This window comes from Nonomuraea sp. NPDC026600, from assembly GCF_040638335.1.
Taxonomy (GTDB): domain Bacteria; phylum Actinomycetota; class Actinomycetes; order Streptosporangiales; family Streptosporangiaceae; genus Nonomuraea.
Genome location: NZ_JBEZYD010000008.1, coordinates 343,683 through 399,891, shown reverse-complemented (window position 1 = coordinate 399,891; position 56,209 = coordinate 343,683). Strand labels below are relative to the sequence as shown.

The following is a 56,209-nucleotide window of genomic DNA, read 5'->3' as shown; positions in this document are numbered from 1 at the left end:
ATCGCGTACAGGTCGTTGGCCCACTGGTGCACGGTCGGCTTGAAGAGGGTGGGCAGGATGACCAGCACGCCGCACACGGCGACGACGGTGGCGGCGGTGTGCCGCAGCAGCGCGCCGATGCCCATGCCGACCAGCGCCGACACGGGCGCGAGCAGGGCGTTCGCGACCAGGACCCGCACGACGCCCGGATCGCCGATCGAGGCCCCGGCGCCGCGGCCGGACAGGATGACCTGGCTCACGCCGTACGTGGTGAGCGCGACGACCGCGCCGACCGCGAGCATGACCCCCGCCACGACGACCACCTTGGCCGCCATGACGCGACCACGGGCCGGGACAGCGGTGAAGGTGGTGCGGATCAGGCCGCTGGCGTACTCCCCGGCGACCGTCAGCGCTCCCACGCTCCCCGCGCCGATCATGACCACGATCGCGCTGAACCCGCTGAAGGCCTCCGTCATCGGGTTGAACATGGCCTTCTCCCGCGCCCGGAAGGCCGGCCACTCGGCGTAGGCGTCGAGGCTGGACTGAACGGCGAGCGCGACCAGCACCAGCACGCCGACCACGATCACCCAGCGGATGGACCGCAGTGACCACAGCTTGATCCACTCCGCGCCGAGCAGGCTCATCGGCGGCCGCCCACGACGTAGTCGGCGTGGCCGGCGGTCGACTCCATGAAGGCCTCTTCCAGCGACGCGGCACGCGGGGCGAGCTCGTGCAGCATGATCCGGCGCTCGAAGGCGAGCTCACCGATACGGCCGGCGCTCATCCCCGTCACCATGAGCACCCCGCCACCGTCGCGCCGTACAGAAGCGCCGTCGAAAGTGAGCACGGCGGCGAGTTCGTCCGGGTCGGGCGTGCGTACGGTGACGCGGGCGCCGGCGCCGCGGGCCGCGAACTCGGTGAGGCTCTCGTCAGCGATGAGCTCGCCGCGGCCGATCACGATGAGGTGGTCGGCGGTGTTCTCCATCTCGCTCATCAGATGGCTGGAGACCAGGACGGTACGTCCCTGCTCGGCCAGGCGCCGGAACAGGCCCCGCACCCAGCGCACCCCCTCGGGGTCCAAACCGTTGACCGGCTCGTCGAACAGCAGCACGGGCGGGTCGCCCAGCAGCGCGGTGGCGATGCCGAGCCGCTGGCGCATGCCCAGGGAGAACCCGCCCACCCGCCGGCGGGCCACACCTTCGAGCCCCACCTCCCGCAGGACCTCCGCCACCCGGCGGCGCGGCAGGCCGTTGCCGCGGGCCAGTGCCCACAGGTGCGCCGCGGCGCTGCGCCCGGGATGCGCGTCACCCGCGTCCAGCAGCGCGCCGACGTGCCGCAGCCCGTGACGTCGCCGCGCGAACGGACGCCCGTCGATGGTCGCGCTTCCGCTGGTGGGCCGGTTCAGGCCGAGAATCATGCGCATCGTGGTGCTCTTGCCGGCGCCGTTCGGGCCGAGGAACCCGGTGACGTGGCCGGGCCGTACGGTGAACGTCAGGCCGTTCACGGCCGTCACGCCGCCGTAGCGTTTGGTCAGTCGGTTGACTTCGATCACCCGCTCAACGCTGCCGGAGGCCGTGGCGCACGACATCTGGCCGCAGGCCAGAATCCGCGCCGGGAGACTGGCCTGTGGGCATACGCCTCCAGGCCGATGCTGGTCAGACGGGGTGGCGGCTACGATCAGGGGCGTGTTCGCCCATCCGCCCCGTCCCCCGCTCCTGCAGCGGCTAGCGCCGCTCGTGCGGGAACTGCTCACGTGGTGTGGGGTGGCCGCCTTCGCGCTGCTGCAGTTCGCCGCGCTGCTGAGCGGCAGCGACGACGCGAACCCGCAGGTGCTGCCGCTCGCGGGCGCCGCGGTCGCGATGACGCTGCCCCTGGCATGGGTACGGCGCGGCCCGCTGCTCGTGCTCGCCGTCGTGCTGGCGGAGCTGACCGCCGCCACGGCACTGGGGATGCCGGCCGAGCAGCTCTGGCCGCTCCTCCTGGCCGCGGACGTCCTGGTCTGCGTCATCGCGGCCACCCGCTCCGGGGTTACTGCGGCTCTGGTCACGCTCGCCGTACTGGAAGGGGTGTGGCAGGCCGCCCTGTGGCCGCACGCCCTCGCCTCCGGGTTCCTGGCGCTGACGGCGCTGCTGGCCGGCAGCGTCCTGCTCGCCTGGCTGGCCGGGACCGCGATCCGGCAGCGGCGCGAGTACGGCGAGGCCGTACGCGTCCACGCGGTCACCGCTGAGCGGCTGCGCATCGCCCGCGACGTGCACGACATGGTCGCCCACAGCATCGGCAGCATCGCCATCCAGGCCGGAGCGGGCCGCAGAGTGATCGACACCCGCCCCGAGCAGGCCCGCGACGCGCTGGACGCCATCGAGATCACCAGCCGGGAAACCCTGAAAGGGCTACGGCAGGTGCTCGGCGTCCTGCGCCGGCCCGACCCGCCGCCCACCGGGCTGGCCGACCTTGACCGGGTCACGTCGACGGCCATCGCCGCGGGCGTCCAGGTCGACGTCCGCTGGCAGGGCGAACGCCGCCCGTTGCCCGCCGCCGTCGACCAGTCCGCGTTCCGCATCGTCCAGGAGGCGGTGACCAATGTGGTACGGCACGCGGATGCCGCCCGCTGCCGGGTGTCGATCGGCTATGCGGGTGAAGAACTGAGCGTCGAGATCGTCGACGACGGGCGCGCGGACAGCGCGAGCGAGGGCGGAGGCTACGGCATCGCCGGGATGCGAGAGCGGGTGGCGCTGCTGAACGGGCATTTCACCGCCGGGTCGCGGCCCGAGGGCGGGTTCAGGGTCGCCGCGAGGCTGCCGATCTCATGACGATCCGTGTTCTGCTGGCAGACGACCAGCCGCTGGTGCGCGCCGGGCTGCGCATGGTCATCGACGGAACCTCTGACGTGGAGGTCGTCGACGAGGCCGGGACCGGGGGGCAGGCCGTACAACTGGCCAAAGAGCTGCGCCCTGACGTGGTGCTGATGGACATCCGGATGCCCGGAATGGATGGCATCACGGCCACCAAAATGATCACGGCTGAGCTGCTGCCCACGCACGTTCTGGTCCTGACCACGTTCGACGACGACGAGAACGTCTACGGCGCACTGCGCGCGGGCGCCTCCGGCTTCCTCGTCAAGGACATGGCGCTGGACGACATCCTGACCGCCATCCGCGTGGTCGCCGCCGGAGACGCCCTGCTCGCGCCCAGCGTCACCCGCCGCCTCATCGCGGAGTTCACTACCCGCACCCCGGCTGCCCGGCACCGCGAGCTCAACGGCGTCACCGGACGCGAACACGAGATCCTCACCCTCGTCGGCCGCGGCCTGTCCAACGCCGAGATCGCGGCCCACCTGCACATCAGCCCCGGCACCGCCAAGGCCCACGTGGCCAGCCTGCTCACCAAGCTCGGCGCCCGCGACCGCGTGCAACTGGTCATCGTGGCCTACGACGCGGGCCTGGTCTCCCCGAACTGGCCTGCCCAGAGGTCCGAAAACCGCTGACTTTCCGGGTGGCGACGGTGTTGTAGAAGGTATGAGCATCTACACCACGATCGACAGCCCACTGGGCGAGATCCTGCTCGTAGGCGACGGCACCGCGCTGACCCGCGTGGCGTTCGGCGGTGCCGTGCGGCCCGAGTGGCGGCGCGACCCTGGCGCGTTCGCCGAGGCCGAGCGCCAGTTCCGCGAGTACTTCGCGGGCGGGCGGAGCGCCTTCGACCTGGATCACGCGACCACCGGCACGGCCTTCCAGGAGCGGGTCTGGGCCGCCGTGGCCGCCGTACCGTACGGGACCACCACGACGTACGGCGAACTGGCCGCGAGCGTCGGCGCGCCACGCGACCGCATCCGCGCGGTCGGCGCGGCGATCGGCGCGAACCCGCTGCTCGTCGTCCGCCCCTGCCACCGCGTCGTCGGCGCGAACGGCTCACTGACCGGGTACGCGGGCGGCGTCGAGCGCAAGCACGCGCTGCTCACGCTCGAGGGCGCGCTGCAGCCACAGCTCATCTGACCTCACCCGACCTCATCCGACGTATGGAGGACATCATGCAGGCCGACTGGACGGCCCTGGCCGAGGAGGTCAACGCGTACGGCTGCGCGCTGACGCCGCCGGTCCTCTCACCGGCCGACTGCAAGGAGATCGCCGCTCTGTACGGCGAGGCCGGCCGGTTCCGTTCCACGATCGACATGGAGCGGTATCGGTTCGGCCGCGGGCAGTACCGCTACTTCAGCGAGCCCTTCCCACCGCTGGTGGCGGAGCTGCGGGCGGCGTTCTATCCGCACCTGCTGCCGATCGCCCGCGACTGGGCCGCCCGGCTGGGCCGGCCCGCGCCCTGGCCGGACGGCTTCGACGAGTGGCTGGACATGTGCCACGAAGCCGGGCAGACCAAGCCGACACCCATCCTGCTGCGGTACCAGGAGGGTGACTGGAACGCCCTGCACCGCGACCTGTACGGGGATCTGGTGTTCCCGCTGCAGGTGGTCATCGGGCTCGACCAGCCGGGCGAGGACTACACCGGGGGCGAGTTCCTGCTGGTGGAGCAGCGGCCACGGGCCCAGTCGCGCGGGACGGTGACCCTGCTGCCGCAGGGCCGGGGGCTGATCTTCACCACCCGGGACCGGCCCGTGAAGTCGTCGCGGGGATGGTCGGCGTCGCCGGTACGGCACGGGGTCAGCACGGTCCGCTCGGGACTGCGGCACACGCTGGGCCTCGTCTTCCACGACGCCGCCTGATGCACACGCTGATCGGGGCCGACGGGTGGCCGTACCCCAGCGCGGTGCCCGGGACGCTGGGCGGGCATCGGCGGGCGCGGCTGTACGGGCGACTGGACTGCCCGTCGGCGCTGCGGGCGATCTCGCGTGGGGGGTATGTGGAGGAGCGGGTGTTCTTCGCGGATGAGGTGACGGCCATCGCGGCGGGGTACCGGCCGTGCGCGGTGTGTTTGCCGCAGGCGTACCAGATCTGGAAGACCGAACAGGCGATGGCGGGGCACACAGCGGCCGAGTTGGCCGGACTGCTCGGCCTGCTGGCCGCGGCCCGGCCGCGCGTGGAGACCGTCGTGATCGGTCACGGCCGCGACGCCGGCCCTTCCGCGGAGGCGTTCGCGGACGCCTGGGAAAACGGCGCGTGGAAAGGCGGCCTAGCGGAAGGCGCCGTGTGGGAAGGCGACACGTGGCAGGGCACCGTGCTGGCGGTCGTCGGCTGGCCGGAGGAGGCGGCGTCGTGGCTCCGTCAGGCCAGGCGGTTCGCGGCAGGTCCGCCGGACGCCTGGGTGGTGGCGGGGGCGCCGCTGGGCTGGGCGCGGATGAGCGAACGGCTCCGGCAGAGCACGGACTGGGACCCCGGGCGTACGTTCGGCTTCGCCTCCACCGCGCAAGCCGTCGCCCTCGCCGCCCCTGGAACACTGGAGGGCATGCGCGGAGCGGACACCGACGGCACCACCTGGCGAATCACCCGCAACCTGATCCACCGGGACCCGACATGATCCCGCTCCCGATGCGCGAGATCGCCCCAGGCGCCGTCCACGCACCCGGCTGGCTGACGCTCGACGAGCAACAGCACCTGGTACGCGCGTGCCGCGAGTGGGCGGCGGGCCCGGTCCCGATCCGGCACACCGTACTGCCCAGAGGTGGCGTCATGTCGGTGCAGACCGTATGCGTCGGTTGGCACTGGCAGCCGTACAAGTACACACGCGTCGCGAGCGACGTGAACGGCCTCCAGGTCGCCGACTTCCCCGCCTGGATGGTCGCCCTGGGGCGCCGCGCCCTGACAGCGGCGTACGGCGAACCCGCCGACGGCTACACCCCCGACACAGCGCTGATCAACTTCTACGACGGCCAGGCCAAAATGGGCATGCACCAGGACAAGGACGAACGTTCCGCCGCCCCGGTGGTGTCGCTGAGCATCGGCGACGACTGCCTGTTCCGTTTCGGCAACACGGAGACGCGCGGCAAGCCGTACACCGACGTGCGACTCGGCAGCGGCGACCTGTTCGTCTTCGGCGGCCCTTCACGCTTCGCCTACCACGGCGTGCCGAAGGTCTATCCAGGCACCGGAAACCCCGCCACCGGTCTGACCTTGGGCCGCCTCAACATCACCATGCGAGTAACCGGTCTATGACGTACGTGGTGCGGGCGGGGAGGGATTGTAGAGAGATCGTGCACGGTCGCCCTCGGCCGAGCCCGGCACGATATGCAGGACGCATGGAACAGACGGCGCTTCTTGCTTTCCTCGCGGGCATCATCGGCGCGAACAGCATCCCGCACTTCGTGAAAGGCATAACGAAGGAGAACTACCCGACCGTCTTCGGCGACTCTCCCGTCACCAACCTCATCGCCGGTTGGGCGGGACTCATCCTGACCGTCTTGTGCGTTCATTGGGCGGACGTGGGCCGAGCACCCATGTGGGCGTTCGGCGCGGGAGCGTTCGGTGTCTTGCTCATGGGTCTCTTTCACGCCTGGCATGGGGCCTTGGGCTCGATCTTTCGCGATAGTAATCGCGTCTTGTAGCGGCTCGATCACCTGTCGTTCTCGAGTGGCGGTCAGCCGGATGACCCGACTGTCGTGTCGGGCGGACGGGGTTCCATCCTCGCGGTCGGCTTACCGGCCCACGGCCGGATCCTGATCCGCGGCACCCGGGTTCGGATCCGCTCGTCACCCCGGCCCGGTGCTGGTGCGGTGCGTAGACGAGTTCACCATGTCCGCCGGCGCGCAGCGCATGCGCGAGCTGGTCGCGGACGGGCTCGACTTCGACCGGGGTGTCCTGCGTGACCGACACCGTGGCAATGGGGTGCTACGCGGGTTGGCCGACGCCGGGTGCCGGGTGCCGGGTGCCGGGTGCCGGGTGCCGGAACAAGTCAAGATCAATGGTTTCGATAACATCAGGGAGGGCGAGTTCCTGGTGCCGTCGATCCCCACCATCGAGACGCGCGGTCTGCGGCGCAGCCGGGAAGAGTCCGGCAGCTCCTTTTCCACGGTGATCCGCGAATCCACCGAGGGCTGATCCGCCGCTCTTCGGCTTCGTCTACTGCGCGTGAGCGGCCTGTCTTGATCCCAAGAGTGCCGCGATGCGCCCCACTACGCCCTCAAGCGAGGGTAAATGACCAGGTCAGAGTAGCCTGGGCGCGCCGCTCGAGTAGGGGATCGGGTAAACGCGATGTTAAGACCGTTCGATGGTTGTGCTTCGTATCCATGTCATGTAACGATACAAACCCGCCGAGAGACCCTCGTGTGACCGGAGGTCTAGCTTGAAACTCGGGTGAACTCCGCATGTCCCAACGCACAGGCGCAGATCTCCCCCGGCCTCCTGCCTCGCAGGGGGAGCCGCGGTCGCGCCTCGCCGGTCACTTCGCCGATCCCGCGCTCGCGGTGTTCGACGGCCGCTACTACCTGTACCCCACCACGGACGGCACCGCCGAGCGTGTTCATCGACGACGGCGCGCCTACCTCTAACGGGAAACACCCGGCTCGTCAGCCGTGCCGACGGCCTGATCGCCCTGGTGATTCCCGATACCGAGCCACTTCGCATCCCCCAATCAAAGTAATCCGGAAAGGCATCGCCATGTCGCTCCAACGCCGGCCGCTGAAGAACGATGGCAGAACACGCACAACCCTCCTGGCCGCCGCTGCCGCCGGCCTGCTCGTTACCCTGACCGCCTGCGGCGGTGGCTCCAGTGGCACCTCCGCCTCCAGTGGCACCTCGGCGGGCCCCAGCGATGGGAAGGGCGAGGTGACCTTCTTCTCCTGGGACAACGAGGAGACCATGAAGCCGCTCATCGCCGAATTCGAGGCGGAGAACCCCGGCGTCACCATCAAGTTCTCTTACGCGCCGCCGGTGCCGCAGTACATCGACACACTGCAGAAGCGGCTGCTGGCGAAGACCGCGGCCGACGTGTTCATCCTCGGCAACCACACCCAGCAGGCGGGTGGAGGATACGTCAAAGACCTGACCGGCACCGCCGCGGACAAGGCCCAGTCGCCCTTCGGACGCAAGATGAACACCTACAACGGCAAGGTCTACGGGATCTCGGTCGCGACCTGGGGTGGCGGCTTCCTGGTCAACAAGGACCTCCTCAAGAAGATCAATGTCACCGAGGCGCCGAAGACCTGGGACGAGCTGATAGCTGACTTCACCAAACTGAAGGCGGCCGGTATCCAGCCCGTACTCGAGCCCGGCGACGGCATCTCCACCACGATCATGGCGCTGATCGGTCAGGCGGACGCCCAGGCCGGCGGACACCTCGACGCGGACATCTTCGACCGCAAGACGACCTTCTCGCAGGCCTGGACCCAGCCACTGACCACCTGGTCGGAGCTCTACACCAAGGGAATCGGCTCCAAGGACTCGGCCGCGCTCAAGGGCGACCAGGTGCAGAACGAGTTCGTGGCCAAGCGGGTCGCGATGATCACCACCGGTTCCTGGGCGGTCGGCGCCGTGCGTAAGGCGATGCCCGGCGTCGACCTCGACTTCTGGCCGGTGCCCGGGGACACCGAGGGCGAGAGCTACTGGGCCGGCGCGGCCTCGCCCCCCTACGCCGTCAACTCACGGGCCAAGAACCCGGTGGGCGCCCAGAAGTTCGTGGACTTCCTCGCCGGCGCCAAGGGTGTGCAGATGTACCACGACACGACCGGTTCGATCACCACGACCAACAACTACACGCCGGAACTGGACCCCGCGCTGAAGACCATGTACCCGGAGGTGGTGGCCGGCAAGGTCTGGTGCGCCTGGCAGGCATGGCCCGGCCCCAACACCTCCGCCTTGGACGCGGAGTTCCTTTCCCGGGTCCAACAGGTGATGCAGGGACAGGCGGACGCCGCGTCGATCACCAAGGCGCTGGACAGCAAGTTCGCCGGACTGAAGTAACCCCGGATGCGCGGTTCCGGCTGTGCGCCGGGAACCGCACACCGCGGGTGCGTGCGTCACTGAAAGCGAGAGAACAATGGCGTCGATTACCTTGCCGCACAGAACCGATCGTCCCTCCGCGACCGCGCCCGGGGACCCTCGCCGGTTGTGGCAGAGCCTCCGGGAGAGGATCGGAGCGCAGGCGTTCTTCATCCCTATCGTCCTGGTCTTCGTGGTACTGATCGGCATACCGTTCGGGGAGTCCGTCTACTACAGCTTCACCGACTGGTCGGGCCTGAACCCCGAGATCCACTTCGTGGGCCTGGACAACTACCGGCGGGTGTTGACCGACTCCTCGCTGTTGTCCGGACTGGTGTTCACGATCACCTTCACCCTGGCCACCACGGCTGTCATCACGATCTTGGCGATTCCGCTCGCCGTACTGCTCAACCAGCGGTTCGTCGGCCGGCGACTGGTTCGCGCGATCTTCTTCTTTCCGGCCATCCCGAGTGTCGCGATCCTCGGCCTGGTCTGGAACTTCATCCTTAGCCCGCTGGGGTCGGGCGCCTTGAACACCGTGCTGCACTCGTTGTTCTCGATGGCGCCCGTACCGTGGCTGTCCGACTCGTCGCTCGCTCAGCTGTCGGTGATCGTCGTGGCGATCTGGACCAGTACCGGCTGGCACGCCATCCTCTATCTGGCCTACCTGCAGTCGATCCCGGCCGACTATTACGAGGCCGCAGCGTTGGACGGCGCCAGCACCCGGCAGCGGTTCTTCAACATCACGCTGCCACTGCTGATGCCGGCGGCCACCATCAGCACGTTGCTGTTGATGGTCGGTGGCCTCAACGTCTACGCGCTGCCCCAGACACTGACCAATGGCGGCCCTGGATTCGCCACCCACACGATCACCGGCACGATCATCATCAGTGGCATCGGGCAGGCCGAGTACGGCCAGGCGTCCGCGCTCGGCGTGGTGTTCATGCTCGCCGTGGGCGCCATCGCCGTCCTGCAGCTCAAGATCGCGCCCCGGTTGGGCAGGAGTGTTTGATGAGAAAAAACCGTACGGCCGTCCTGCTCGGCCTGGTGATGATCCCGCTGGCCTGCCTCGTAGGACTGCCGTTCTACTACATCATCGTCAACACGTTCAAAACCCAGGCACAGATGGCGCTGTATCCGCTCGCCCCGCCCACCTCGATCGTCCTCGAGAACTACGCGGACATCTTCGCCACCTCTCCGGTGGCCCAGGCGTTCCTCAACACGATCTATGTGACCGCGGCGTCCGTGGTGCTCATGCTCCTCATCGGCTCCCTCGCCGCGTTCGGGATGATCTACCGCACGAGCCGCGTCAACACCGTCATCAGCGCAGTGCTGCTGGTCGGGTTCTTCGTCCCGTACCAGACCACGATCATCCCGCTGTACCAGCTGATCGTGGATGCGGGGCTGGTGGACAGCCTCAACGGGTTGATCTGCATCTACACCGCCGGCGCGGTGTTCTGCTACTTCCTCATCCTCGGCTACATGCGCTCGGTACCGAAGGAGATCCTTGAGGCCGCGCATCGACGGCGCCGGCCCGTTGCGGATCTACTTCAGGATCGTGCTGCCGCTCATCCAACCGGTGCTCATCACCGTCGGCGTCTTCCAGGTGGTGTGGGTCTGGAACGACTACATCTCACCGACGATCTTCCTGAGTTCCCCGGAGAAGACCACCATCGTGCTGCTCGCCTCGCAGGCGGTGTCCCAGTTCACCGTGAACTGGCCAAGCTTCATGGCCGTCGCGGTGATCGCCCTGTTGCCGATGCTCATCTTCTTCGTCGCCATGCAGAAGTACATCGTGCAGGGCCTCACCAACGGCAGCATCAAGGGCTGACCGCGACGTCGGAGGCCACCCGTACACCTCCACATCCCGAACGGAGCAGAACCACCGTGTCAACGTTCACCGAACGAGACGGCCCCTACGCCGGATACCTGTTCGCGCACTTCGTGGGCGGCGACCACGCCGACGCGGAACAGGTCTATTTCGCGCTGAGCGAGGGCCCTGACCCGCTGCGCTGGCGACCGCTCAACGCCGGCAGGCCGGCGCTGCGCGCCACCGTCGGCACCGGCGGCGCCCGCGATCCGTTCCTGGTGCGCGGCCCCGACGGGCGGGTGTGGTGCCTGGCCACCGACCTGTCGATCCACCACGGCCGTGACTGGACGCACGCGATGCGCCACGGCAGCCGCAGCATCCTCGTCTGGTCCACCGATGATCTGGTCACCTGGAGCCCCCCGCAGCTGCTGGAGATCGCGCCGCCGCACGCAGGCGACGCCTGGGCACCTAAGGCGTACTTCGACCCGGCCCGGGGTGATTTCCGGATCCTGTTCTCGTCGGTGTCGTACCCCGACGGCGACCGCACGGTGCCCAGCTACCACCGGATTCTGCAGGTGCGCAGCCGGGACTTCCAGACCGCCTCCGCACCCGAGGTGTACCTCGAACGGGCCGGCACGGACACCATCGACCTCGCACTGCTGACGGCCCCCGACGCCGTGCACCGCTTCTTCCCCGACGACGGCTTCGTCGTGCACGAGCGCGGTACTGACATGGACGGGGTGTTCACCACGGTGAGCACCGGCATCGGCCGGGGGACCCTCGAGCGTGGCGAGGGCCCCGCCGTGTTCACCGGCCTGGCCGGCCGCACGTGGTACCTGTTCATCGACGAGTTCGGCGGACGGGGCTACATACCATTCACCACCGACGACCTGCGAAGCGGATGGACGGCGGCGAAGGATCACCTCCTACCACCCAACGCCCGTCACGGCAGCGTCCTTGCGCTGACCGCCACGGAGTACGCCCGGCTGGCACGCCTGGAATAACCGGGTCACCGCCGCGCCCGCAAAGCCCCTGCATGCCGCCGTGCGACCATCCTCAAGACCCGCAACCCGAAGATCCCGCAATCTGTGACAGAGCGGATCCTGACGCTCATCCTGGCGTCGAGAAGGCCAGGGAGGACTCCGCCGGGGCCGCGTGCAACTGGTGGCGGGGCAGGACGCCCGGTCCACAGGAGGCGGAGCCCAGGCCCTGCTGGGCCAAGTCGAGGTTGACATGGACGGCGTCGCCGGGGACCAGGTCGGTACGGTGGCGAGCGGCGTCGAGCTGCTCGGTGGTCCAGCGGCGTGCCGTGAGCCCGAAGCGGCCCTCGACGCGCAGGCGGGGCAGGCCGGGGCCGCTCAGCTCGGCCCACCGCACGTCCTGGCGGTGGCCGTTCTCCTGCGGGAACACGTACGGCGTCTGCATCTCCTCGATCGTCGCGGTGTAGCGGCCGATGCGGGCGGCGCGGGCGCTGTCGGGGTAGGACTCGCCGGGGCCCGGGCCGTACCATTCCGCGGCGGTGATGCCGGCCGGCAGAGCCAGGCGCACGCCCAGGCGAGGGAGCGGGAAAGGCCAGTCGCCCTCGGGCCGCGTGGTCAGGCTGAGCAGGAGGCGGTCGCCGACGGCCGTCCAGGTGTAGGTGGCGAATACGGCGCGGTCGTAGGAGGCGGCCGCCACGCGGGTGCGCACGACCAGCGCGTCGTCGAGGTGGTCGATGCCGAGCAGCCGGTGGCGGAGGCGGTGCAGGCCGGCAGTGCGCCAATGAACCGCCAGCTCCCGCGACCCTCCGCCGCGTTCGTTGTCGGTCGGGGCCCGCCACAGGTCCAGCCGGGGTCCCTCGACGTCCAGGCCGCCGATGGCGACGAGCCAGCCGTCACGGCCGAAGGTCCCGTTGCCCAGCCGGATCGTCCCGGCGTGCGCGGTGGGACGGTGCGGTGGCGCAGCCGTCGCCTGTGACACCTGGGTCCTCCGCGCCGGCGTCTGGGACGCGGGTTGGGGGGCCGGGGTGATGGGGATCTGACCCCAGGCGATCTCGTGGCCCGCCTCGGCCCAGCTCGCGTTCGCAGCCAGCACGGCCCGCACGGTCAGCCAGGTCTCGGCGCGCGTGGCGGGCAGCTCGGGCAGCGCCACGTCGGCCGATTGCCCATGACGCAGCGACGGCACCTCGAGGACCCCGTGCGCGACGGGGACGCCTTCCTCCTCCAGCGTCCAGGTGAAGGTGAGATGGGACAGGTCGCGGAAGTCGTACAGGTTCGTGACGCGCAGGCCGTCCTCAATCCTGACCGGCTCGACAACCTTCTTGAACTCGAGCAGGCCGGGGGAGGGTGTGCGGTCGGGGAAGACGAGGCCGTCGCAGACGAAGTTGCCGTCGTGCCGCTCCTCGCCGAAGTCGCCGCCGTAGGCGTAGCCGTAGGTGTCGTGGGCGATGCCATGGTCGATCCACTCCCAGACGAAGGCGCCCTGCAGGCGGGGATAGCGCTCGAACAGCTCCTGGTACTCGCTCAGCGCACCGGGACCGTTGCCCATCGCGTGGGCGTACTCGCACAGGATGAAGGGCAGCGTGAGCCGGTGCGCGTTGACCTCGGGGTCGGCGACGGGCTCCTCCTCGTACTTGCCGATCAGCTCCAGCTCATCGGGGTCGGTGTACATGCGGCTGTGGATGTCCGTGTACGGGCAGTCCCAGTCGTTCTCGTAGTGGATCGGCCGCGACGGGTCGCGCTCGCGGGCCCATTCGGCCATCGCCCGCAGGTTGTCACCTTTCCCGGCCTCGTTGCCCATCGACCAGATGATGATGCTCGGGTGGTTCTTGTCCCGTTCGACCATGCGGGCCACCCGGTCCAGGTACGCCTCGCGCCAGCGCGGGTCGTCGCTGGGGTTGCCGCGCCAGTCGATCGTGTAGAAGCCGTGCGTCTCCAGGTCGCACTCGTCGATCACCCACAGGCCGTACTCGTCGCACAACTCCAGGAAACGCGGGTGCGGCGGGTAGTGGCTGGCGCGGACGGCGTTGACGTTGTTCCGCTTCATCAGCAGCACGTCGGCCAGCATCGTGGCCTCGTCCAGGGTGCGCCCGGTGCGCGGGTGCCACTCGTGCCTGTTCACTCCGCGGAACAGCACCCGCCGGCCGTTGACCTTGAGCAGGCCGTCCTCGACGACGACCGTGCGGAAGCCGATCCGCAGTGCCACGGTCTCGCCGTCGGCCCGCACGAACGCGTCGTACAGCCGGGGGGTCTCCGCCGACCACGGCTCCACCGGCATCGTGTACGGCCCCTCGGCGGGCACGCCGTCCAGGCCGAGCTCCGGCACGGTCAGTTCCGCGGGCACGGACGTCTCGACGCGCAGTTCCCCGAGCCCGGTGCGGTGGTCGTAGGAGGCGTGGACGAAGACGTCGTCCAGCACCGGGCGCTCGATCAGCACCACATCACGAAATATCCCGGACATCCACCACATGTCCTGGTCTTCCAGGTAGCTGCCCGCCGACCACTGATGCACCCGGACGGCCAGCACGTTCCGCCCCGGCCGCAGGATCACGTCGAACTCCGACGGCAGCCGGCTCCCCGTGGTGAAGCCCAGCTCCACGCCGTTCAGCCAGACCTTGAAACACGAGTCCACGCCCTCGAAGCGCAGCACCGCGTGCTCGAACGGCGCCTCGAACTCCAGCCGGTAGTCGCCGGTCGGGTTCTCGTCGGGCACGAACGGCGGATCCACCGGGAACGGGTAGTCGTGCCCGATGTAGGCGGGGGCACCGTACCCGTGCAGCTGCCACAGGGACGGCACGGACAGCTCATCCCAGCCGGCGAAGTCCGCGTCCAGCGGCTCGCCCTCGGCGGTCGGCGAGAGCCGGAACCGCCAGGTGCCGTTGAGTGAGAGACTCGGCCGGTCGGAGATTAGCGCCGCCCTGGGCGGTCGCCGCCCGGCTCCGGGCAGGAAGGTGTTCAGGTAGTCGGTCATAACTCTGCACCTCGGGGTCGTAGCGAACCTTTTCCAGGAAGGGCGCGGAGCAGGCAAAGGGGCTGCTTCGCGCGCGCCGTCGCCGGCTCAGCGCATGAGCGGAGAGGCGGCCAGCCGCTCCCACTCGCTGACGCGCAGGGGCAGGACGGCGCCGTGCTTGGTGTTGGGCGGGATATCGGTGTCCTCGGCCGGTACGCGCCGCCATCGGTCGGTGGCGGGGTCGGCGTTGGTGAACGGGACGTACCCGTGGAAGTCCGCGCCGAAGTGGTCGGCGAACAGCAGCCACTCGTCGCCGGTGTTGCACGGGAAGATCAGCGGTCCCTCATAGGGGTGGTGTCCTCCCGTGGCGCGGAAGGTCAGGCCCGAGCCGATGCGTTCCCACTGCCGCGCGGGCGTGCCGAGGGCAGGCGCTCGCTCGGCGAAGATGTCACCGAGTGGCTGCCCCTGCTCGTCGGTGACGCCCTCGACGACGCCTTTGACGAATCGCACATAGCCGCCGGCCGTCTTGGCGATTGTCGCGTCGAGCAGTCCGCCGCCCGAGAGCGAGGGATCGAGATCGGGGTCCATCCAGACGTGCGGCTTGGTGAAGTGCCAGAAGTCCCTCGTGTACGCCCCGAGGATCTTCGACTGCGGCACGTGCGTACGGTCCGAGGTCTCGTACAGGCAGGAGGTCCAGTGCACGAAGTACGCCTGCGCCGCATCGTCCCAGATCGCCTCGGGTGCCCAGGTCATGCCGGCGGCTTCGCCGGACACGCGGACGTGCCGCTGCTCGCCCCAGTCGAGCAGGTCGTCGCTGCGCCAGATCTCGATGTGGCGGCTGCCGTCGCGCACGGCGTCGGCCCAGTCCGTCGTGTGGACGTGCAGGTCGGTGGCCACGATGAAGAAGCGGTCGCCTTCCGGCGAGCGGACGATGTGCGGGTCGCGCAGGGCGCCGGTGCCCTGCCCGCTGGTGAGCACCGGCCGGCCTTGGTTCATCCGCCTCCAGCGCAGAGGGTCGTCGCCGTCGCTGAGGGAGAAGTAGATCTGCTCGCCGCCGTCCTCGCGGCTTTCCACGAAGTGGACCAGCAGGTAGCCGAACAGCGGTTCGGGCTCTGGCAGCGGCGGAACGCTTACGATCTGATCCTGCCGCGCGCCGTCGGCACCGACCGTCAAGGTGACCTCGACGGGCAGGCTTTCCGCGCCAGGACGCCGTACGCGGCCCTGAGGACTGATCACGTCGGGATGCGACGAGTCCCACGCCAGGGCGCTGCCGTCGATGTCGTCGGGCAGGTGGAGTGCGCCCTTGACCTGCCTTCCCGCCGAGAGTTGCCGATCGAGAATCTGTGAGGCCGACCGCAGGGCCTCCGTGCCGGGAACCGTGTTGGTCATGTTGCGGGGTTTCCCTTGTCTCTGCAGCAAAGGATTTGTAACGTTACATGCTCGACATGGGTAGTGCTAGATGCCGCCCTCACCTCTTCATCCTTCGAGGAGATCGTGACGCCATGACTTCTTCCGCCTCCGTCGCCGTTGATCGCGCCGCTGTGGTCGCCCCGGTACGTCGCCGCCTGTTCGGCGGGTTCGTCGAGCATGCCGGGCGTGGCATCTACACCGGTCTGTACGAGCCCGGCCATCCGACTGCGAACGAGGACGGCTTCCGCACGGACGTCATCGAACTCGTCAAGGAACTCGGCGTGACGACCGTGCGCTACCCGGGTGGCAACTTCGTCTCCGGCTATCGCTGGGAGGACGGCATCGGCCCGCGCGAGCACCGGCCCCGCCGCAGGGACCTGGCCTGGCACGTCACGGAGACGAACGAGGTCGGCATCGACGAGTTCGCCCGCTGGGCGCGGCTGGCCGACAGCGAGATCATGCTCGCGGTTAATCTCGGCACCCGCGGCATTCAGGAGGGGTTGGACCTGCTGGAATACGTCAACGGCCCGGTGGGGACGACCCTTGCCGACCTGCGTGCCGCCAACGGCAGCCCCGACCCTTATGGGATCACGATGTGGTGCCTGGGCAACGAGATGGACGGGGACTGGCAGCTCGGCCACCTGTCCGCCGAGGACTACGGCAAGCTCGCGGCCAGGGCCGCCAAGGCGATGCACGGCGCCGAGCCGGGACTGGAGCTGGTCGCGTGCGGCTCGTCGTGGACGGGGATGCCGACCTTCGGGGAGTGGGAACGGGTCGTGCTCGAGCACACCTACGACCAGGTGGCGCTCATCTCGTGCCACGCCTACTACTACGAGAAGGACGGTGACCTCGGCTCGTTCCTCGCCTCCTCCCTGGACATGGAGCATTTCATCCGGACCACTGTGGCCACCGCCGACCACGTCAAACACAAGCTGCGCAAGACCCGGAGCATCGGGATCTCCTTCGATGAGTGGAACGTCTGGTACCAGGGCCGCCCGCCGACCGAGTCCGAGGCGGCGGACGCCGCCCGCATCGAGGCGGGTGCATGGCCGGTCGCGCCGCGCCAGCTCGAGGACCGGTACTCCGTGGCCGACGCGGTGGTCGTCGGCAGCCTCCTGATCACGCTGCTCAGGAACGCGGACCGGGTCGAGTGCGCGAACCTGGCGCAGTTGGTGAACGTGATCGCCCCCATCATGACCGAGCCGGGCGGGCCGGCCTGGCGGCAGACGACGTTCTTCCCGTTCTCGGTCACCGCGCACCTGGCCACCGGGGTCGTGCTCGCCCCGCGGATCCAGGTCGACGGTTACGAGAGCGCCCACGGCACCGCGCCGCTCGTCGACGCGGCGGTGACGTTCGACGAAGCCGCCGGCTCGGCGGCGATCTTCCTGGTCAACCGCGACCTGGCCGAATCGCGGACCGTGACGATCGACGTCACGTCGCTCGGGCTCACGACGGTCACGGAGGCGCTGACGTTGCACGACGACGACGTGTACGCCAAGAACACCCTCGACGACCAGACCCGCGTCGGCCTGACGAAGAACGACTCCGCCACGTCCGCCGACGGCGTGGTGACGGTGACGCTGCCGCCGGTCTCCTGGACGGCCCTCGCCCTCTCCTGAGGTCACGGCCTCCCGGGCAGCCTGATGAGGGCCCGGTAACACGGTATTGACAAGCAGTGATATTTATCGATAAAAGTTTTATCGATAAAAGCGACATTCGCCTAAGGAGTGGACACGTCCATGTCTGATGACGCCCGGGCCCGCCTCGCAGCGGATGGCGCGCCGTCCGCTGAACGGCCCTCGGGCCTGGGCCGATGGCTGGCCGACCCGTCCCTCGTGGTGGCGGACGGCCGCTACTGGCTCTATCCGACCAGCGACGGCCACCCCGGCTGGGGATCGGCGAGCTTCTCGGCGTACTCCTCGCCCGACCTGGTCGAATGGCGCGACGAGGGCGAGGTGCTCCGGCTCGGCACCGACGTCTCGTGGGCCGCGCGCCACGCCTGGGCGCCGGCGATCCTCGAGCGCGACGGCGCCTTCTACCTCTACTACACCGCCGAACAGAACATCGGCGTCGCCCGCGCGAGCGCCCCCACCGGGCCGTTCGAGGACCTCGGGCGGCCGTTGGTCGCGGCGGGCGACTACCCAGGGGTGGCCATCGATCCGTCGGTGTTCACCGACGACGACGGCGTGACGTACCTGTACTGGGGCAACAGCGTCGCCCACGGCGTCCCCCTGAACGACGACCTCATGTCCTTCGATCCGGAAAGGGTCGTCTCCTGGGTGCCGACCGGCTTCCGCGAGGCGGCCACCGTGCACCGCCACCACGACCGCTACTACCTGTCCTGGTCGGAGAACGACACCCGCGAACCCGACTACCGCGTCCGCTACGCCGTCGGAACGGGCCCGCTCGGCCCCTGGGAGGACCGCGGCGTCCTGCTGGAGAAGGACACCGAACGCGGCATCCTCGCCACCGGCCACCACACGGTCCTGCGCGTGCCCGGCACCGACGCCTGGATCGTCGCCTACCACCGCTTCGCCATCCCGGATGGAGACGGAATCCACCGGGAGATCATGTTCGACTGGCTCGTTCACCGCCCCGACGGCGATCTCGAACCGGTCACCCCCGCGCGGACACCCATCCGCGCGCCATTCCCCCCACGGTAACGAGCTCAGAGAGGTGAACGATGTCCCTGCTCAGAACATCGGCACTCAAAAAATCGGCCGCCATGCTCGCGCTGGCCGCCCTCGCGCTGGCCGGCTGCGGATCCGGAGGTGACAGCAGCGGCGGCGGGAAGACCAAGCTGAGCTTCTTCTCCTGGGACGGTGAGCAGACGATGAAGCCGCTCATCGCGGCCTTCGAGAAGCAGAACCCGAGCATCGACATCGAGTTCTCCAACGCCCCGCCCGTGGCCGAGTACATCTCGACGCTGCAGACCCGGCTCGTCTCCGGCACGGCGGCGGACGTGTTCGTGATCGCGGCCGAGAACAAGACGAACCTCCTCCAGGGCGGCTTCGTCAAGGACTTGACCGGCAAGCCGTTCATGGCGAACATGTCCAAGTTCAACACCGCGACCTACTCCGCGGACGGCAAGGCCTACGGCATGTCGATCTCGTCCTGGGCCGGCGGCATCCTCTACAACAAGGACCTGCTGGCCAAGGCCGGCGTCACCGAGGTGCCCACCACGTGGTCCGACTTCATCGCGCTGTGCCAGAAGCTCAAGGCGGCGGGCATCACACCGTTCTACGAATCGGCCACGGCCCTACCGATCACCGTTGCGGCCCTGGTCGGCGCGGAGAACGCGCGCCAGGGCGGCGACGTCGACGCTCAGATCTTCGCCGACGGCAAGAAGTTCGGCGACCTGTGGGACGGGCCCCTGACGACCTACAACCAGCTGTTCACCAGCGGCGTGATGAGCAAGAACGTCGTCGGGCTGGCGGGCCAGCAGATCGTCGACGAGTTCGCGGGCGGCCGCGTCGCCATGATCACTGCGGGCCCATGGGACGTCCCCACACTGCGTCAGAAGGCGCCGAACCTGAACATGGCCTTCACCGGCGTGCCCACCCCCGACGGCAAGCCGTTCTGGGCCGGCGCCGCCTCGCCCGGCTGGGCCATCAACGCCAAGACCCAGCACGAGAAGGAGGCTGAGGCGTTCCTGACGTACCTCGGCAGCAAGGAGGGCGTCGCGCTGTTCAACAAGCAGTCGGCCGCCATGACCACCACCTCCGATGTCAAACCCGTGATCGACAAGGTGCTGGAGCCCAACCTCCAGGCGCTCAAGGACGGCGCCTTCTACCTGCCGCAGATCGCCTGGCCGCGCTCCCAGGACGCGCTCAACACCGAGGCCATCGCCCAGCTCCAGCTCATGATCCAGGGCCAGGCCAAGCCCGCGGACGTGGCCACCGCGCTCGACAACCGGCTGAAGGCCGGCTGAGGTGACCGCACTCGGCAGAAGGGCGCCCGCACCGACAGGCGCCCTGTCCTGGCTCATCTCGCCGAAGAGGCTCGAAGGGCTGCGGCTGCAGGCGTTCATGGCGCCGATCGGGATCGTGTTCGCGGTGTTGTTCGCGATCCCGCTGGCCCAGTCGCTCTACTTCAGCGTCACCGACTTCAACGGCTACTCGACGGACGTCAACTTCATCGGGCTGGAGAACTACCAGAAGATCTTCACCGACCCCTCCATGCTGGCGGGGCTCGGGTTCACCCTGGTGTACGCGATCGGCACCACCGTGATCATCACGGTCCTGGCGATCCCGCTCGCCGTGCTGCTCAACCGGCAGTTCTTCGGCAGGAACGCGGTGCGGGCGGTCTTCTTCTTCCCGGCCATCCCCAGCATCGCCATCCTCGGCCTGGTGTGGGGGTTCATCCTCTCGCCGCTCGGCTCGGGCGCGCTCAACTGGCTGCTGAACGCGGTCGGCGGGCTCGGCCCCGTTCCGTGGCTGTCGGACGGCACGCTCGCGCAGCTGTCGGTCATCCTGGTGGCGGTCTGGTCGTTGACCGGCTGGCACGCCATCCTCTACCTGGCCTACCTACAGTCGATCCCCGGCGACTACTACGAGGCGGCGCGGGTGGACGGCGCCTCCCGGCGGCAGGCGTTCTTCCGGATCACGCTGCCGCTGCTCGCACCGGCGGTCACGATCAGCTCTCTGCTGCTGATGACCGGCGGGCTGAAGGTCTACGACCTGCCCTACACCCTCGCCAAGGGCGGCCCCGGCTACGCGACCTTCACCATCACCCAGTCGATCATCCAGAGCGGCATCGCGCAGGCCAAGTTCGGCCAGGCCTCCGCACTGGCCGTGGTCTTCATGCTGATCGTGGGGGCGATCGTGGCCGTCCAGCTGGTCCTGTCCCGCCGGCTCGAAGGACGCCTGTCATGAGGGAGAAGCGTTCCTCGCCGCTGCTCAGCCTGCTCATGATCCTGGCCGCCTGCATGGTCGGCGTGCCGTTCTACTACATCGTCGTCAACACCTTCAAGACGCAAGCCGAGACGGCGGCCTCGCCGCTCGCGCCGCCGACGAGCCTGTACCTCGACAACTACGTGCGGGTCTTCGAGAGCACGCCCATCCTGCACGCGTTCCTCAACACCCTGTACGTCACCGTCGTCTCGATCGTGATCATGCTGGCCATCGGATCGATGGCGGCGTACGCGATGCTGCTGCGCACCACTCTGGTCAACCGGGTCGCCGGCGTGCTGCTCGTGATCGCGTTCCTGGTGCCGGGACAGGCCACGCTGATCCCGGTCTATCGCATCATGGTGGGGCTGCGGCTGGTGGACAGCCTGGACGGGCTCATCGTCCTGTACACGGCCGGCTCGATCTTCTGCTACTTCCTCATCCAGGGCTACCTTCGGGCGTTGCCGATCTCGATCTTCGAGGCGGCCCGCATCGACGGCGCCGGGCCCTGGCAGATCTACTGGCGGATCGTGCTGCCGCTCATCCGCCCCATCCTGATCACGGTGGGCGTGTTCCAGACCATGTGGATCTGGAACGACTTCATCACTCCCAGCGTGTTCATCAGCACGCCCGAGAAGCAGACGCTGGTGCTGCAGGTCTACAAGGCCGTCGGACAGTTCAGCGTGGACTGGCCGGCGTTCATGACGCTCAGCGTGATCGTGCTGATCCCCGTTGTGATCTTCTTCATCGCGATGCAGCGTCATATCGTCAACGGGCTGCTGCAGGGCAGCGTCAAGGGCTGAGGCCGTGAAAGGATGTCGAGGTGGTGACGATACAGGACGTGGCGAAGGCCGCCGGGGTCTCGGCCATGACCGTTTCCCACGTCATCAACGACCACCCCCACGTCAAGAGCGAGACCCGCGAGCGCGTGCTGCATGCCATCACCGAGCTCGACTACCGCGTCAACGTCGCGGCGCGCAACCTGCGCACCGGCCGCACCGGCACGATCGGGCTCGCCGTGCCCGAGGTCGACCGCCCCTACTACGGGCAGCTCGCCGCCGCGATCATCACGGCCGCGGCCAAGCGCAACCTCAAGGTGGCGATCGAGCAGACCGGCGCCTCGCGCGAGGGCGAGCTGGACGCCCTGTCCCTGTCGCGCAACCGGCTCTACGACGGGCTCATCCTCAGCACGGTCGGGCTCGGCCCGGCCGACACCGATCTGCTCAAGGTGGACTACCCCGTGGTCATCCTGGGTGAGCGGATCTTCGACGGGCCCGTGGACCACGTCGCGATGCCCAACGTCGAGGGCGCGCGGGTGGCGACCGCGCACCTGATCGAGCGGGGCTGCCGGCGCATCGCGCTCATCGACGGGCTGCAGAAGGGTGAGGTCGACGTCTCAAGCCTGCGATACTCCGGCTACCGCGAGGCTCTCGACGAGGCGGGCATCCCGTTCGACCTGCAGCTCGTACTCCCCATCGAGCTGCTGACCATGGAGCACGGCGCGGCGGCCGCGCGGCGGCTGGCCGACTCCGGGGTCGAGTTCGACGGCGTGATCTGCGTGACCGACACGGTCGCGATCGGCGCGCTGCGTGGCCTGGCCGACTCCGGGGTACGCGTCCCGCAGGACGTCAAGGTCATCGGCTTCGACAACATCACCGAAGGCGCCTACACCGTGCCGTCGCTGTCGTCGATCGACCCCGACCACGCGCTCATGGCCGGCACGGCGGTCGGGTTCCTGGTCAAGCGGATGGCGGAGAAGGGCAAGAAGAAGCAGGTCGCCCGCGAGTTCATCAGCCGCTTCTCCCTCGTCGCCCGCGAATCGACACTTGGCCGCTGACATCTACCGGGCCTCGGGCTCGACTACCGAGGCCCGGCGAGGTGCGTACAGTACGCGCTAAGAGGGTTGGTCAGTAGTAGAGATGGAGAGCGAATCGAGGACTACTCCCTTCGCACTTGTACTTTTCTGCCTGACCGCTGGTGACGGCGGCTTTTCCAACCGCTTGGCAAGTTGCGGAGGTGTTGTAGTAGCCCTTTAGATGCCACGACGCGGCATAGGCCGGTACGGCGGTAAGGCTCAAAGCAGCAGCCGTCACGGCAATAAGGCCGACCAACGCGTGTGCGGGCTTGCGCAGCAGACCGAGTCGCCCTCGGAATGGGTGTGTGAGGTTCGCAGCCATGATGTTTGCTCTCCGATACGTGAGGTTCTGTGCCGAAGCAGCGGTAAGTGCTTCTTGATCAGGATCACAGAAGGCACCACATAGAGACCACATCGGCACCACAAACCCGGGATCAGCTCCCCAAGGGGACAGGCGAGGCGGGGAACGCAGCCGCCGCCCTGCTCCCCATCCGCGAACGTGTGCTGGGCGCCGAGCACCCCCAGACCCTGAGTACCCGGAATCAACTCGCCGGGGCCCTGCGGCGCGAATGGGTTTATCCGCTAAATTCTCCTCAAAAAACAATGCCCACCGATCCAGCGCTTCTAGATTCCGCCATGCGACGCCGGCCCCTGTCGTAGACTTCATGCCGAGATGCTCTCCGAGTTTACTTCCGCTCTTTGACACCGCCGATGCGAAAAATCCGGCGCAATGGAAGGAGATTCCAAAGATGGGCAAGCATGAAGGCGACAAGCCATCACAAAAACCAGTCGAGGAGCCGAAGCCGAGCTCGGACGGTTTCCGCCCCGATCAACCCGGCCAGCACGAGAAGCCAGCGAAGAAATGAGCATCGGTGAGCGCATCACCGCCCTCACCGACCGGCTGACGGATCTGGACGACAAATGGCGGGACGCGTTTCACGCTGTGCCGCGCCACCTGTTCATCCCGGACAAGGCCTGGTGCCATCCTGACGACGGTCCCGGGTTTCTCATTGACCGTACGGCCGACCCCGAGATGTGGCTGGACGTCGCGTACTCCAACGCGTCGATCGTCACGCAGATCGACGACGGCGCTACCGACCTGGAGCGCGGACAAGGCGACTACACCTCCTCGACGTCCGCACCAGGCGTGGTCGCGGCGGAGCTGAAGCTGCTCGACCCCTATGACGGGGATGAGGTCCTGGAGATCGGCACGGGCACGGGATGGACGGCGGGACTGCTGGCGAGTCGCCTCGGTGACGAGAGCGTAACCAGCATGGAGATCGATCAGGTCCTTCTCGCCACAGCCACCGAGCATTTGCAGCAGGCCGGACTTTCCCCCCGGCTGGTTCTGGGCGACGGCGCCGAAGGCTGGCGCGAAGGAGCGCCCTACGATCGCGTCCATGTCACGTGCGGCGTACGCGAGGTGCCGTACGCCTGGGTGGAACAGACCCGGCCCGGCGGTGCGATCGTGGTCCCTTGGATGCCCCGCTGGGCCGGGGGGCATCTGGTCAAGTTGATCGCGGTCGGAGACGGCACGGCCGTGGGGGGATTTCACAGCGGGGTGGACTTCATGCTGCTGCGGTCCCAGCGCTGGAGCCGTCCCCGGCTTGAGGAGGTCTACCGAAAGTCGACGACCTACCTCGATCCCCGCAGAGTGGTGCGCTCTTCCTATGGAGCGGAGGTCGCCATCGCGGGAATGCTGCCGGAGGTGTGCGGTACGCACGAAACCCAGGACGGCGGGGAATTCCATCTGTCGCTATGGTCAGATGATTCCGACGCTCAGGTGCACTATGCCCCCGATTACAAAGGCGTAGCGATACTACAGCGCGGACCGCGTGGTCTCTGGGATGAGCTGGAGGCCGCCTATCTTCAGTGGGTGTCGTGGGGCAGCCCGCACAGAGACCGGTTCGGAATGACCGTCACCCCTGAAGGCCAGCATATTTGGCTCGACTCTCCAGACCGCTCGCTCTCCGTCCCCATGAACTTCGGTGAGTGACCACTGGATGAGGGCGGATGTGATCGTTAATTCAGAGGTCATCCGGCTGGCCACACCTTAAAGTGGGTGTCGGGTGTTGGAGAGGAATCGATGCCGAGCAATCCCGGGCGTACCACGCTGGCCACCGTCGCCGCCTCGGCCGGTGTGTCCGTGGCCACAGTGTCCAAGGTGCTCAACGGTCGCTCCGACGTCGCACCGGCCACTCGTTCGCTGGTGCAGTCTCTCCTGCTGGAACAGGGCTACGTGCCGCTCGCGTCACGCCGGAACCAAGCGCAGGTGACGGCCACGGTCGAGCTGGGAGTGGACGATCTGTGCGCCTACTCCACCGAAGTCATCAAGGGCGCGGTCGAGGCCGGAGCCGAGTTGGGCGTCGCGGTCGTCGTCACCTATATGAAGGAGGCGGCCGGCGTGGGCGTCTCCTGGGCTCGCGACCTGGTCGTGGCCGGGCGTCGAGCGATGATCACCATTTCCAGCGTGCCGACCTCGGCCCAGCTCGCCGCGCTGTCCCAGGCCCGCATCCCGGTGGTCGTCGTCGATCCGCTGAACCTGCCGGACACCCCCGTGACCAGCGTCGGCTCCACGAACTTCACCGGCGGCCTGTCCGCCACCCAGCATTTACTGGACCTCGGCCACCGCCGCATCGCCTATCTCGGCGGCCCCGCGACTTCGACCACCAACCAAGCACGCATGCATGGCTACCGCGCCGCCATGGAGGCCGCGGGTGTGCCCGTACCCACCGAATATGTCCGCACTCCGGGCTTTTGCTATCCCCACGGCATGAAAGAGGGAGCCGTCCTGCTCGACCTGGACCCTGCCCCGACGGCCATCTTCGCCGCCGGCGACGAGAGCGCCTTGGGCGCCATACAGGCCGCCAGGGCCCGCGGACTGCGTATCCCCGAAGACCTCAGCGTCGTCGGCTTCGACGACACCGAGATCGCCACCATGACCTCGCCGCAGCTGACCACCGTACGCCAGCCGTTGCGCGAGATGGGCGCGGTCGCCCTGCGCACCGCGCTGCGCCTGGCCGCCGGCCAGAAGATCGCATCCAACCACATCGAACTCGCCACCGAACTTGTCGTACGCGGTTCGACCCTCGCCGCCTGACTCTGGAAACGCCCGCGCTCGGCTCTCCAGACCACCGGACGTACGCGCCCTCGCCGCCGCAATGGTGCGGTCAGGGCAGCAGGATCACCTTGCCGTTGAGCGTGCGGGATTCGGCGAGGGTCAGCGCGGCGGCCACATCGTCGAGCGGGAAACGCGCGGCGATGTTGGCCTTCAGGCTCCCATCAGCGAGCAGCGCGAACACGTGTCCCAGGTCCTCTTCGAGGTGCTCGCGGAACCGGACCGGCCGCCTCTTGTGCCCTGCCCACAGATCGTAGAACGACGCACGGTGCCCGTTCGGCAGCGCGTTCCACAGCAGCACCTGGCCGAGGGCTTTCATGAACGGCATCACCAGGCCGCCGGTGCTGCCGACCCCCGCGATGATGGCGTAGCAGACAAGAGCCCCTCGCGGTGCCAGCAGCCCGTACGAGACGCGCGTCATAGGCCCGCCGATGTTGTCGAACACCGCGTCCACACCCCGGGGGGACAGCTCTCTGACGCGGTCGGCGAGGTTCGGATCGGCGTAGTCGACGGGTTCGACCCCGGCTGCTCTGAGTGCGTCGTGGTGCCGAGGGGACGCTCCCCCGATGACGCGGATTCCCGCGTGCTGTGCCAACTGGATGAGGATTCCGCCCACGCCGCCGTTGGCGCCGTGGACGAGGATGGTCTGACCGGGCTTGACGCGCGCGGCTCGGTGCAGCATCTGCCATGCGGTCACTCCGTTGACCACGACGGTCTCCGCCTCTGCCGGATCGATGCCGGCCGGCACGATGACGCTGTCGCGTGCCTCGACCACCGCATGACTGGCCCAGCCGCCGGTCTTCGTCAACGTCGCGACCCTTTTGCCGACGAGCGACACGTCCGCCTGAGGGCCGACCTGAAGAACGGTGCCGACTAAGTCGTATCCGGGGACGAAGGGGAACTTCGGCTGCCCGAAGTAGCGGCCGCGGCGCATCGCTTGCTCGGCGTACGAGATGCCCGTCGCCTCGACGGCGACCAGGATCTGCCCCAGCCCCGGGGCGTCCAACGGACCGGTCTCGATCACCAGGCCCTCGGGCTCCACGAGTCCGGGCAGAACGACCCTCTTGGCCACGGTAGGTGTGTTGGCGTTCATCGGAAGCTCCTGTCTGTAAGTTACTGATTGATCAGTCACATGATTGGGCGAAAAGAGCGCGCCGCGAGTTGGCGGCGCATTTTGCAGGGGACGTTACTGGTGGAAGGCCGCGCGTCAGTGGCTGATTCCGGCGCTCACGGTGCGCGCCCAGCTCTCGTCGACGGCGCCGAGGTCGGCTTGGACGATGAGGTGGCAGAGCTGGCCGTACGCGATGAAGCGTTGCACCGCGCTCGGGTCCGCACCGGACACCCTCGAGACCGCGCTGACGACTCTCGCGACCCCTCGGCGAACGGCGTCCCGGATCTCCGGAACGTCGCACGCGCTCTGGGCGTGCACCTGCAACATGATCAGATTTCGATCGCGAATCAACTCCACGTACGCGGCCGACATCGCGGCCAGTACGCCGTCGGGGGCGGAAGACTCCGCCGCCTCCCCGCCCTTGACGAGCGCGCCGGCGACCTGCTCGTAGCAGTGATCGACCGTCGCGATGAAAAGTCCGAGCTTGCCAGGGAACAGGCGGAACACGTAGGCGGGCGACACCTCCGCCGCCTCGGCGACCTCGGCGACAGGAGTGGCGTGGTAGCCGGCGTGAGCGAACACCGCCACGGCGCGCGACACGATCTTCACACGCTGGTCCTCGGCGGTGGATCGGGGCGCACCAGCCGCGGAACGAACGGGATCTGGCGTCATGTGACTGATTGAACACTCACAACCTGGAATCGTCAAGTCGCGGTGACGGCGTCCGAGGATCCACGGGCTTCGTTCGGCAAGCATCGACATCACCGCCTCCACGACATGTGAATATATATTCCATATCGACTAGACATAACCTAGACGCTACGACCGCCGACTGATACGTGTCAACGAGGGGCGTTGATCGCTTACACGCCGCCTCCTTGACGGGCGCATGTCGCCGACGTTACTTTCGGCTGAATAGCAAAGCGGCATTGAATAGATATTCACACACTGCTCTCGCGCCCACGATGGTCCTCCGGACCAGCGGAAACGTTGCACGCCGACGTCGACGTACCCGAGCGCGCCTCACGAGTCGCTACCGAATATCCGACAACGCTCCTCTCCCCTGCTCTTGGAGACGCACATGAACATCCCGACGAAAGCCGCGGCGCTGGCAGCCTCCGTGCTCCTCCTGACCGCTTGCAGCGGCCGCGTGCAAGACACTGCTGCGACCAGCGGGGGCGGGGGGCAGGTCAAGCTGAGCTGGTGGATGGTCACGCAGAACGCCGACACGGCGGGCGCCGCACTGAAGTCGATCATCGCCGACTTCGAGAAGCAGAACCCGAACATCAAGGTGGATCTGCAGTACCGAGCCGTGGACGCCCACAAGGACGCGCTGCGCACCACGGCCGGCAGCTCCTCGGGTCCGGACATCTACTACAACTGGGCAGGACCCGGTCTCGGGGGTGAGCTGGTCAAGTCCGGCGTGAGTCTCGACCTCAGCAAGTACTACCAGCAGTACCAGTGGAACAACCGCTTCAACGCCGCCACGCTGTCCGCGTTCACCCAGTACGGCGGCCATCACGGCATCCCCTGGACGCAGCGGACAGAGGTCGTCTACTACCACAAGGACCAGTTCGCCAAGGCGGGCATCAGCGCACCGCCCACCACCTACCAGGAGTGGGCCACGGCGGCGCAGAAGCTCAAGGACGCGGGCCTCACGCCGATCTCCATGGGCGGCAAGGACAACTGGCACGTCATGCGCCTGCTGGACACCTTCATCGAGACCAACTGCGGCGCCGAGCTGGGCGACAAGCTCAACACCCGCGCGACGAGCTGGGCCGGCCAGCCCTGCGTCGACAAGTCCTTCGAGCAGCTCAAGCAGTGGTCCGCCAACTACTTCAACAAGGGCTTCGCCGGGCTGCCGGCGGCCGAGGCAGGCGCCCTGTTCAACTCCGGCAAGTCGGCGATGCAGCTCGAAGGCGACTGGTTCACCCAGCAGAACGCCGACGCCGGCGACGATCAGAACAACATCGGCGTCTTCCCGATGCCGACGGGCACCGGCCGGCTCTACGGCTTCTTCGAAGGCATGTACATCAGCAAGAGCAGCAAGCACCCCGACGAGGCCGCCAAGTTCCTGGACTACCTCTCCTCCGCGCCGGTCGAGGGGAAGTACCTGGGCGTCTTCTCCTCCTTGCCGGTCAACAAGGAGAGCAAGCCGGCCAACCCCCTGCAGCCCATCAACGCCCAGATCGCCCAGCTCACCGGCCAGGCCAAGGGCTTCTTCCTCAACAATGACCAGAACTTCCCGACGGACGTGACGACCGAGTACTGGCGCATCCAGAACGGGGTCACCAGCGGCTCCATCGCGCCCAAGGAAGCCGGCGCGCTGCTGCAGAAGTTCATGGACACCCACAAGAACTGACCTGTCAGGCCCCACCGGCACCGAACAATCAACCGACAAGGAGCGGCCATGGCCACCGTGTCCACCGCCCCGGCCACGCCACGCCCCACCGATCATCGCCCTCACCACCCCCGACGAAGACGGGGGAAGATGCCGATCCTGGGGGCGCTGCCATTCCTGGCTCCGGCCTTGGCGCTGTACGCGGTGTTCCTGCTGTTCCCCATCGTCTCGGCCGTCTACCTGAGCTTCATGCGGTGGAACGGCTTCCCCACCGTGCCGCAGGTGTGGGCAGGGCTGGCCAACTACCGGGACATCCTCACCAACGACACCGTCTTCCACACCGCCCTGCGCAACAGCCTCATCTGGGTGGTGCTGTCGCTCATCGTGCCCACCGTGCTGGCCCTGCTGCTCGCCCTGGCCCTCAACCGCAGGCTGCTGGGACGCAACCTGCTGAGGTCGGTGTTCTACATCCCCGCCGTACTCGCCTCGATCGCCGTGGCGACCATGTGGACCTGGATGTACAACCCGAACTCCGGCCTGGTCAACGGGACGCTGACCTCGCTCGGCCTGTCGTCGTGGATTCAGGACTGGCTCGGCGACCCGCAGATCGCGCTCTATTCGGTCTTCGTCGCCTTCATCTGGCAGACCACCGGTTTCTCCATGGTGCTCTTCCTGGCCGGGCTGCAGACGGTGCCCGTCGACCTGGTAGAGGCGGCCAAGCTCGACGGCGCCTCCGCCTGGCAGACCTTCCGCAACGTCACCCTGACGGCTCTGCGGCCTACCTTCACGGTCGTCCTGGTCCTGACCGTCATCAGCTCGCTGAAGGTGTTCGACCTCATCGTCGGCATGACCAACGGCGGCCCCGCCCAGTCCAGCCAGGTCCTGGCCCTGTGGTCCTACAGCCAGTCGTTCATCAACCACAACTTCGGCGGCGGCAACGCCCTCGCCGTCGTCCTGCTCCTGATCACCTTGGCGCTCGTGCTGCCGTACCTGATGTGGACCCTGAAGGAGGACGAGCGATGACCGCTGTCCGCCGTACCAACTACCCCCTCATCGGGCTGTGGATCGCCTTGGTCATCAGCGCGTTGATCTGGCTGGCACCGTTCGCCTTCATGGTCTTGACGTCGTTGAAGTCCACCGCCGAGATCGGCCGCGGCTCCATCTGGGCCCTGCCGGAGGTGTGGCACTGGGACAACTACGCCAACGCCGCCGAACGCGGCGAGCTGTGGACCGTTGCCGCCAACAGCGCCTACATCGCGCTCATCAAGGTGCCGCTGGGTCTGCTGGTGTCGGCCGCCGCCGCCTTCGCGATCGCCCGGCTGCGCTTCAAGCGACATCGGGCCCTGCTCATCGTGATCACCCTGGGGTCGATGGTCCCGGTCCAGGTGGCCCTCGCCCCGATGTTCACCACGCTGTCGAGCATGGGCCTGCTGAACTCCACCAACGGCATCATCCTGCCCTATCTCGCCTTCGGCATCCCGTACCAGGTGTTCTTCCTGTACGGGTTCTTCCGCTCGCTGCCGCACGAGCTCGACGAGGCCGCCCGCATCGACGGCTCGGGCAACTGGCGGCTGTTCGTGAGCGTGTGCCTGCCGCTCGCCAAGCCGGCGCTGGCCGCCCTGTTCATCCTGGACTTCGTCGCGACCTGGAACGAGTACGGCATGGCCCTGGTATTGCTGCAGGACCAAGAGGCGCGCACCGTGCCGCTGGCGCTGCAGGCCTTCCAGTCGCAGTTCGCCTCCAACTACGGCCAGCTCAACGCCTTCATCATCATGTCCATCCTCCCCGTTCTCATCGTCTACCTGATGTTCCAGCGATTCTTCACACAAGGCGCCCTGGCCGGCGCCGTCAAGGGATAGGAAGCCTTCCATGGGCGAGATGACACGTGTCGGCGGAGCCTGGCGCGAAGCGGAGATCACCCTCACCGCCTCCGCCGACATCCCCGACGTCTACACCGGTGTAAACGTCTGGGCCGACTTCACCCACGACAGCGGTCTCACCCTGCGCCGGCCCGCCTTCCACGACGGCGGCCGCACCTGGCGTATCCGCTTCAGCTCACCGCTGCCGCACGGGCGTTGGCGGTGGACGTCCGAAGCGTCCCTCGACGACCCCGGCCTTCGCGGGGCGACCGGGTTCGTCGAGGTCGAACCCGGCGGCCCGGCGACGAATCGTTTCCAGCGCCACGGCTTCTGGACGATGTCACCGGGCGGACGCAACCTCGTCCACACCGACGGCACCCCGGCCATCCTCGTGGCCGACACCGCCTGGGCGCTGCCCTGGCGGGCCACCGAGGAGCAGGTGCGCGTCTACGCGGCCGACCGGCACGCCAAGGGCTTCAACGCGGTGCTGCTCATGTCCGTCCAGCCCGACATGCGCGCGGTCGGACCGCGCGACCGCACCGCCGACACCGGGTTCGACATCGCCTTCGAGGACCTGCCCACTGGCCACATCAACGCCCTCAACCCCGCCTACTTCCAGTACCTGGACCGGCTGCTCGACATCCTCATCGAGCACGAGATCGTCCCCGTGCTGCAACCGGTCTTCCAGGGCTTCGGCTGGAAGGGCTTGGACGTGGCCGGGACCGTCGTCCCGCCCGCCGAGTACGCCCGCTACTGCCGCTACCTGGTGGCCCGTTACGGCGCCCGTCCCGCGATCTACCTGGTTGGAGCCGACGGCTCCGGCCGTGAACCGCAGATCCCGGCCGGCGGCGCCGAAGTCCACGAGTGGGACTGCTACGCCCAGCCCACCGGCATCCACTACCGCCCTCATGGCGACAACCGCGCCTGGCAGGACGCCGAGTGGCTGGACTTCCAGTGGTGCCAGACCGGCCATGGCGGCGAGCATGTCCCGGAGCGGGTTGCCGACATGTGGCGCAACACCCCCCTCAAAGCCGTCGCCAATGGCGAGCCGACCTACGAGCAGACCCGCTCGGCCGCCAATGCCGCCGGTTGGTGGCAGGGCCATGAGGCGTGGAGCAACCTGTGCGCGGGAGGCACCATGGGCGTGGTCTACGGTGCCGCCAACATCTGGCAGTGGAAGCTGCACGACGGCGAACCCGGCCACGAACCGTACTTCCTGGCCCCTTCCGGCGGCTGGCGCGACTCCCTCGACTTCGAGGGATCCACCTACGTCGGCCTCCTCGGCAAGATCCTCGACGGCCTGCCCACCACCGACATGGAGCCGGACTGGCAGACCTTCATCAGCCCGCGAACTCTGGGCGTACCTGGCCGCCTGCACGTCGTCTACCAAGAACACGGCGGCGCTCTCCGCCCCAAGGGCGAGGACGGGCTGCCCATCGCCTACCGGGTCGTCGACCCCCGCACCGGCGACATTCTCGCCACCGGCCGCCGGTCACCGGGCGAACCGATCGAGGACGACTGGCACACCGCACGGATCGTCATCTTCCACGACGACGAACCCGCCTCTTAGCCGGGCGTATACCCACCCCCCACCAATCGCTCCTATTGACGGAGAAGCATGCCCAACCCCCCACGTGCTCGTACACGTCGCCTGTCGATCGCTGTCATGGCCACCCTTGCCGCAACCACCCTCACCGGCACCGCACACGCCGGCCCCGCCGATCCCGAGGCCGCCGTCGCCCCTGCCTTGACCGCCGCCGCACCGGCGAACTGGGCGCACGATCGCAAGCCGCGTGTCATCGTGACGCAGGACGGCGAGGTCGACGACATGGACTCGTTCCTCCGTTTCCTGTACTACGCCAACGAGTTCGACATCGCCGGCATCGTCTACTCCAGCTCTCGATACCACTGGGCGGGCGACGGCTCGACCGTTCCGCCCTTCCGCTGGACCGGCACCGAATGGGTCAACCATTACATCGACCTGTACGCCCAGCTCTACCCGAACCTGAGGAAGCACGCCCACGGCTACCCGACGCCCGCCGAGCTCCGCTCTCTCTACAAGATCGGCAACGTCGAGAACGTCAGCGAGATGACCAAGGTCACCGAGGGCTCCGAATGGATCAGTGGTGGCAATACACCGACGCCGACACCTACGGAGGAACGGTCACCCTTAACGGCTCCGACAGGCGCACTGTCTCCGTCACCGTCCCCACCGACGCCGCGCCCGGGGACACCATCCATCTCATCCTCGAAGTCAAGGATGACGGCACTCCTGCGCTGAAGCACTATCAGCGCGTCATCATCACAGTCGGCCAGCGGTAATCCACCCAGCATGCCGTGGTGGCGACACCACGGCATGCACGCTATGTGACTAGGGCTCGATCCTCTTGAAAGCCCGTGCCCGCCGATCTCGGCCCACCGCTCGGGTTGATCCGCCTACCGCAGCAGTGATTCGCTCGCCCGATCGCGGCCTCCGGCGACAGCGCCATCCTGGACCACCGGATTCAGATCTCCTTATGCTCTCAACATTTTTCCCAGTGATCCAGAGCTGCTGAATTCCGCCACCCAGCACTCGCCCTGCGCGTAGACTTCATACCCTCACGCCGATTCAACTTCCGCCCGTTGAACCGTCATGCCAGAAATCCGGCGGACTCACCCGCCGACCCGAGCGGCGACGTGACCCCAGCGTGAGACCGATGGTCAAGGCCGCCTCCCGACGAAGAGAGTTAATGGCCACGAGCCTCTTCGTGATCTCACGTCTGCCCAACGTATACCCCCACAAGACGCTACAGTACTCGAAACCTCATAACACATATTGGAGTGCCGGCATGGCCAAGCAGATCGTTGAGTCTTTCATTGACGACATCGACGGAAGCGAAGCGGAGAAGACCACCACGTTCGCCATCGATGGCACCAGCTACGAAATCGACCTGTCGGGCAGGAACAGGGAGGATCTGGAAAAGGCGCTCGCCCCCTACATCACCGTCGCCCGCCCTATCCGGGCCGAGCGCCCCGGGCGGGGCGGCCACGGAGCCGACTCCACGTCCCGGGCCATGAACCGTGAGAAGTCCTCCGAGATCCGCAACTGGGCCAAGGTCCACGGCTTGCCGGTGAGCGAGCGAGGCCGCATCGCCTCGACCATCGTCGAGAAGTACAAGGCGGCTCAATAGCGGATACCGGGGAGAGCCCCCACTCGACGGGCCTCACCGAGAACGGCTGGACAGAAGAAAGCCCCCTCCGCGAGGGAGGGGGCTTTCAAGCCGAGGCTATTCAGCCTTGCGACTGCCTGCCTCCGGATACTCGAATTCCACTTGCACGCTGCGTAAAAGAACGAACGCTGATCCGCATCATGCGACAGGCCGGTCATCCGCCTTATACAGCCTGCGCGACGAAAAGAAGCCCTCACCTCCGAAGAAGTGGGGGCTTCTGGTGTGTCCGGGAAAGGGGAACCGGACAAGTTCTAGCTATTTGCCAGGCATGGCGCTACCCGGGGGATCACCCAACGGAAGAGTCGAAGCCCGACGGGCCGAGTTTCCTCTCCAGGATTCTGATGATCTTGCCGGATTCGTCGTTCGGGCCAGGGACGTAGAACGGCTTCCCGTCGCGGCCGAAAGTGATCGCCGACGGGCCGCCCTCCCAGGTGCCCAGGACGTGGGAGGCCGAGTCGAAGGTCACGAACGGCTCCAGGTCCATCGTGCGGGCATAGTCGACCGCGCCGAACACGAGATGCTGAGCCAGCTCGATCGGCGCCTCCTGCCAGCCCACGTAGTCGCTGAAGAAGTATTCGCGGAACCGGCTGAGCTGCCGGTCGTCGATGATGTCCGGCCCGATCAGGTCCTTGACGCCGGTGCAGTAGACGTCGGCCAAGTAGCCGCAGACCGTCATCCGGTCCCAGGTGTGGCGCCGGGCCACCAGCACGGACACCCTGCCGTCCAGCCCTTCGGCCGACGGCTTCTCGTCGGTCCAGTCGCGGGCGGGGTCGATGGTGAGGCCGGTGCTCCAGCCGACGTTGATCCAGCAGCCGGCCACCTCGGGCTCCCCCGCCGCCGCCGCGCTGCCCTCGGCCGCCACCGCGCGTACGAGCGGGGCCACCACCGACGGCGACACGCCCAGCGTGCGGGCGATCTCCTTCGGAGACCTGCCTTCGGCTCGCAGCTCGCGTACCCGGTTCTTCAGTTCTGCGCTGTCCACGGACGAAGCCTAGCGACTCCCGGCGCCCCGGACGGCCGCGCGCCACCGAGGCGGAGATGGCAGGCTGATCCCAAGAGCCCATGCGGGGTCGAGAACGGGAGAAAACCCATGCTGCCCTGGTCCGACGAGCTCGCCGGCCGCCTCGACCACAACGTCATCGACAGCGAACTGCTGCGCGGCAACCCCCTCGGGGATCCGCACGAGCGGCCCCTGTACGTGTACGTCCCTCCGGGGTACGACGACCACCCCGACCGGCGCTACCCGTCCATCTACGTGCTGCAGGGCTACACCGGGCATGTCGCCATGTGGTTCAACCGGACGCCGTTCCGCCGGACGTACCCGGAGCTGGCGGACGGCGTGTTCGCGGCCGGTGACGTGCCGCCCGCGATCGTCGTGTACGTCGACGCGTGGACCTCGCTGGCCGGCAGCCAGTACCTCGACTCGCCCGCGACCGGCCGCTACCACTCCTACCTGTGCGACGAGGTCGTGCCGTGGGTGGACGCCCGCTACCGCACGCTGGCCGGCCGCGACCACCGGGCGGTCACCGGCAAGTCCAGCGGGGGCGGCGGGGCGATGGTCACCGCCATGCTGCGGCCGGACGTGTTCGGGGCGCTGGCCACCCATGCGGGCGACTCGCTGTTCGACGTCAGCGTCCGGGCCATGTTGCCGCCGGTCGTGCGGCTGTTGCGCGACATGTACGGCGGTTCGTACGACAAGTTCCTGGCCGACTTCCGCAGCAGGATCGCCGGGACCAGAGAAGGCGACCTCGACCTGCTGGAGATGTACGCCTACGCGGCGGCGTACTCGGCCGACGCGGACGGCACGGTCCGCCTGCCGTTCGACGACACGGGCGCCGTCATACCCGAGGTGTGGGAGCGCTGGCTGGCGCGCGACCCGGTGGTGATGGCGGCGCGGCCCGGGTACGCCGAAGCGTTGCGGTCGATGCGGGCGATCTGGGTCGACGCGGGCACCAAGGACGAGTACTACCTGGACTTCGGCGCCACGGCGTTCCGGCGGGCGCTGGAGGCGGCGGGGGTGCCGGACGAGCGGATCTACTTCGAGCTGTTCGATGCCGGGCACGGCGCCATCGAGTACCGCTACCCGCTCGCCCTGGCCTGGCTGAGCCGCCGCCTCTCGCCCTAAAACCGCCTTTCGCCGTCTGGATGCGGAAGGGGCGGTGTTCCCGCCGCGTCCGATGTGCGCTACGTCTCATCCGCGGGCCGTTACGCCGGATGCGCGGCTGGTGTCTCAATGCCGAGTCCATAACACGAGGGAGACATCATGAACGGGAACGTCGAGGTGGTCGTGGTCGGCGGCGGGTACGGGGGCGTGATGGCGGCCAATCGCCTGGCTCGGCGCGATGGCGTGTCGGTGACCCTGGTCAATCGACGTCCCGACTTCGTCGAGCGGATCCGCCTGCACCAGCTCGTGACCGGCTCCGATGACGCGGTCGAGGGCTTCGGTGAGGTTCTGGGCGGGAACGTCCGGCTGGTGGTCGACGCCGCGACCCGGATCGACGCTGCCGAGCGCCGGGTGTCGCTGGCGGGCGGCAGCACGATCTCATACGACTACCTCATCTACGCGGTGGGCAGCGGCGCCGCCGATCCCGGCGTGCCCGGAGCGGCGGAGTTCGCTCATTCGGTGTCGGACCTCGAGGGCGCGGAACGACTGCGGTCAGCGCTGGCCACGACGCCCGCGACGGCTCCGGTGACCGTGGTCGGAGCCGGCCCGACCGGCATAGAGACCGCCGCCGAGCTGGCGGAACTGGGCCGCAAGGTCACCCTGGTCTGCGGCAACGTGCTCGGCCCCTACCTGCGTCCCCGGGGCCGCCACCCGGTCGCCCACCGGCTCGCCGAGCTGGGCGTGACCGTCCTCGAAGGTCCCCGCGCGCGGGTGACGGAAGTGACACGCGACGCCGTACAGCTCGACGACGGCCGCGAGTTGCCCAGCGCGGTGACGATCTGGACCGCGGGATTCCGGGTCCCGGACCTGGCCGCCCGCAGCGGGCTGCGCACCGACACCGAAGGCCGCCTGCTCACCGACGCGACGCTGACCAGCGTGGACGATGTGCGCATCGTCGCCGCTGGGGACGCGGCGGCGATGACGGACCGGCCATTCCGAATGAGCTGCCAGGCCGCCGTGCAACTGGGCGCGGGGGCCGCGGCCACAATCCTGCGCCGGATCGCGGGGAGAACGCCCGCTCCCGTCCGGTTGATGTTCGCCGGGCAGTGCATCAGCCTCGGTCGAAACGAGGGCGTCACCCAGTTCTCCTACCTGAACGACAAGGCGAACCCGCTTCACATCAGCGGGCGGCTCGGTGCCAAGGTCAAGGAGTTCGCCTGCCGGTTCCCCCTCGATCAGTTGGCGTCCGGGGCACGCAAGGCCAGTTCCCCCCCACCCCACATGGCCTGATAAGTGGGGAGGCTGCTGCCGACAACCCATCTTCGGACCGGGTACATCTCCATGGCCTGCTTCCGGCATGTGAGGCCGACCGCGAGAGAGTGAAGCGCACGACATGAACGACCACGCCACCGACCCCGCGACCGAGGCCTTCGTCGCCCACCGCGACCTGCTGTTCACCGTCGCCTACGAGATGCTCGGATCGGCGGCGGACGCCGAGGACGTCCTCCAGGAGGCCTGGCTGCGGTGGGTCAAGGTCGACCTGGCGCAGGTACAGGACCCGCGCGCCTACCTGGTGCGGATCACGACCCGGCAGGCACTCAACCGGCTACGCACCCTCAAACGGCGCAAGGAGGCCTACGTCGGCCCCTGGCTGCCCGAGCCCCTGCTCACCGCGCCGGACGTGGCCGAGGACGTCGAGCTGTCCGAGAACCTGTCGCTGGCACTCATGTTCATCCTCGAAACCCTCTCCCCGACCGAACGCGCCGTCTTCGTGCTGCACGAGGTCTTCGACATCGGCTACGACGACATCGCGGCCGCGATCGGCAAGAGCCCCGCCGCCGCACGCCAGCTCGCCTACCGCGCCCGCCGGCACGTCGACGCCCGCCGGCCGCGCACATCGGCTTCCCCGGAAGAAGCCCGGGCAGCGTTGAATTCGTTCCAGACCGCGCTCGTGACCGGGGACCTGCGGGGGCTGCTCGACGTACTCGCCCCGGACGTTGTTTTCGTCAGCGACGGCGGCGGCCTCAGGCTGGCGGCCCTGCGGCCGGTCGTCGGCGCCGACAAGGTGCTCAGTTACATGGCCGGCAGTGTCGACAAGGCCGGCGGCACCTTCACCAGTGAGTTCACGACGGTCAACGGCAACCCCGGACTCATCCTGCGTCTGGACGGCGTGATCGACGGCGTTCTGGCCTTGCGCGTGGAGAACGCCCGCGTCACCGGCCTCTACTACGTCCGCAACCCCGAAAAGCTCACCCGCGTTGAGTCCGAAACCCCCCTCACCTCCCGCTGACCGTCCCCCGTTTCCGCCCGGGGGACTCACCCAACTATGGAGTTCCGCAATGACCGCTACCGACTCCACCCACGAACGGGAAGCACCCGCGGTCGGCCGACCCGCGCCCCTCGGTGCCGTCAGGACAGGCTCGGACACCACTGCCACCGGCACCCACGGCGAGCTACCGCGCCGGTCAGGGCTCGACGGTTGGAGAGTGATCACCTGGGCACTGACGGCTGCCGCGCTCGCTGCGGCCCTGATAGCACCCCTTTCAGGGTCGGCACCGTACATGTTCGTTCTGCTGCTGTCGATTCCGCTGGCGTTCATCTACGGCGTGCGTCGCTACGGTGCGAAGGCGCTGCTGCTCTTCTTTGCCGTGACCTTCGTGGTGAGCAACTCCTTCGAGAATCTCAGCATTTCCACGGGCTTCCCCTTCGGCCACTATCACTACACCGGTAGCCCGAAGCTGGTCGATGTGCCGATCTTCATCGGCCCCATCTATTTCGGCTTGGGTTACCTGTGCTGGCAGGTGGCCAACGTCCTGCTCGACGAGGCGGACACCCGGCTTTCCTGGCGGGCGGGCACCGGACACCGCGTCAATGTAGTCGCCCTGCCCATGACCGCGGCAGCCATCATGACGATGTTCGACCTCGGCAGCGACTCGATCGCCTCGACTGTCAACCACTTGTGGATCTGGGAGCGGAGTGGCGGCGTGTTCGGCGTCCCCTACACCAACTACCTCGGCTGGTGGCTGGTCACCTACCTGTTCTTCCAGATCTTCGCCCTTTACCTGGCCCGCCGCCAGGCACCCGTGCGAAGCACCGGGCTCGAACCGTCGCTGCAGTCGGTTCTCGTCTACGCAGGGCTCGGGCTCAGCACCATCCCCTATTTCGCGGCCGCCTCGGGCGACGACATCATGGATGCGACCGGAACAGTCTGGAACGCGCACGCGCTCAACGAGACGATGATGACCATCAACCTGTTCACCGTGGTCTTCGTGGCTTTCCTCGCCTTGGTCAAGTTGGCACGCCACGACACCACCGGTAACGCGACCCCTAGCCGTGAAACCCCCTGAAGGCAGTAGGTCAGGTCGGTCGCACGGCGAGATGCCTACCGTGGCAGGTTCTTTTCCGCGCGGCCTCCCGCCGAGTGAAGCAGGCCGCCGGCGAGGCTACAGGACTTCCGGGCCGTGTCAGGCCAGGTCGGCCGCGTCGTCGAGCTTCAGTCTGCCGCCCCGCTCGTACGCGGCCCCGAACGCCGCCTCACCCAGCGCCTCCGTGGCCACTCCGGTGACCCGCGCGATCTCGGCCAGCTCCGACGGAGCGGCGGGTGTCTGGTTGCGCTCGCGGACGGCCGCCGCCAGCCCCAGCAGCAGGGCGGCCCGCTCAGGGTCGCCTCCGGCGGCGACGGCGGAGGCCAGGCCCTCTACCGCCCAGGTCGCCGAGCGCGGGTCGCCGACGCGTTGCGCGGCCGTCAGAGCCTCCAGGTGCAGGTCCCGGGCGGTCGCGGGGTCGCCGCGCTGCTCGGTCAGATAGCCGAGCTCGGCGAGCGTGTCCGTCAGATGCAGGGCGGGCTCGACGCCGGGACCCCGGGGGATCCCGTCGAGCAGGTGGTTCAGGTGCTCCTCCGCCAGGTCGAGGTGGCCGCCCCGGCGCTCGGCGTACGCGAGCCCCATCTCGGACATGATCGAGATCTCTCGATGCCCCTGCCCGGAGGCGATGCGCAGGGCCTGCCCGCACAGCTCCATGGCCCGCTCGTACTCCCCCGCCCCGAGCGCCATCCAGCCCAGCCAGGCGGTGCGCCCGGCCACCTCCGGCCAGAGCCCGAGGTCCTCCGCCATCCGCAGCCCGTCCGCGAACAGCCGCCTGGCCCGCTCCGTGTCGCCCCCCATCTCGGCCAGCCCGCCGAGCCACTCCGTGGCCTGGAGCACCCCCCACCGGTCGCCGAGCTGCCGGAACAGCCGCGCGCTCTCCTCACCGTCACGTTCCAGGGCCACGAAGTCCCGTTGCGTGAAGGCGTCCCGCGCCCGCCGGCTCAGCGCCGCCGCGATCCCCCACTGGTCGCCCATGGCCCTGAACGTGGCCAGCGCGCTCGACACCAACTCCTGCCCGGTCAGCATGTCGGGCACCGCCCACCCGAGGAACCACTCGGCCCTGGCCCGCCCACCCGGGTCCTCGATCCGATCGAGAGCGGACCGCCAGTCGACGTCCTCCCCAAGCTTGAGAGCGAACCCCGCCCGCCACGCCCCCGCCCTTGCCCGAGCAGCCCCCAAAACGCCGTCCTCAACAGCGCCGTCTTCAACAGCGCCATGCTCAGCAGCCGCGCCATGCTCGATGACCGCGCCGTCCGCGATGGCCAGCGCCGACTCCAGCGACCGCCGCCCCTCGGCCAGCCGGCCGCGCAGCACCCAGTACCAGGCCAGCGCGTTCACCAGCGCCAGCGCACCGGCCGCGTCGCCCGTCCCGGCCGCCGTGTCGAGCGCCGCCCGCGTGTTCGCGGCCTCCGCGTCCAGCCGCAGCAGCCACTCCCTCTGGGAGTGCCCATATAGGAACGGCTCAGCCTGTACGGCCAGCGCCGTGTAGTAGGCCGCGTGCGCCTGCCGTACCCGATCCAGCTCACCCGCCTCCGACAACCGCTCCAGGCAGTACTCCGCCACCGACTCCAGCAGCCGGTACCGCATGCCCGCCGTACCGTCGGCCACGACCACCAGGGAGCGGTCGACCAGCCGCGCGAGCAGGTCGAGCACGTCGAGCCCGTCCTCCGCGCAGGTCTCCTCGGCGGCTTCCAGCGTGCAGCCGTCGGCGTGGACGGCCAGGCGGCGCAGGACGGCGCGTTCGGGCTCGGTCAGCAGTTGCCAGCTCCAGTCGATCACCGCCATCAGCGTCTGCTGGCGCGGCGGCGCGCCGCGCTGCCCGGAGGCGAGCAGCCGGAACCGGTCGTGGAGCCGGGCCACCACCCCGTGTACGCCGAGCGCGCGCACCCGGGTCGCCGCCAGTTCCAGGGCCAGTGGGATCCCGTCGAGCCGCCGGCAGAGCTGCGCGACCGCCCCGGCGTTGCCCGCGTCGAGGGTGAAACCGGGCGCGGAGGCGGCGGCCCGTGCCACGAACAGCCGGACCGCGTCGGCCCGCGCCACCTCGCCGGGGTCGGTACCGGTGGGCGCGTCCAGCGGCGGCACGCTCCACAGCACCTCGCCGGCCACCGCCAGCGGTTCCCTGCTGGTGGCCAGCACGCGCAGTCCGGGAGCGGCCCGCAGCAGCCGGCCGGCCAGCTCGGCGACCTGCTCGATCACGTGCTCGCAGTTGTCGAGGACGAGCAGGAGCCGCCGCGAGCGCAGCGCATCGGCCAGCCGGTCGGCGAGCGGCGTCCCGTCGGACTCCTCGCGAATGTCGAGCGCCGCCGCGACGGTCTCCGCCACCACCCGCTCGTCGACACCCGACCGCGCTCGCTCAGCGCGGTCCACCGCCCGTTCGTCGGCGTCCGGCGAGCGGGGTCCTCGGTCGAGGGGGGCGAGCTCGACCAGCCAAGCGCCGTCGGCGTACGCGTCGGCGAGCCGGGTGGCGGTCTCCAGGGCCAGCCGCGTCTTGCCGACGCCGCCGCTGCCGGTCAGGGTGACGAGCCTGCTGTGCTCCAGGAGCGTCCGGACCTCGGCCAGCGCGCCGTCCCGCCCGATCAGGTCGCTGAGCGAGGCGGGCAGGTTCGTGGCGGGCCGGGCCGCGGGGCTGCTCAGTGCCGGGTCCTGGCCGAGGATCGCCTGGTGCAGGGCGGCCAGCTCGGGCGCGGGATCGAGGCCGAGCTCCTCGGCCAGCCGCCCGCGCAGGTCGGCGTAGCTCGCGAGCGCATCGCTCTGCCGTCCCGCGCGGTAGAGCGCTCGCATGTGTACGGCCCGCAGCCGCTCCCTGAGCGGGTGCCGGTCCACCAGGTCCCCGAGCTCGCCCACGAGCAGGCCGTGCTCGCCCAGCTCCAGGCGCGCCTCGGCGTGCTGTTCCAGGGCGGAGAGCCGCTGCTCCTCCAGCCGGAGGATCGCGGACCTGGTGTACTCCTCGTCGGCGAAGTCGGCGAACGCCGGGCCGCGCCACAGCGCGAGCGCGTCGGACAGCAGCTCCGCCCTGGTCCGCGGACTCTCGGCCGTCTCGGCGCGGGCCAGCAGCTCGGCGAACCGCGCGGCGTCGACCGTACCCTCGGCGGCCTTGAGCAGGTAGCCGGGCGCGCGTGAGATGACCAGGTTCTTGCCGCCCGGCTCGGCGTCCTCCAGCGCGCGCCGCAGCTGCGAGACCCGCACCTGGAGCGCGCCCGCGGAGTTGCCCGGCGGCTCACCGGCCCACAGGTCGTCCACGAGCCGGTCGGACGACACCGGCCGTCCCTCGTCCACCAGCAGGTCGGCGAGTAGCGCACGGACCTTCAACCCGGGGATCGTGACGGGCTCCCCCTGATCGGTCCATACGGCCAGCGGCCCTAGCACCCCAAAGCGCATGCAAGTCACCTTAAGCACATGAGAAGTGGATCTGAAGGATACGAACTGTTGCCACGCGAAACGCTCCTGATGATCGGCGCCGCCTACTTCGGCGCGGCGTCCGTTCTGGCCGCCTGCGCATGACTTCACCTCGTGAAACACCGGGATCGGCTCGGCAGCCGGTCCGGTGTGTCCGGCTAGGCGAGCCGCCCGAAGTCGATCCCCGGCAGGTCGGTACGCGAGGAGATGCCCAGCTTCGGGTACGCCTTGTACAGGTGGAACCCGACCGTCCGCGGGCTCAGGAACAGCTGGGCGGCGATCTGCCGGTTCGTGGCGCCCGTCGCGGCCAGCCGTACTACCTGCAGTTCTTGAGGGGTCAGTCTCGCTTGGCCGCCGGGCTCCGGCAGGTCGGCGCGGGCGCCGGTCGCGGCCAGTTCCGTACGGGCCCGTTCGGCCCAGGGGGTGGCGCCCAGCGCGGCGAACCGGTCCATCGCGGTACGCAACCGCGCCCCGGCGTCGGACCGCCGGCGCGCCCGGCGCAGCCACTCGCCGTACAGCAACTCCGTCCTGGCCTGCTCGAACACCCGCCCTCCGTGCGCGTGCCGCTGGAGTGCGGCGAGGTAGTGCGCCTCGGCTTCGCCGGGTGGGGCGAGCAGGGCCCGGCACCGGTACGCGACCGCGGCGGCCCACGGCTGGGCGCTGGCCGTCGCCCAGGCGTCGAACCGGGCGAACGCCTCAGCCGCCCGGTCCGGTTCGCCCAGGCGGGCGCAGCCTTCGACGTAGTCGGCTATGGCGAAGGTGACGATCACGGTGTGACCGAGCGGGCCGTCCAGGACCCGCGCCATCCGCTCGGCCACCGCCTCGTGCCGAGCGCGTACGAGGTCGAGCAGGGTCAGCGCGCAGCCGCCCCAACCGGAACCGTTGCGTTCCTGGGCGGCGCCTTCGGCCTGCCGAGCGAGCCGGACGCACTTCTCGTCGTCGCCTTCGACGGCGGCGAGGCGGGCCAGGATGCCGTGCAGGTGGCGCAGCCGTCCGGCCTGCCCGATGTCGTGCGCGAGCTGCCACGCCTCGGCGCCGGACGCCGCCGCCTCGGCGTGCCTGCCGTGGAGGATCTGCGCCTGGGTGAGGAGTTGCAGGGCGTGCGGCAGGGCGCCGATCAGGCCCTGTTCGCGGCAGGTGTCCACCTGCGCGGCCGCCATCTCGCAGGCGGCGTCGTCATCGCCGGTCATCAGGGCGCTGAACACGGCGTACGTCCCGATGACCCGGTCGGTCCCAGCACCGCGGTCGGTCCCAGTGTCGCGGCGCGCCGGGAGAGTCGCGCGTAGCGGCGAGAGGGCCGCGCCTAGTGGCGAGGCGGCGGCGCGCAAGAGGGGCACTGCGGCGCGCAGGAGTGGCAGGCCCGTGGCGGGGTCGCCCGCGGCGACCCGCTCCATACCGCGTACCGCTCCGACCACGGTCGCGAGCGAAGCGTCGACTCCCGGCCCGAGAGACTCCAGGAGCTTCGTGATCTGCCCGAGCGCGGCGCGGTCGCCCGCGAACCAGGCCTCACCGGCGGCGGTCGCGAGAAGGGACGCCGCGTCGGTGGGCGCACTCCTGGCGATGCCGGCGGCGGCCTCGATCAGGGTGTGCGCGGGCGGTGTCAGGCTGCCGTCTCCGGAGACGGCCGAGACCGACGTGGGGCTGTCGCGTCCAGAGCTGATCGCGTCCGGCGCGCGACTGCCGCGTCCGGAGACGGCAGGGGCTGGCGGTGAGGTGTCGCGTTCGGAGTCGACGGCGGCCCGTACGGCGGCCAGACGGGCCAGGACCGCGGGATCCTCGGTCAGGCGCCGTCCCCGGTCGGCCGCGGCACCGGCGCGGGCCAGTTGCCCGGTGCCGAGCGCCGCCTCGGCGGCCGCGGCCAGCCACTGAGCCCGCAGCAGCCGGTCGACGGTCAGCTGCGCGGCCCGCTCGTACGCGGTGGCGGCCGAGGCGTGGCTGCCGCGTTGCCGGGCACGCTCGCCGGCGGCGGCCAATACGGCGGACGTCTCCTCGTCGGGCCCGACCGCGGCGGCGGACAGATGCCAGGCCCTGCGGTCGGCGTGCTCGTCACCGTCGAGGGCCTCGGCCAGCGCGCGATGGGCGGCCACCCGCCAGGCGAGCGGCGCCTCGTGATAGGCGGCGGTCTTGACCAGAGGATGCCGGAACCGCAGCCGATCGTCCGAGACCCGCACCAGACGGCGACGCTCGGCCGGCTCCAGATCGGACAGCCCCGCCACGAAGCCTGCCGCCGCTCGTAGGACGAGGTCCAGGTCGCCGGAGTCCTCGGCCGCGGCGATCAGCAGCAGTCGCTGGGTGCGTTCGGGAAGCTGCCGGATCGCGGCGCGCAGCGACTGTTCGAGCCGTCCCGCCAAGGAGAGCCGGGGTGGTTGCAGGGGCAGCGGGCTCAACCGACCGGCCCGCTGCTCGGGGGTGAGGGTGCCGGCGAACTCCAGGAGTGCCAGGGGATTCCCCTCAGCCTCCTCGATCACCCGATCCCGCACCTCGGGCACCAGATCGGCGGCCACCTCCGACAGCAGCGCCTCGCAGTCCGGCCGGGCGAGACCGGCGAGCCGTAGCTCGGGAACGCCGTGGACGGGCAGTTCGGCGCCGTCGTCGCGGGCGGCCAGGATCATGGTGATCCGCTCGGCGCCCAGCCTGCGCGCCGCGAACACCAGCGCGTCCACCGAGGCCCGGTCCATCCACTGCACGTCGTCGACGAGACACAGCAGGGGGCGTTCTCCGGCGAGGTCGGCGAGCAGGGTCAGCAGCGCGAGGCCGACGAGGAAGCGGTCCTGGGCGCCGCCCTCGCTCTGACCGAACGCACCGCGCAGGGCGTCCCGCTGCGCCGCGGGGAGCTCCCCGATGAGGTGCCGGGCCGGTCCCAGCAGCATGTGCAGGGCGGCGAAGGGCAGTTCGGCCTCGGCCTCGACGCCGGTGACCCGGAGCACCAGCAGGTCGCTCCCGGCGGTACGGGCGACCTCCGCCAGCAGCGCCGATTTGCCGATCCCGGCCTCGCCGTGGACGACGACGGCATTGCCCTGTCCGGCTTCGGACCCGGCGATCATCTCCCGCAGGAGGGCGATCTCCGCGGTTCGCCCGATCATGCTGCCCGACCCTACCTAACCGGTGACCTTGCTTCGTGAGCCGCCCCGATGGATTCCGGTCATCGTGACTGATTCGGCTGCGGCGGGCTGCCTTTACGGTCGTGAAAACGACACCTGGAGGCGGTTTTGGTGGACATACAGCCGGTGGGGACCGTCGTCGGCGGGCGCACCGAAGCGTTCGACGACGACTGGAACACCGAGGAGGCCCTGATCCGGCTCGACGAGACCCGCTTCGCGCCGGACTCGCTCGCCGGCTTGGACGCGTTCTCGCACCTGGAAGTCGTGTTCCAGTTCCACCTCGTGGACCCGGCCTCGGTGCACACCGCGGCCCGCCGGCCCAGGGGCAACCCGGACTGGCCGCTGGTGGGCATCTTCGCCCAGCGGGGCAAGAACCGCCCGAACCGGCTGGGCGTCTCCCGCTGCCGCCTGCTCGCCGTCAAGGGCCTCGACGTACACGTACGCGGCCTGGACGCCATCGACGGCAGCCCGGTCCTCGATCTCAAGCCCTACATGGCGGAGTTCGGCCCGCAGGGCGAGGTCGTACAGCCGGCCTGGGCCACCGAACTGATGCGTCACTACTACTGAGGGGACTCCACCACATGAATGCCGAACTTCCCGCCACCACGGACGTCCTGATCGTCGGCGCCGGCCCGGCCGGTCTGACCCTGGCCACCGCGCTGGCCGGGCGGGGTGTGAACGCCGTGCTCGTGGACAAGGCGCCGGACGGCGCGAACACGTCGCGGGCGGCGGTCGTGCACGCCCGCACCCTGGAGGTGCTGCGCACGATAGGCGTGAGCGACGAGCTGGTGGCGGGCGGTGTCACCGTGCCCCGCTTCACCGTCCGCGACCACGACCGGGTCCTGCTGACGGTGCCGTTCGACAAGCTGCCGACCGACTTCCCGTACACGCTGCTGGTCCCCCAGAACATCACCGAGCAGGTGCTGCTGAACCGGCTGCGCACCCTGGGCGGCACGGTCCACCGCCCGCACGAGATCACGGTCATCGAGCAGGACCCCACCGGAGTCACCGCCAAGACCTCCGGCGGCGAGGTGATCCGCGCCTCCTACGTCATCGGCACCGACGGCATGCACAGCACGGTACGCGAGCGGAGCGGGATCTCCTTCACCGGCGACACCTACGCCCAGTCGTTCATCCTCGCCGACGTCCATCTTGACTGGACGGGACCGGCCGACGAGGTCGCCCTGTACTTCGCCCCCGAAGGGGTGACCGTGGTCGCCCCGCTGCCGGGCGGCCGCCACCGGATCGTCGCGACGGTCGACGAGGCGCCCGAGCAGCCCGGCGTCGCCGACGTCCAGGCGCTCCTCGACGCCCGCGGTCCCCACGCCCACCGGTCCACGGTCACCGGCCTGGTGTGGAGCTCGCGGTTCCGGGTCCACCACCGGCTGGCCGACCACTACCGGGCGGGCCGGCTCTTCCTGGCCGGGGACGCGGCCCACGTGCACAGCCCGGCCGGCGGCCAGGGCATGAACACCGGCATCCAGGACGCGCTGAACCTGGCCGGGAAGCTCACCGCCGTGCTGCGCGACGGCGCTCCCCAGACGGTCCTGGACGAGTACGAGGCGGAGCGCCGCCCGGTCGCCGAGGAGGTGGTCGCCTTCACCCACAAGATGACGAAGGTCGCGACGGTGGGCAACTCCCCGCTGCGGGCCCTGCGCAACACGGCCCTGCGCGCCCTGGACTGGATCCCGGCGGTCCACCGCACGATGGCGATGAACCTGTCCGAGCTGGCGACGGCGGACACGCACTGAGCTCAAGGTGCGCGGAGCCTCACGATTGACCACAAGTCGCGGGGCAGAACTTGACCTCGGGGTAGCGCGAGGACGGCTTGTCCAGGAGGGGTTGCCGCTGGCCCTTCAGGTGCTGGTCGAGGAAGGCCGCCACGTACGTACGGGTGAGCTCGACGGAGCGCGCCGCGGGCAGAACACCGTAGGGGGGCTTGATACCGAGGGCGCCCGCCATCAGCGGGCCGTCGGTGAAGGACTGGTGTTCCGCGCCTGACAGCACGATCCAGCGCTTCCACCCGGCCAGCAGCTTCCAGTCACGGTCCCATGAATTGTCGCGCCCGCCGGGAATGTGCTGCGGAGAACCCATGAACATGAACGGCCGGGTGAACCCGCTCTTGGGGATCCGCGCGTAGGTGCTGCCGTCCATGTCGATCCCGGCGCGCACCCGGGAGTCCTTCAGCATGGCCGCCACGGCACCGGCCCCGCCGATCGACTGGCCCACCATCGCGATTCTGGAGCGGTCGATCCGGTCAGAACCGTCCCACTTCGCTGGCAGTTGGTCGAGTACGAAGGAGACGTCGGCTGCCCGGATCTGGGCCACTCCCGTGCCGAAACCCGAGTCCGTGTCGCTGTCGCACGCGAGGCACTCCGCGACCCGCCCATCGGGGAAGGTCGTGGCGTAGCTCTCGTAGGTGTGGTCGATCCCGGCCACGACGTAACCTCGGCTGGCCAGGTCCTCGGCCAGGGACGTGAGTGTGCTCATCGGCTTGGTGAAGCCGGGGGAGAGCACCACCAGCGGCAGCTTCTCCCCTGCGGGGTCGGCGTCTTTGATGGCGTTCGTTCGCGTCTTGCTCAGCGTGTCGTCCGGTACGCCGCCGATCCTCAAGCCCTTCAGCATGAGCTCTGATTCCTTCGGCGTCATGTACGGCGCCCGCTGCCCGTCCCGTCGCTTGGTCGGATACCACAGGGTGACCTTGAGCTCCCTGGCGTCGGCGTCGAGGTTCCAGGGATCGGGACGGGAGGTGTCCTTCAGATACAGGGCGGTGGTGCCGACCGGATGGGCGCCGGTCGGGGCGGGCAGGGTGGCGGGGCCGGTCGACGTCACCGACGGCTTGGCAGCGGCCCGGGGCGGCGCGGGTGCGGAGCAGGCGGACGCGGCGAGGACGGCCAGTCCCGCGGCGACTGCCAGGAGCTGTCTCATGGAGAGGTCCATTCACTTGCGCAACAAGGTCAGGGCCTTGGCCAGGGCGGGGTCGCGTCCGGCGGCCGCGTCCTTCGAGGTCAGGGGTACGTAGTGGTCGGGCGGCACGCCGATGCGGTCGATCACCTCGCGGTCGGGCCCCAGGTGATGCCTGGCGGGAAAGCCCAGCAGGGTGTTGTTGCTCAGCAGATACCCCTGCGCCGGGCCGGAGATGACGCCGGCGGTTCTGGTGCCGACCAGCAGGCCGGCCCGCAGGTCCTTGATGGCGGAGCTGAAGTGCTCGCAGGCCGAGGCGCAGCTGCGGTCGGTGAGCACCGTCAGCGGCAGGTTGAGCAGCTCGACGGTGTCGTCGGTCCGCGAGGTCTCGCACTTGGCGTCCACGGTGCACTGGTAGGCGGTGACCTTGCCGTGGGCGAACGCGCTCACCAGCCGGGTCGCCTCCAAGGGGCTGCCGCCGCCGTTGCCGCGCAGGTCCAGCACGACGCCGGTAAGGGTCCGGCCGGTGCGCAGCCTGGAGATCGCCTTGAGAACCCGGTTCGCGGAGTCGGGAGCGAACCCGGCCAGCCGTACGTAGGCGATGTCGTCTTCCAGCAGCTTCGACCGCACCACCTGCAGAGCGGCCAGATCCCGCTGGTAGAGGCCGGGCTTGAGCGTCACGCTCCAGCGGCGGCCGGTGCTCTGCCGCAGCAGCCGCAGCCGGACCGGACGTGCTTCCGGGTATCGCGGGTAGAGGGCGGCGATCGCGGGGGTGGCCTTCCCGTCGATGAAGGGCGCCGATCCGTTGATCGATTCGATGATGTCGCCCGCGCGCAGTCCGGCGGCCCGCGCCACGCCGCCCTCCACGGTGGTGACGAACAGTGGGGAGACGGCGACGCCGGGGTTGCCGTTCACCTGCGGGCCGTTGACGTTCGCCTCCAGACCCAGGTCGTAGCCGTCACCGTCGTAGTAGTCGGGCGGCCGCTCGGCGTCGTGCGTCCAGCGGGCGTGGTTGTCGCCGAGGGCGGCCACCATCGCCTCAAGGGTGACGACGGCCAGCTTGTCGCGCAGGCCGGGAACCTGATCGGTGGTCTTCCGGTAGGCGTTCTCGAAAGCCGCCCAGTCGGCTTTGCGGTCGCCGGTCAGCGCGGGCATGGCGGCGTCGGGTACGTCGCGCCCGTTGCGGTTGAGCTCCTGGGTCAGGGCGACGAATCCGGCGGTCAGCAGCGAACGGGCGTCCAGCGTGGCGCCGCTGTAGTAGGTGCCGAGGATGCAGAAGTACGCCTGCTCGATGACGTCGATAGTGGTGGGCGTCTCCGGTCCGGGCGCTGCCTGGGGCGGCGAGCAGACCGTACTGGCTGCCGCGCTCACCAGGCCGCGCGGTGGCGCCGGTGCCGTGCAGGCCGCCGCCAGAAGGAGGACGAGCCCGGCGGCCGCGGTCCTGATGACGGTCATGACAGGCGCTTCCGGATCCACCAGAAGGACAACCACGTGAGGCCGAGGGTGAGCAGGGCGTAGATCCCGGTCTCGATCCACTGGAAGGGCCAGAAGCGGTCGAGGGGCTGGTAGGTCGCCTGCTGCCGGTAGCCGAGCCGGTTGATCTCCGTCGGGCACCTGCCTATGCCCTGCTGTCCCGACGGTGAGCAGGGTCCCGACGTCGTCGAGATCTGGACGAGCCCGACTCCGGGCTCGGGGCCGGCGGCCGGACGTCCGGACGGATCGAGGAGACTGCTGGACAGGACCCAGGCGCCCGCATGGCCGGGAACAGCATTATTCAGGCGAACCTCCACATATCCGCCTCGTTCCCGGTTTATACCGAGGCCGTCCACGTTCGCCTCGCTGAGCTCGAAGGTCGAGGTGACCGGGGTCATCAGATGGGGCCGGACCAGCAGCGGCATGGCGAGCTGGATCGCGGCGAAGACTGCCAGGGTGATGGCCATGGCGGGCAGCGTGCGGCGCACCATCATGCCCACGGTCACGCCCAGGACGAAGGCGAAGGCCGCGTACCCCAGCGGGGCGATGCCGCGCGCGCCGAATACCAGGGGAGCCATCAAGGCCAAGTCGCCCGGGGCCGACTTGTCCAGGGGATCGGACCACCAGGTCACCACGAGGCCGCACAGTCCGGTGACGGCCGCGGCGACCAGGCCGGTGAGCCCGAGCTTGACCGCCAGCCAGCGGCCGCGGGTGACGCTCTGGTTCCACACCAGCAGGTGTGTGCCCGCCTCCAGCTCGCGGGTGATCAGCGGTGCTCCCCAGAAGAGCCCGGCGAGGGCGGGCAGGAGCAGCACGACCAGGGACAGGGCCATGAAGGACGTTTCGTACGCGCCGAAGAAGCGGTCGTAGAAGCGGCCGCAGGTGTTGTCCTGGACACAGCCGGCGATCCCGGTGGAATAGTCGGCGACCAGTTTCGGGCCGGTCAGGGCCAGGACGACGGCGAGGATGACGAGCAGGGCGGCCATCATCACGGCCGCGCCGCGGAACTGGCGCCAGGTCAGCCAGATCATCGCTGCACCTCCAGGGCGATTCGCCGGTCCTCGGCGGTGGACTTCTCCATGTAGGCCAGGACGAGGTCCTCCAGGCTGAGCTGGCTGACCGTCCAGGCGGGGTCGTGGATCGGGGCGTCGGTACGGATCACGAGCGTGCTCTGCCGGTCGGTGTGGCGCGCGAAGACGACATCCTGGTCGGCGGGGAGCCGGTCGGGGTCGCGGCGTGGGCCGGTGAGCCGGTGATGGGTGGCCAGGAGCTTGTCGACCTCTCCCGCCACCTCGACGCGCGAGTCGACGAGCACGATCAGGAAGTCGCAGACCCGTTCCAGGTCGGCGACCAGGTGGGAGGAGAGGACCACACTGAACTCGTGCTCGACGACCGCCTCCATCAGGCTCTGCAGGAACTCACGGCGGGCCAGCGGGTCGAGCGAGGCGACGGGCTCGTCCAGGATCAGCAGCTCGGGCCGCTTGGCCAGGCCGAGGGTGAGGGCGAGCTGGGCGCGCTGGCCGCCCGACAGCTTTCCAGCCCGGTGGCCGGGATCGAGACCGAGCAGTCTGATCCGTTCCCGTGCCAGCGCGACGTCCCAACCGGGGTTGAGCTGGGCCCCTAACCGCAGGTGGTCGGCGACGCTCAGCCCGGCGTAGACGGGGGTGTCCTGGGCGACGAATCCGACCTTGGCCAGTTGTGCGGGACCGTCGGCGGGACGGCCGCCCAGCACGTTGATGCCGCCCGTCGTGGGCTCCAGTTGGCCGCTGGCCAGCTTCAGCAGCGTGGTCTTGCCGGCTCCGTTGGGGCCCACCAGCCCGACGACGTGCCCGGCGGGGATGTCGATGGTGCAGTCGCGCAGCGCCCAGCGCCTGCCGTATTTCTTGCCCAGACCCTGGGCCTGCAGGACGGTCTTCACGCTATGTCCTCCTGAGCGGTGGTCCGAAAGGTGGTCATGAAGAGGGCCTCGATGCTCTCGTCGTCGAGACCGGCCCGGCGGGCCTTGGCCAGCCAGCGCCGTAGTTCGAGCCGCAGCGGACCGTGCGCGGCCAGCGAGGTGTTGGTGAGCGTCGCCGTCACGAACGTCCCCACCCCTGGCCGGGCGGCGGCCAGGCCCTCGTGTTCGAGCTCCCGGTAGGCCTTCAGGACGGTGTTGGGGTTGATCGCCAGTTGCGCCACGGCCTCCTTGACGGTCGGCAGCTGATCGCCTTCGCGCAGCATGCCGAGCCGTAGCGCGTGCCGTACCTGCTGGACGAGCTGCAGGTACGGGGAGACGCCTGACTTCGTGTCCAGATGAAACTCGATCACCGGCTACTCCATTTATCTAGTGCTCTAGTACTTTAGGCACCTGCATGTATGGAGTCGGTAAAGAGCCGGGACGCGTTACTGGTCGAGGGGCGGGGCCTTCCTGGCGGAGCCGCGATAGAGGTCGGCGTCGTAGCGCTGTTCGCCCTCGTCGAGCTTGGCGTAGGCGGCCGCCACCAGGTCGACGCCGAGCACGTCCGCCAGCCGTACCAGATAGTGCGTCACGTCGGCGAGCTCCGAACGCACCCGGGCGAGCGTCTCGGGGTCGAGGTCGGCGGATTCGTCGGGGGTGAGCCACTGGAACTCCGCCAGCAGCTCCCCCGCCTCCCCGGCCAGCGCCATGGCGAGGTTCTTCGGGGTGTGGAACTGCTCCCAGTCGCGCGCCCGCGCGAACTCCCGCAGCCGTTCGGCAAGTGGTCCCAACTCGTTCGTCACGCCTGACGACCTTATCGGGGCGGGTCAGAGATCGGCGTCATGGACGAGGATGGCGGCCTGGACGCGGTTGGTCAGGCCGAGCTTGGCCAGCACCCGGCTGACGTGCGCCTTGACCGTCGCCTCCGAGAGGCGGAGGTCGCGGCCGATCTCGGCGTTCGACAGGCCACGGGCCAGCGCTCTGATCACGTCCTCCTCCCGGCCGGTGAGCGAGGCGAGCCGCCTGCGGGCCGAGTCCGAGCGTGAGGGCGCCTTGTCGACGAACGCGTCGATCAGCCGCCTGGTGACCGACGGGGAGAGCATGGCCTGGCCGGCGGCCACCGTACGGACGGCGGCGGTCAGGTCTCTGGGCGGGGTGTCCTTGAGCAGGAAGCCGACCGCGCCGAGCCGCAACGCCTCGTGGACGTACTCGTCCAGGTCGAACGTGGTCAGCATGACCAGCTTGGGCGGGTCCGGGGTGGCCAGCACGCGGGCGGCGGCGGTCAGGCCGTCGGTGCCGGGCATCCGCACGTCCATGAGCACCACGTGCGGCCTCAGCCGGGCCGCCGCTCCGACGGCCTCCTCGCCGTCCCTGGCCTCGCCCACCACCACGATGTCGTCGGCCGTCTCCAGGATCATCCGCAGCCCGGACCTGACCAGGGCCTCGTCGTCCACGACCAGCACCCGGATCATGCCGTGGCCCGTACGGGGATGGCGGCCGTGACGCCGTAGCCGCCCTCCTGCCTGGGGCCCGCCTGCAGCGACCCGCCGAGGAGCTCGACCCGCTCACGCAGCCCCGCCAGCCCCCAGCCCGCTCCGGGCAGAGCCTGCTCCGCGTCCGGCTCCGACAGCGCGAGCCCGCCCGGCCCCGGCGACGCACCATCGGCGCCACCCTGGTTCAGCACCTCGACCTGGAGGGTGCCGTTCAGGAAGCGCATGTGGACGTCGGTGTGCGCGTCGCGGGCGTGTTTGTGCACGTTGGTGAGCGCCTCCTGCACCACGCGGTAGGCGGTCCGTTCCACCGTCGAGCCCAGCGCGCGCGGTTCGCCATGGTCGTGCCTGCGCACCGAGATGCCCAGCGCGCGCGACTGGTCCAGGAGCCGGTCGAGGTCGGCCAGCGTGGGCTGCGGGCTCAGCTCGGCGGACTGCTGGTTCGAGCGCAGTACGCCGAGCAGCTCGCGCAGGTTGGCCAGCGCCTCCCGGCCGATGCCGCCGATCATGGACGCCGTACGGGCCGTCGGCTCGTCGGCGGTCCGTACCTCCAGCGCCCCGGCGTGCAGCACCATCAGCGAGACCCGGTGCGCGACGACGTCGTGCATCTCCCTGGCGATGCGCGCCCGCTCCTGGGCCCTGGCCTGCTCGGCCCGCATCACCTGCTCGCGTTCGAGCCGGTCGGCCCGCTCTCTGGCGGCGGCCAGCACGTCGCGCCTCTCCCGGGTCCAGAGCCCGAACATGAACGGCAGCCCCACCAACGCCATGGCCATCAGCGCCACGTTGGCGCCGGTCGCCGTGACCATCTCCCGGCGCCCACCGACCAGGTCGCCGACGATGACGGCCGAGGCGAACGCCACGGCGGTCCCGCCCAGATAGATCGCGACGCCGCGGGCGCCGCGCAGCGTCGTACCCGCGTAATAGGAGGCGACCAGCAGCGGCGGCCACATCACCAGCCACACGTAGAAGACGGCACCGAGCAGGGCGAGCGGCCACCACGACCGCCGCGCGAACCACGCCGCCACGCCCGCCGCGGCCGCCGTCACGATGAACACCGGCGACGTCAGCCCGTCCGTCTGGTCGAACGGCACCGCGGACACCACGAACACGCCCGCCCCGAGCACCACGGGCAAGCTGCTCTCGATCCGTCTGCTCACCTGCATGTTCTTCAGCGTAAGGCCCGGCGCCGGGCCGCCACCCGAGCCGATCGTCGATCCGGACCACTACGAAAGGAGGGGGTGCCGGTCGACTTCCAGGGCAAGCCGGGCCGGTGGGTCCGGGCCCAGGCTGGCCCGCATGAAACGACACCTCTTCGTCGCCCTGGGCGTGGCCGGCGCCCTGCTGGCGACGCCGTCCGTACAGGCGCGGGCCGCGACCGGCACCGCGTTGCCCGCGCCCACCGGGAAATATCCCGTCGGGCTGGCCTCCCTGCATCTGGTCGACGCCGATCGTCCCGATCCGTGGGTGCCGCAGGACGGGCCGCGGCAGCTCATGGTCTCCCTCTGGTATCCGGCCGCGCGGGCGGGCACACGGGCCGCCCCCTACGTGACGCCGCAGGAGTCGGCGCTGATCGTCAAGGACTATCCGAACGTCCCCGCCGACGCGCTGGCCAAGACCCGGACGTACGCCACAGTGGACGCGAAGCCGCTCACCCGCCGCCAGGGCCTGCCGCTCGTGCTCGTGTCGCCCGGTTTCTCCTTCCCCCGCGCGACGATGACCTCGCTGGCGGAGGACCTGGCCAGCAAGGGGTACCTGGTCGCGGCCGTCGAGCACACCTATGAGTCGGTGGCCACCACGTTCCCCGACGGGCGGACGACCACCTGCGCGGCGTGCGTGGGAGAGAACAACGAGGAGAAGGGGATCGCGGTCGCCAAGAGCCGGGTGACGGATCTGTCGTTCGTGCTCGACCGGCTCACCGCGAAGACCGGGTGGGGACGGCTGGTCGACAGGTCGCGGATCGGCATGGTCGGCTTCTCCGCCGGCGGCAACGCGGCCCCGCAGCTCATGGCCGTGGACAAGCGGGTGCGGGCCGGGGTGAACCTCGACGGGAGCTACAACCCGAAGCGGCCGA

The 56,209-nt window shown here is 69.2% G+C and carries 52 protein-coding genes and 1 pseudogene (2 of these 53 only partly in view); 35 read left to right on the top strand and 18 right to left on the bottom strand.

Annotated elements, in window-relative coordinates:
- Nucleotides 1–623, bottom strand: partial view of a hypothetical protein gene (locus AB0F17_RS21890; protein WP_358025604.1) — the 5' portion only. It extends 157 nt beyond the left edge of the window; the window shows 623 of its 780 coding nt (coding positions 1–623); its start codon is at nt 621–623; the stop codon falls past the left edge of the window.
- A complete protein-coding gene (locus AB0F17_RS21885; protein ID WP_358025602.1) occupies nt 620–1,531 on the bottom strand; it encodes an ATP-binding cassette domain-containing protein in 912 nt (303 codons plus the stop codon). Before AB0F17_RS21885 ends, AB0F17_RS21890 begins: the two co-directional genes overlap by 4 nt.
- 133 nt (nt 1,532–1,664) lie before the next feature.
- On the opposite strand from AB0F17_RS21885, the gene AB0F17_RS21880 reads away from it, so the two are divergent.
- The 11 genes from AB0F17_RS21880 to AB0F17_RS21830 all read left to right on the top strand — a co-directional run bounded on the left by AB0F17_RS21880 (nt 1,665) and on the right by AB0F17_RS21830 (nt 9,852).
- Nucleotides 1,665–2,789 carry a sensor histidine kinase gene (locus AB0F17_RS21880; protein WP_358025600.1) on the top strand — a complete coding sequence of 375 codons (1,125 nt, stop codon included), beginning with the start codon at nt 1,665–1,667 and terminating at the stop codon, nt 2,787–2,789.
- Entirely contained in the window at nt 2,786–3,463 is a 678-nt protein-coding gene (locus AB0F17_RS21875; protein ID WP_358025598.1) for a response regulator transcription factor, read from the top strand. Before AB0F17_RS21880 ends, AB0F17_RS21875 begins: the two co-directional genes overlap by 4 nt.
- A 31-nt stretch (nt 3,464–3,494) precedes the next feature.
- The gene (locus AB0F17_RS21870) at nt 3,495–3,971 is read left to right on the top strand and encodes a methylated-DNA--[protein]-cysteine S-methyltransferase (protein WP_358025596.1); all 477 of its coding nucleotides are present in this window, start codon (nt 3,495–3,497) and stop codon (nt 3,969–3,971) included.
- A gap of 23 nt (nt 3,972–3,994) precedes the next feature.
- Entirely contained in the window at nt 3,995–4,693 is a 699-nt protein-coding gene (locus tag AB0F17_RS21865) for a 2OG-Fe(II) oxygenase (protein ID WP_358025594.1), read from the top strand.
- Nucleotides 4,693–5,445, top strand: a complete 753-nt coding sequence (locus AB0F17_RS21860) for an Ada metal-binding domain-containing protein (RefSeq protein ID WP_358025592.1) — start codon at nt 4,693–4,695, stop codon at nt 5,443–5,445. Before AB0F17_RS21865 ends, AB0F17_RS21860 begins: the two co-directional genes overlap by 1 nt.
- On the top strand, nt 5,442–6,080 hold the full coding sequence (locus AB0F17_RS21855; RefSeq protein WP_358025590.1) for an alpha-ketoglutarate-dependent dioxygenase AlkB: 639 nt from the start codon (nt 5,442–5,444) through the stop codon (nt 6,078–6,080). Before AB0F17_RS21860 ends, AB0F17_RS21855 begins: the two co-directional genes overlap by 4 nt.
- An 83-nt stretch (nt 6,081–6,163) precedes the next feature.
- Nucleotides 6,164–6,469 carry a hypothetical protein gene (locus tag AB0F17_RS21850; RefSeq protein ID WP_358025588.1) on the top strand — a complete coding sequence of 102 codons (306 nt, stop codon included), beginning with the start codon at nt 6,164–6,166 and terminating at the stop codon, nt 6,467–6,469.
- A 187-nt stretch (nt 6,470–6,656) separates the two neighbouring features.
- Nucleotides 6,657–6,962 carry a hypothetical protein gene (locus AB0F17_RS21845; protein WP_358025586.1) on the top strand — a complete coding sequence of 102 codons (306 nt, stop codon included), beginning with the start codon at nt 6,657–6,659 and terminating at the stop codon, nt 6,960–6,962.
- A gap of 266 nt (nt 6,963–7,228) precedes the next feature.
- Nucleotides 7,229–7,411, top strand: a complete 183-nt coding sequence (locus tag AB0F17_RS21840; RefSeq protein WP_358025584.1) for a hypothetical protein — start codon at nt 7,229–7,231, stop codon at nt 7,409–7,411.
- Nucleotides 7,412–7,520: 109 nt separating this feature from the next.
- The gene (locus AB0F17_RS21835; RefSeq protein ID WP_358025582.1) at nt 7,521–8,822 is read left to right on the top strand and encodes an extracellular solute-binding protein; all 1,302 of its coding nucleotides are present in this window, start codon (nt 7,521–7,523) and stop codon (nt 8,820–8,822) included.
- Nucleotides 8,823–8,967: 145 nt separating this feature from the next.
- Nucleotides 8,968–9,852, top strand: coding sequence for a sugar ABC transporter permease (locus AB0F17_RS21830; RefSeq protein ID WP_358025580.1), 885 nt, complete (start codon nt 8,968–8,970; stop codon nt 9,850–9,852).
- A gap of 280 nt (nt 9,853–10,132) precedes the next feature.
- On the opposite strand, the gene AB0F17_RS21825 is transcribed toward AB0F17_RS21830, so the two are convergent.
- Complete coding sequence (locus AB0F17_RS21825; RefSeq protein WP_358025578.1) at nt 10,133–10,276, bottom strand: hypothetical protein; 144 nt, start codon at nt 10,274–10,276, stop codon at nt 10,133–10,135.
- A 71-nt stretch (nt 10,277–10,347) separates the two neighbouring features.
- Here AB0F17_RS21825 and AB0F17_RS21820 point away from each other — a divergent pair, with 71 nt between their 5' ends.
- Together AB0F17_RS21820 and AB0F17_RS21815 are read left to right on the top strand one after the other, a co-directional pair.
- On the top strand, nt 10,348–10,671 hold the full coding sequence (locus AB0F17_RS21820) for an ABC transporter permease subunit (protein WP_358025576.1): 324 nt from the start codon (nt 10,348–10,350) through the stop codon (nt 10,669–10,671).
- Nucleotides 10,672–10,727: 56 nt separating this feature from the next.
- Complete coding sequence (locus AB0F17_RS21815) at nt 10,728–11,654, top strand: glycoside hydrolase family 43 protein (RefSeq protein ID WP_358025574.1); 927 nt, start codon at nt 10,728–10,730, stop codon at nt 11,652–11,654.
- Nucleotides 11,655–11,760: 106 nt separating this feature from the next.
- On the opposite strand, the gene AB0F17_RS21810 is transcribed toward AB0F17_RS21815, so the two are convergent.
- Entirely contained in the window at nt 11,761–14,598 is a 2,838-nt protein-coding gene (locus AB0F17_RS21810) for a glycoside hydrolase family 2 TIM barrel-domain containing protein (protein ID WP_358025572.1), read from the bottom strand.
- A gap of 87 nt (nt 14,599–14,685) precedes the next feature.
- A complete protein-coding gene (locus AB0F17_RS21805; RefSeq protein WP_358025570.1) occupies nt 14,686–15,966 on the bottom strand; it encodes a glycoside hydrolase family 43 protein in 1,281 nt (426 codons plus the stop codon).
- A 113-nt stretch (nt 15,967–16,079) separates the two neighbouring features.
- Between AB0F17_RS21805 and AB0F17_RS21800 the strand changes: the two genes are divergently transcribed.
- From AB0F17_RS21800 to AB0F17_RS21765, 8 genes are all read left to right on the top strand, one after another.
- Complete coding sequence (locus AB0F17_RS21800; protein ID WP_358025568.1) at nt 16,080–17,606, top strand: alpha-L-arabinofuranosidase C-terminal domain-containing protein; 1,527 nt, start codon at nt 16,080–16,082, stop codon at nt 17,604–17,606.
- Nucleotides 17,607–17,726: 120 nt separating this feature from the next.
- On the top strand, nt 17,727–18,650 hold the full coding sequence (locus AB0F17_RS21795) for a family 43 glycosylhydrolase (RefSeq protein WP_358025566.1): 924 nt from the start codon (nt 17,727–17,729) through the stop codon (nt 18,648–18,650).
- A gap of 20 nt (nt 18,651–18,670) precedes the next feature.
- Nucleotides 18,671–19,918, top strand: coding sequence for an extracellular solute-binding protein (locus AB0F17_RS21790; protein WP_358025564.1), 1,248 nt, complete (start codon nt 18,671–18,673; stop codon nt 19,916–19,918).
- A 1-nt stretch (nt 19,919) separates the two neighbouring features.
- Nucleotides 19,920–20,861: a sugar ABC transporter permease gene (locus AB0F17_RS21785; protein ID WP_358025562.1), complete on the top strand. Its 942-nt coding sequence runs from the start codon at nt 19,920–19,922 to the stop codon at nt 20,859–20,861.
- Nucleotides 20,858–21,679 (top strand): carbohydrate ABC transporter permease, encoded by an 822-nt coding sequence (locus AB0F17_RS21780; protein WP_358025560.1) that lies wholly within the window; start codon nt 20,858–20,860, stop codon nt 21,677–21,679. Before AB0F17_RS21785 ends, AB0F17_RS21780 begins: the two co-directional genes overlap by 4 nt.
- Nucleotides 21,680–21,699: 20 nt before the next feature.
- Nucleotides 21,700–22,713, top strand: a complete 1,014-nt coding sequence (locus AB0F17_RS21775; protein ID WP_358025558.1) for a LacI family DNA-binding transcriptional regulator — start codon at nt 21,700–21,702, stop codon at nt 22,711–22,713.
- Between the two features lie 880 nt (nt 22,714–23,593).
- Nucleotides 23,594–24,727: a methyltransferase domain-containing protein gene (locus AB0F17_RS21770; protein ID WP_358025556.1), complete on the top strand. Its 1,134-nt coding sequence runs from the start codon at nt 23,594–23,596 to the stop codon at nt 24,725–24,727.
- Nucleotides 24,728–24,817: 90 nt separating this feature from the next.
- Nucleotides 24,818–25,831, top strand: a complete 1,014-nt coding sequence (locus AB0F17_RS21765; RefSeq protein WP_358025554.1) for a LacI family DNA-binding transcriptional regulator — start codon at nt 24,818–24,820, stop codon at nt 25,829–25,831.
- A 70-nt stretch (nt 25,832–25,901) separates the two neighbouring features.
- On the opposite strand, the gene AB0F17_RS21760 is transcribed toward AB0F17_RS21765, so the two are convergent.
- Both AB0F17_RS21760 and AB0F17_RS21755 read right to left on the bottom strand, forming a co-directional pair.
- Complete coding sequence (locus AB0F17_RS21760; RefSeq protein WP_358025552.1) at nt 25,902–26,942, bottom strand: medium chain dehydrogenase/reductase family protein; 1,041 nt, start codon at nt 26,940–26,942, stop codon at nt 25,902–25,904.
- Nucleotides 26,943–27,056: 114 nt separating this feature from the next.
- Nucleotides 27,057–27,569, bottom strand: coding sequence for a TetR family transcriptional regulator (locus AB0F17_RS21755; protein ID WP_358025550.1), 513 nt, complete (start codon nt 27,567–27,569; stop codon nt 27,057–27,059).
- A 472-nt stretch (nt 27,570–28,041) separates the two neighbouring features.
- On the opposite strand from AB0F17_RS21755, the gene AB0F17_RS21750 reads away from it, so the two are divergent.
- The 7 genes and pseudogenes from AB0F17_RS21750 (at nt 28,042) to AB0F17_RS21720 (ending at nt 34,330) form a co-directional block, all read left to right on the top strand.
- On the top strand, nt 28,042–29,322 hold the full coding sequence (locus tag AB0F17_RS21750; RefSeq protein WP_358025548.1) for an extracellular solute-binding protein: 1,281 nt from the start codon (nt 28,042–28,044) through the stop codon (nt 29,320–29,322).
- 48 nt (nt 29,323–29,370) lie between these two features.
- A complete protein-coding gene (locus AB0F17_RS21745) occupies nt 29,371–30,324 on the top strand; it encodes a sugar ABC transporter permease (RefSeq protein ID WP_358025546.1) in 954 nt (317 codons plus the stop codon).
- Nucleotides 30,321–31,160, top strand: a complete 840-nt coding sequence (locus tag AB0F17_RS21740; protein ID WP_358025544.1) for a carbohydrate ABC transporter permease — start codon at nt 30,321–30,323, stop codon at nt 31,158–31,160. Before AB0F17_RS21745 ends, AB0F17_RS21740 begins: the two co-directional genes overlap by 4 nt.
- A 10-nt stretch (nt 31,161–31,170) precedes the next feature.
- A complete protein-coding gene (locus tag AB0F17_RS21735) occupies nt 31,171–32,730 on the top strand; it encodes a DUF4038 domain-containing protein (protein ID WP_358025542.1) in 1,560 nt (519 codons plus the stop codon).
- Between the two features lie 48 nt (nt 32,731–32,778).
- A pseudogene (locus AB0F17_RS21730) lies at nt 32,779–33,273 on the top strand (nucleoside hydrolase-like domain-containing protein); the annotation flags it as partial.
- A gap of 2 nt (nt 33,274–33,275) precedes the next feature.
- Nucleotides 33,276–33,482 (top strand): hypothetical protein, encoded by a 207-nt coding sequence (locus AB0F17_RS21725; protein WP_358025540.1) that lies wholly within the window; start codon nt 33,276–33,278, stop codon nt 33,480–33,482.
- Between the two features lie 506 nt (nt 33,483–33,988).
- A complete protein-coding gene (locus AB0F17_RS21720) occupies nt 33,989–34,330 on the top strand; it encodes an Lsr2 family protein (RefSeq protein ID WP_358025538.1) in 342 nt (113 codons plus the stop codon).
- Between the two features lie 325 nt (nt 34,331–34,655).
- On the opposite strand, the gene AB0F17_RS21715 is transcribed toward AB0F17_RS21720, so the two are convergent.
- Nucleotides 34,656–35,351 (bottom strand): helix-turn-helix domain-containing protein, encoded by a 696-nt coding sequence (locus AB0F17_RS21715; RefSeq protein WP_358025536.1) that lies wholly within the window; start codon nt 35,349–35,351, stop codon nt 34,656–34,658.
- A gap of 108 nt (nt 35,352–35,459) precedes the next feature.
- On the opposite strand from AB0F17_RS21715, the gene AB0F17_RS21710 reads away from it, so the two are divergent.
- From AB0F17_RS21710 to AB0F17_RS21695, 4 genes are all read left to right on the top strand, one after another.
- A complete protein-coding gene (locus AB0F17_RS21710) occupies nt 35,460–36,494 on the top strand; it encodes an alpha/beta hydrolase-fold protein (protein ID WP_358025534.1) in 1,035 nt (344 codons plus the stop codon).
- Between the two features lie 138 nt (nt 36,495–36,632).
- Nucleotides 36,633–37,763: an FAD-dependent oxidoreductase gene (locus AB0F17_RS21705; RefSeq protein WP_358025532.1), complete on the top strand. Its 1,131-nt coding sequence runs from the start codon at nt 36,633–36,635 to the stop codon at nt 37,761–37,763.
- A gap of 103 nt (nt 37,764–37,866) precedes the next feature.
- Nucleotides 37,867–38,763, top strand: coding sequence for an RNA polymerase sigma-70 factor (locus AB0F17_RS21700; protein ID WP_358025530.1), 897 nt, complete (start codon nt 37,867–37,869; stop codon nt 38,761–38,763).
- A gap of 196 nt (nt 38,764–38,959) precedes the next feature.
- Nucleotides 38,960–39,820: a carotenoid biosynthesis protein gene (locus tag AB0F17_RS21695; RefSeq protein WP_358025528.1), complete on the top strand. Its 861-nt coding sequence runs from the start codon at nt 38,960–38,962 to the stop codon at nt 39,818–39,820.
- Nucleotides 39,821–39,937: 117 nt separating this feature from the next.
- Here AB0F17_RS21695 and AB0F17_RS21690 read toward each other — a convergent pair whose 3' ends face one another.
- Together AB0F17_RS21690 and AB0F17_RS21685 are read right to left on the bottom strand one after the other, a co-directional pair.
- Nucleotides 39,938–43,216, bottom strand: coding sequence for a BTAD domain-containing putative transcriptional regulator (locus AB0F17_RS21690; protein ID WP_358025526.1), 3,279 nt, complete (start codon nt 43,214–43,216; stop codon nt 39,938–39,940).
- Nucleotides 43,217–43,392: 176 nt separating this feature from the next.
- The gene (locus AB0F17_RS21685; protein WP_358025525.1) at nt 43,393–46,317 is read right to left on the bottom strand and encodes an AAA family ATPase; all 2,925 of its coding nucleotides are present in this window, start codon (nt 46,315–46,317) and stop codon (nt 43,393–43,395) included.
- Between the two features lie 129 nt (nt 46,318–46,446).
- Here AB0F17_RS21685 and AB0F17_RS21680 point away from each other — a divergent pair, with 129 nt between their 5' ends.
- Nucleotides 46,447–46,902 (top strand): SAM-dependent methyltransferase, encoded by a 456-nt coding sequence (locus tag AB0F17_RS21680; RefSeq protein WP_358025523.1) that lies wholly within the window; start codon nt 46,447–46,449, stop codon nt 46,900–46,902.
- 14 nt (nt 46,903–46,916) lie between these two features.
- Entirely contained in the window at nt 46,917–48,086 is a 1,170-nt protein-coding gene (locus tag AB0F17_RS21675; RefSeq protein WP_358025522.1) for an FAD-dependent monooxygenase, read from the top strand.
- Nucleotides 48,087–48,105: 19 nt separating this feature from the next.
- Here the strand turns inward: AB0F17_RS21675 and AB0F17_RS21670 are convergent, their stop codons facing one another.
- The 8 genes from AB0F17_RS21670 to AB0F17_RS21635 all read right to left on the bottom strand — a co-directional run bounded on the left by AB0F17_RS21670 (nt 48,106) and on the right by AB0F17_RS21635 (nt 55,301).
- The gene (locus AB0F17_RS21670) at nt 48,106–49,263 is read right to left on the bottom strand and encodes an alpha/beta hydrolase (RefSeq protein ID WP_358025520.1); all 1,158 of its coding nucleotides are present in this window, start codon (nt 49,261–49,263) and stop codon (nt 48,106–48,108) included.
- 12 nt (nt 49,264–49,275) lie between these two features.
- Nucleotides 49,276–50,694, bottom strand: coding sequence for a S41 family peptidase (locus AB0F17_RS21665; protein WP_358025518.1), 1,419 nt, complete (start codon nt 50,692–50,694; stop codon nt 49,276–49,278).
- Nucleotides 50,691–51,743 carry an ABC transporter permease gene (locus AB0F17_RS21660; protein WP_358025516.1) on the bottom strand — a complete coding sequence of 351 codons (1,053 nt, stop codon included), beginning with the start codon at nt 51,741–51,743 and terminating at the stop codon, nt 50,691–50,693. Before AB0F17_RS21660 ends, AB0F17_RS21665 begins: the two co-directional genes overlap by 4 nt.
- Entirely contained in the window at nt 51,740–52,630 is an 891-nt protein-coding gene (locus AB0F17_RS21655) for an ABC transporter ATP-binding protein (RefSeq protein ID WP_358025514.1), read from the bottom strand. The genes AB0F17_RS21660 and AB0F17_RS21655 overlap by 4 nt, the downstream gene beginning before the upstream one ends.
- Nucleotides 52,627–53,019 carry a GntR family transcriptional regulator gene (locus AB0F17_RS21650; protein ID WP_358025512.1) on the bottom strand — a complete coding sequence of 131 codons (393 nt, stop codon included), beginning with the start codon at nt 53,017–53,019 and terminating at the stop codon, nt 52,627–52,629. Before AB0F17_RS21650 ends, AB0F17_RS21655 begins: the two co-directional genes overlap by 4 nt.
- A gap of 75 nt (nt 53,020–53,094) precedes the next feature.
- Nucleotides 53,095–53,451 (bottom strand): nucleotide pyrophosphohydrolase, encoded by a 357-nt coding sequence (locus AB0F17_RS21645; protein WP_358025510.1) that lies wholly within the window; start codon nt 53,449–53,451, stop codon nt 53,095–53,097.
- 24 nt (nt 53,452–53,475) lie between these two features.
- Nucleotides 53,476–54,120, bottom strand: a complete 645-nt coding sequence (locus AB0F17_RS21640; RefSeq protein ID WP_358025508.1) for a response regulator transcription factor — start codon at nt 54,118–54,120, stop codon at nt 53,476–53,478.
- Entirely contained in the window at nt 54,117–55,301 is a 1,185-nt protein-coding gene (locus AB0F17_RS21635; RefSeq protein WP_358025506.1) for a histidine kinase, read from the bottom strand. The genes AB0F17_RS21640 and AB0F17_RS21635 overlap by 4 nt, the downstream gene beginning before the upstream one ends.
- A gap of 133 nt (nt 55,302–55,434) precedes the next feature.
- On the opposite strand from AB0F17_RS21635, the gene AB0F17_RS21630 reads away from it, so the two are divergent.
- Nucleotides 55,435–56,209 carry the 5' portion of an alpha/beta hydrolase gene (locus AB0F17_RS21630; protein ID WP_358025504.1) on the top strand. Its footprint extends 329 nt past the window's final position, so the window shows 775 of its 1,104 coding nt (coding positions 1–775); its start codon is at nt 55,435–55,437; its stop codon lies off the right edge, out of view.

What these genes read in the sequence shown, in the direction of transcription:
- AB0F17_RS21875 (WP_358025598.1), top strand. Translation starts at nt 2,786, where the DNA reads ATGACGATCCGTGTTCTGCTGGCAGACGACCAGCCGCTGGTGCGCGCC.
- AB0F17_RS21870 (WP_358025596.1), top strand. Translation starts at nt 3,495, where the DNA reads ATGAGCATCTACACCACGATCGACAGCCCACTGGGCGAGATCCTGCTC.
- AB0F17_RS21865 (WP_358025594.1), top strand. Translation starts at nt 3,995, where the DNA reads ATGGAGGACATCATGCAGGCCGACTGGACGGCCCTGGCCGAGGAGGTC.
- AB0F17_RS21860 (WP_358025592.1), top strand. Translation starts at nt 4,693, where the DNA reads ATGCACACGCTGATCGGGGCCGACGGGTGGCCGTACCCCAGCGCGGTG.
- AB0F17_RS21855 (WP_358025590.1), top strand. Translation starts at nt 5,442, where the DNA reads ATGATCCCGCTCCCGATGCGCGAGATCGCCCCAGGCGCCGTCCACGCA.
- AB0F17_RS21850 (WP_358025588.1), top strand. Translation starts at nt 6,164, where the DNA reads ATGGAACAGACGGCGCTTCTTGCTTTCCTCGCGGGCATCATCGGCGCG.
- AB0F17_RS21845 (WP_358025586.1), top strand. Translation starts at nt 6,657, where the DNA reads ATGTCCGCCGGCGCGCAGCGCATGCGCGAGCTGGTCGCGGACGGGCTC.
- AB0F17_RS21840 (WP_358025584.1), top strand. Translation starts at nt 7,229, where the DNA reads ATGTCCCAACGCACAGGCGCAGATCTCCCCCGGCCTCCTGCCTCGCAG.
- AB0F17_RS21835 (WP_358025582.1), top strand. Translation starts at nt 7,521, where the DNA reads ATGTCGCTCCAACGCCGGCCGCTGAAGAACGATGGCAGAACACGCACA.
- AB0F17_RS21825 (WP_358025578.1), bottom strand. Translation starts at nt 10,276, where the DNA reads ATGCAGATCAACCCGTTGAGGCTGTCCACCAGCCCCGCATCCACGATC.
- AB0F17_RS21810 (WP_358025572.1), bottom strand. Translation starts at nt 14,598, where the DNA reads ATGACCGACTACCTGAACACCTTCCTGCCCGGAGCCGGGCGGCGACCG.
- AB0F17_RS21805 (WP_358025570.1), bottom strand. Translation starts at nt 15,966, where the DNA reads ATGACCAACACGGTTCCCGGCACGGAGGCCCTGCGGTCGGCCTCACAG.
- AB0F17_RS21800 (WP_358025568.1), top strand. Translation starts at nt 16,080, where the DNA reads ATGACTTCTTCCGCCTCCGTCGCCGTTGATCGCGCCGCTGTGGTCGCC.
- AB0F17_RS21795 (WP_358025566.1), top strand. Translation starts at nt 17,727, where the DNA reads ATGTCTGATGACGCCCGGGCCCGCCTCGCAGCGGATGGCGCGCCGTCC.
- AB0F17_RS21790 (WP_358025564.1), top strand. Translation starts at nt 18,671, where the DNA reads ATGTCCCTGCTCAGAACATCGGCACTCAAAAAATCGGCCGCCATGCTC.
- AB0F17_RS21780 (WP_358025560.1), top strand. Translation starts at nt 20,858, where the DNA reads ATGAGGGAGAAGCGTTCCTCGCCGCTGCTCAGCCTGCTCATGATCCTG.
- AB0F17_RS21770 (WP_358025556.1), top strand. Translation starts at nt 23,594, where the DNA reads ATGAGCATCGGTGAGCGCATCACCGCCCTCACCGACCGGCTGACGGAT.
- AB0F17_RS21765 (WP_358025554.1), top strand. Translation starts at nt 24,818, where the DNA reads ATGCCGAGCAATCCCGGGCGTACCACGCTGGCCACCGTCGCCGCCTCG.
- AB0F17_RS21760 (WP_358025552.1), bottom strand. Translation starts at nt 26,942, where the DNA reads ATGAACGCCAACACACCTACCGTGGCCAAGAGGGTCGTTCTGCCCGGA.
- AB0F17_RS21750 (WP_358025548.1), top strand. Translation starts at nt 28,042, where the DNA reads ATGAACATCCCGACGAAAGCCGCGGCGCTGGCAGCCTCCGTGCTCCTC.
- AB0F17_RS21745 (WP_358025546.1), top strand. Translation starts at nt 29,371, where the DNA reads ATGGCCACCGTGTCCACCGCCCCGGCCACGCCACGCCCCACCGATCAT.
- AB0F17_RS21740 (WP_358025544.1), top strand. Translation starts at nt 30,321, where the DNA reads ATGACCGCTGTCCGCCGTACCAACTACCCCCTCATCGGGCTGTGGATC.
- AB0F17_RS21735 (WP_358025542.1), top strand. Translation starts at nt 31,171, where the DNA reads ATGGGCGAGATGACACGTGTCGGCGGAGCCTGGCGCGAAGCGGAGATC.
- AB0F17_RS21725 (WP_358025540.1), top strand. Translation starts at nt 33,276, where the DNA reads ATGGATCAGTGGTGGCAATACACCGACGCCGACACCTACGGAGGAACG.
- AB0F17_RS21720 (WP_358025538.1), top strand. Translation starts at nt 33,989, where the DNA reads ATGGCCAAGCAGATCGTTGAGTCTTTCATTGACGACATCGACGGAAGC.
- AB0F17_RS21710 (WP_358025534.1), top strand. Translation starts at nt 35,460, where the DNA reads ATGCTGCCCTGGTCCGACGAGCTCGCCGGCCGCCTCGACCACAACGTC.
- AB0F17_RS21705 (WP_358025532.1), top strand. Translation starts at nt 36,633, where the DNA reads ATGAACGGGAACGTCGAGGTGGTCGTGGTCGGCGGCGGGTACGGGGGC.
- AB0F17_RS21700 (WP_358025530.1), top strand. Translation starts at nt 37,867, where the DNA reads ATGAACGACCACGCCACCGACCCCGCGACCGAGGCCTTCGTCGCCCAC.
- AB0F17_RS21690 (WP_358025526.1), bottom strand. Translation starts at nt 43,216, where the DNA reads ATGCGCTTTGGGGTGCTAGGGCCGCTGGCCGTATGGACCGATCAGGGG.
- AB0F17_RS21685 (WP_358025525.1), bottom strand. Translation starts at nt 46,317, where the DNA reads ATGATCGGGCGAACCGCGGAGATCGCCCTCCTGCGGGAGATGATCGCC.
- AB0F17_RS21675 (WP_358025522.1), top strand. Translation starts at nt 46,917, where the DNA reads ATGAATGCCGAACTTCCCGCCACCACGGACGTCCTGATCGTCGGCGCC.
- AB0F17_RS21670 (WP_358025520.1), bottom strand. Translation starts at nt 49,263, where the DNA reads ATGAGACAGCTCCTGGCAGTCGCCGCGGGACTGGCCGTCCTCGCCGCG.
- AB0F17_RS21665 (WP_358025518.1), bottom strand. Translation starts at nt 50,694, where the DNA reads ATGACCGTCATCAGGACCGCGGCCGCCGGGCTCGTCCTCCTTCTGGCG.
- AB0F17_RS21660 (WP_358025516.1), bottom strand. Translation starts at nt 51,743, where the DNA reads ATGATCTGGCTGACCTGGCGCCAGTTCCGCGGCGCGGCCGTGATGATG.
- AB0F17_RS21640 (WP_358025508.1), bottom strand. Translation starts at nt 54,120, where the DNA reads ATGATCCGGGTGCTGGTCGTGGACGACGAGGCCCTGGTCAGGTCCGGG.
- AB0F17_RS21635 (WP_358025506.1), bottom strand. Translation starts at nt 55,301, where the DNA reads ATGCAGGTGAGCAGACGGATCGAGAGCAGCTTGCCCGTGGTGCTCGGG.